The 57671-nt window shown below is 52.8% G+C and carries 53 protein-coding genes and 1 other RNA gene (1 of these 54 running past the window's edge); 23 read left to right on the top strand and 31 right to left on the bottom strand.

All coding sequences use genetic code 11. From position 1 onward, the window contains the following. Positions 1 to 497, bottom strand: the 5' end (the start) of a protein-coding gene (guaB, locus tag KJI95_RS10265) for an IMP dehydrogenase (RefSeq protein ID WP_214507100.1). Its footprint begins 970 nt before the window's first position; 497 of the gene's 1467 nt are visible here — the first part of the coding sequence; it begins with the start codon at positions 495 to 497; the stop codon falls past the left edge of the window. 119 nt (positions 498 to 616) lie between these two features. Here guaB and xseA point away from each other — a divergent pair, with 119 nt between their 5' ends. Then, a complete protein-coding gene (gene xseA, locus KJI95_RS10260) occupies positions 617 to 1996 on the top strand; it encodes an exodeoxyribonuclease VII large subunit (protein ID WP_214507099.1) in 1380 nt (459 codons plus the stop codon). Positions 1997 to 2123: 127 nt separating this feature from the next. Here the strand turns inward: xseA and der are convergent, their stop codons facing one another. From der to rlmN, 8 genes are all read right to left on the bottom strand, one after another. Further along, positions 2124 to 3590: a ribosome biogenesis GTPase Der gene (der, locus tag KJI95_RS10255; protein ID WP_214507098.1), complete on the bottom strand. Its 1467-nt coding sequence runs from the start codon at positions 3588 to 3590 to the stop codon at positions 2124 to 2126. Between the two features lie 79 nt (positions 3591 to 3669). Continuing rightward, entirely contained in the window at positions 3670 to 4857 is a 1188-nt protein-coding gene (gene bamB / locus KJI95_RS10250; RefSeq protein ID WP_214507097.1) for an outer membrane protein assembly factor BamB, read from the bottom strand. Between the two features lie 11 nt (positions 4858 to 4868). After that, positions 4869 to 5489, bottom strand: a complete 621-nt coding sequence (locus KJI95_RS10245) for a YfgM family protein (RefSeq protein ID WP_214507096.1) — start codon at positions 5487 to 5489, stop codon at positions 4869 to 4871. 37 nt (positions 5490 to 5526) lie between these two features. Continuing rightward, positions 5527 to 6801 carry a histidine--tRNA ligase gene (gene hisS / locus KJI95_RS10240; protein ID WP_214507095.1) on the bottom strand — a complete coding sequence of 425 codons (1275 nt, stop codon included), beginning with the start codon at positions 6799 to 6801 and terminating at the stop codon, positions 5527 to 5529. 135 nt (positions 6802 to 6936) lie between these two features. Next, positions 6937 to 8055, bottom strand: coding sequence for a flavodoxin-dependent (E)-4-hydroxy-3-methylbut-2-enyl-diphosphate synthase (gene ispG, locus KJI95_RS10235; RefSeq protein WP_214507094.1), 1119 nt, complete (start codon positions 8053 to 8055; stop codon positions 6937 to 6939). A 26-nt stretch (positions 8056 to 8081) separates the two neighbouring features. Beyond that, complete coding sequence (locus KJI95_RS10230; protein ID WP_214507093.1) at positions 8082 to 9230, bottom strand: RodZ domain-containing protein; 1149 nt, start codon at positions 9228 to 9230, stop codon at positions 8082 to 8084. Next, positions 9227 to 10015, bottom strand: a complete 789-nt coding sequence (pilW, locus tag KJI95_RS10225) for a type IV pilus biogenesis/stability protein PilW (protein WP_214507092.1) — start codon at positions 10013 to 10015, stop codon at positions 9227 to 9229. Before pilW ends, KJI95_RS10230 begins: the two co-directional genes overlap by 4 nt. Before the next feature lie 33 nt (positions 10016 to 10048). Further along, positions 10049 to 11170, bottom strand: a complete 1122-nt coding sequence (gene rlmN, locus KJI95_RS10220) for a dual-specificity RNA methyltransferase RlmN (protein WP_214507091.1) — start codon at positions 11168 to 11170, stop codon at positions 10049 to 10051. A 149-nt stretch (positions 11171 to 11319) separates the two neighbouring features. Here rlmN and KJI95_RS10215 point away from each other — a divergent pair, with 149 nt between their 5' ends. Then, positions 11320 to 12384, top strand: coding sequence for a CNNM domain-containing protein (locus KJI95_RS10215; RefSeq protein ID WP_214507233.1), 1065 nt, complete (start codon positions 11320 to 11322; stop codon positions 12382 to 12384). An 86-nt stretch (positions 12385 to 12470) separates the two neighbouring features. Beyond that, on the top strand, positions 12471 to 14189 hold the full coding sequence (locus KJI95_RS10210) for a bifunctional metallophosphatase/5'-nucleotidase (protein ID WP_214507090.1): 1719 nt from the start codon (positions 12471 to 12473) through the stop codon (positions 14187 to 14189). Positions 14190 to 14390: 201 nt separating this feature from the next. Here KJI95_RS10210 and KJI95_RS10205 read toward each other — a convergent pair whose 3' ends face one another. Next, a complete protein-coding gene (locus tag KJI95_RS10205; protein WP_214507089.1) occupies positions 14391 to 15608 on the bottom strand; it encodes a GNAT family N-acetyltransferase in 1218 nt (405 codons plus the stop codon). A gap of 32 nt (positions 15609 to 15640) precedes the next feature. Next, positions 15641 to 15859 (bottom strand): DUF3820 family protein, encoded by a 219-nt coding sequence (locus tag KJI95_RS10200; protein ID WP_214507088.1) that lies wholly within the window; start codon positions 15857 to 15859, stop codon positions 15641 to 15643. 479 nt (positions 15860 to 16338) lie between these two features. On the opposite strand from KJI95_RS10200, the gene KJI95_RS10195 reads away from it, so the two are divergent. From KJI95_RS10195 to KJI95_RS10180, 4 genes are all read left to right on the top strand, one after another. After that, positions 16339 to 17082, top strand: a complete 744-nt coding sequence (locus KJI95_RS10195) for an AAA family ATPase (RefSeq protein WP_214507087.1) — start codon at positions 16339 to 16341, stop codon at positions 17080 to 17082. Beyond that, positions 17042 to 17476, top strand: coding sequence for a CopG family transcriptional regulator (locus KJI95_RS10190; RefSeq protein WP_214507086.1), 435 nt, complete (start codon positions 17042 to 17044; stop codon positions 17474 to 17476). Before KJI95_RS10195 ends, KJI95_RS10190 begins: the two co-directional genes overlap by 41 nt. Before the next feature lie 225 nt (positions 17477 to 17701). Then, on the top strand, positions 17702 to 18526 hold the full coding sequence (locus tag KJI95_RS10185; RefSeq protein WP_214507085.1) for a M90 family metallopeptidase: 825 nt from the start codon (positions 17702 to 17704) through the stop codon (positions 18524 to 18526). Between the two features lie 40 nt (positions 18527 to 18566). Continuing rightward, positions 18567 to 19052, top strand: coding sequence for a nuclear transport factor 2 family protein (locus KJI95_RS10180; RefSeq protein ID WP_214507084.1), 486 nt, complete (start codon positions 18567 to 18569; stop codon positions 19050 to 19052). On the opposite strand, the gene KJI95_RS10175 is transcribed toward KJI95_RS10180, so the two are convergent. The 6 genes from KJI95_RS10175 to KJI95_RS10150 all read right to left on the bottom strand — a co-directional run bounded on the left by KJI95_RS10175 (position 19038) and on the right by KJI95_RS10150 (position 28487). Beyond that, positions 19038 to 20504, bottom strand: coding sequence for an HDOD domain-containing protein (locus KJI95_RS10175; RefSeq protein WP_214507083.1), 1467 nt, complete (start codon positions 20502 to 20504; stop codon positions 19038 to 19040). The two genes, KJI95_RS10180 and KJI95_RS10175, sit on opposite strands and share 15 nt — an antisense overlap. 410 nt (positions 20505 to 20914) lie before the next feature. Then, entirely contained in the window at positions 20915 to 22234 is a 1320-nt protein-coding gene (aceA, locus tag KJI95_RS10170; protein WP_214507082.1) for an isocitrate lyase, read from the bottom strand. Between the two features lie 74 nt (positions 22235 to 22308). Then, positions 22309 to 23955, bottom strand: coding sequence for a malate synthase A (gene aceB, locus KJI95_RS10165; RefSeq protein ID WP_214507081.1), 1647 nt, complete (start codon positions 23953 to 23955; stop codon positions 22309 to 22311). Between the two features lie 1401 nt (positions 23956 to 25356). After that, the gene (locus KJI95_RS10160) at positions 25357 to 27273 is read right to left on the bottom strand and encodes a tetratricopeptide repeat-containing diguanylate cyclase (protein WP_214507080.1); all 1917 of its coding nucleotides are present in this window, start codon (positions 27271 to 27273) and stop codon (positions 25357 to 25359) included. Between the two features lie 6 nt (positions 27274 to 27279). Beyond that, positions 27280 to 27495 carry a hypothetical protein gene (locus tag KJI95_RS10155; RefSeq protein ID WP_214507079.1) on the bottom strand — a complete coding sequence of 72 codons (216 nt, stop codon included), beginning with the start codon at positions 27493 to 27495 and terminating at the stop codon, positions 27280 to 27282. Between the two features lie 200 nt (positions 27496 to 27695). Next, positions 27696 to 28487: an SAM-dependent methyltransferase gene (locus tag KJI95_RS10150; RefSeq protein ID WP_214507078.1), complete on the bottom strand. Its 792-nt coding sequence runs from the start codon at positions 28485 to 28487 to the stop codon at positions 27696 to 27698. Between the two features lie 327 nt (positions 28488 to 28814). On the opposite strand from KJI95_RS10150, the gene KJI95_RS10145 reads away from it, so the two are divergent. Continuing rightward, complete coding sequence (locus KJI95_RS10145; RefSeq protein WP_214507077.1) at positions 28815 to 29309, top strand: outer membrane protein assembly factor BamE; 495 nt, start codon at positions 28815 to 28817, stop codon at positions 29307 to 29309. A 148-nt stretch (positions 29310 to 29457) separates the two neighbouring features. Here KJI95_RS10145 and KJI95_RS10140 read toward each other — a convergent pair whose 3' ends face one another. Together KJI95_RS10140 and KJI95_RS10135 are read right to left on the bottom strand one after the other, a co-directional pair. Next, on the bottom strand, positions 29458 to 29790 hold the full coding sequence (locus KJI95_RS10140; RefSeq protein ID WP_214507076.1) for an RnfH family protein: 333 nt from the start codon (positions 29788 to 29790) through the stop codon (positions 29458 to 29460). Continuing rightward, entirely contained in the window at positions 29780 to 30214 is a 435-nt protein-coding gene (locus tag KJI95_RS10135) for an SRPBCC family protein (RefSeq protein WP_214507075.1), read from the bottom strand. The genes KJI95_RS10140 and KJI95_RS10135 overlap by 11 nt, the downstream gene beginning before the upstream one ends. Positions 30215 to 30396: 182 nt before the next feature. Here KJI95_RS10135 and smpB point away from each other — a divergent pair, with 182 nt between their 5' ends. The 8 genes from smpB to KJI95_RS10095 all read left to right on the top strand — a co-directional run bounded on the left by smpB (position 30397) and on the right by KJI95_RS10095 (position 37322). Further along, positions 30397 to 30879, top strand: a complete 483-nt coding sequence (smpB, locus tag KJI95_RS10130) for an SsrA-binding protein SmpB (RefSeq protein ID WP_214507074.1) — start codon at positions 30397 to 30399, stop codon at positions 30877 to 30879. 95 nt (positions 30880 to 30974) lie between these two features. After that, positions 30975 to 31330, top strand: a transfer-messenger RNA (tmRNA) gene (gene ssrA, locus KJI95_RS10125). Between the two features lie 254 nt (positions 31331 to 31584). Further along, on the top strand, positions 31585 to 32814 hold the full coding sequence (locus tag KJI95_RS10120) for an integrase domain-containing protein (RefSeq protein ID WP_214507073.1): 1230 nt from the start codon (positions 31585 to 31587) through the stop codon (positions 32812 to 32814). After that, positions 32814 to 33590, top strand: coding sequence for a hypothetical protein (locus tag KJI95_RS10115; RefSeq protein WP_214507072.1), 777 nt, complete (start codon positions 32814 to 32816; stop codon positions 33588 to 33590). The genes KJI95_RS10120 and KJI95_RS10115 overlap by 1 nt, the downstream gene beginning before the upstream one ends. 899 nt (positions 33591 to 34489) lie before the next feature. Next, positions 34490 to 34759, top strand: coding sequence for a helix-turn-helix transcriptional regulator (locus KJI95_RS10110; RefSeq protein WP_214507071.1), 270 nt, complete (start codon positions 34490 to 34492; stop codon positions 34757 to 34759). A 252-nt stretch (positions 34760 to 35011) separates the two neighbouring features. Beyond that, complete coding sequence (locus tag KJI95_RS10105) at positions 35012 to 35602, top strand: YagK/YfjJ domain-containing protein (RefSeq protein WP_490156924.1); 591 nt, start codon at positions 35012 to 35014, stop codon at positions 35600 to 35602. Positions 35603 to 35789: 187 nt separating this feature from the next. After that, positions 35790 to 36791: a hypothetical protein gene (locus KJI95_RS10100; protein ID WP_214507069.1), complete on the top strand. Its 1002-nt coding sequence runs from the start codon at positions 35790 to 35792 to the stop codon at positions 36789 to 36791. A gap of 66 nt (positions 36792 to 36857) precedes the next feature. Next, positions 36858 to 37322: a hypothetical protein gene (locus KJI95_RS10095; RefSeq protein WP_214507068.1), complete on the top strand. Its 465-nt coding sequence runs from the start codon at positions 36858 to 36860 to the stop codon at positions 37320 to 37322. A 100-nt stretch (positions 37323 to 37422) separates the two neighbouring features. Here the strand turns inward: KJI95_RS10095 and KJI95_RS10090 are convergent, their stop codons facing one another. The 6 genes from KJI95_RS10090 to KJI95_RS10065 form a co-directional block, all read right to left on the bottom strand. Then, complete coding sequence (locus KJI95_RS10090) at positions 37423 to 38157, bottom strand: DUF429 domain-containing protein (RefSeq protein ID WP_214507067.1); 735 nt, start codon at positions 38155 to 38157, stop codon at positions 37423 to 37425. Between the two features lie 23 nt (positions 38158 to 38180). Continuing rightward, the gene (locus KJI95_RS10085; protein ID WP_214507066.1) at positions 38181 to 39164 is read right to left on the bottom strand and encodes a hypothetical protein; all 984 of its coding nucleotides are present in this window, start codon (positions 39162 to 39164) and stop codon (positions 38181 to 38183) included. Between the two features lie 113 nt (positions 39165 to 39277). Further along, the gene (locus KJI95_RS10080; protein ID WP_214507065.1) at positions 39278 to 39757 is read right to left on the bottom strand and encodes a hypothetical protein; all 480 of its coding nucleotides are present in this window, start codon (positions 39755 to 39757) and stop codon (positions 39278 to 39280) included. Continuing rightward, positions 39757 to 40464, bottom strand: a complete 708-nt coding sequence (locus KJI95_RS10075; protein WP_214507064.1) for a DUF3800 domain-containing protein — start codon at positions 40462 to 40464, stop codon at positions 39757 to 39759. Before KJI95_RS10075 ends, KJI95_RS10080 begins: the two co-directional genes overlap by 1 nt. After that, positions 40464 to 42329, bottom strand: coding sequence for a restriction endonuclease subunit S (locus KJI95_RS10070; protein WP_214507063.1), 1866 nt, complete (start codon positions 42327 to 42329; stop codon positions 40464 to 40466). Before KJI95_RS10070 ends, KJI95_RS10075 begins: the two co-directional genes overlap by 1 nt. Continuing rightward, positions 42329 to 43819, bottom strand: coding sequence for a type I restriction-modification system subunit M (locus tag KJI95_RS10065; protein WP_214507062.1), 1491 nt, complete (start codon positions 43817 to 43819; stop codon positions 42329 to 42331). The genes KJI95_RS10070 and KJI95_RS10065 overlap by 1 nt, the downstream gene beginning before the upstream one ends. A 248-nt stretch (positions 43820 to 44067) precedes the next feature. On the opposite strand from KJI95_RS10065, the gene KJI95_RS10060 reads away from it, so the two are divergent. Continuing rightward, positions 44068 to 44475: a hypothetical protein gene (locus KJI95_RS10060; protein WP_214507061.1), complete on the top strand. Its 408-nt coding sequence runs from the start codon at positions 44068 to 44070 to the stop codon at positions 44473 to 44475. A gap of 175 nt (positions 44476 to 44650) precedes the next feature. Here KJI95_RS10060 and KJI95_RS10055 read toward each other — a convergent pair whose 3' ends face one another. Further along, positions 44651 to 44800, bottom strand: coding sequence for a hypothetical protein (locus KJI95_RS10055; protein WP_208158409.1), 150 nt, complete (start codon positions 44798 to 44800; stop codon positions 44651 to 44653). 74 nt (positions 44801 to 44874) lie between these two features. On the opposite strand from KJI95_RS10055, the gene KJI95_RS10050 reads away from it, so the two are divergent. Then, the gene (locus KJI95_RS10050; protein WP_214507060.1) at positions 44875 to 45243 is read left to right on the top strand and encodes a hypothetical protein; all 369 of its coding nucleotides are present in this window, start codon (positions 44875 to 44877) and stop codon (positions 45241 to 45243) included. 30 nt (positions 45244 to 45273) lie between these two features. Here KJI95_RS10050 and hsdR read toward each other — a convergent pair whose 3' ends face one another. After that, positions 45274 to 47724, bottom strand: a complete 2451-nt coding sequence (hsdR, locus tag KJI95_RS10045) for an EcoAI/FtnUII family type I restriction enzme subunit R (RefSeq protein ID WP_432653794.1) — start codon at positions 47722 to 47724, stop codon at positions 45274 to 45276. Positions 47725 to 48186: 462 nt separating this feature from the next. Between hsdR and KJI95_RS10040 the strand changes: the two genes are divergently transcribed. Next, positions 48187 to 48579, top strand: a complete 393-nt coding sequence (locus KJI95_RS10040; RefSeq protein ID WP_214507058.1) for a group I intron-associated PD-(D/E)XK endonuclease — start codon at positions 48187 to 48189, stop codon at positions 48577 to 48579. Between the two features lie 492 nt (positions 48580 to 49071). Here the strand turns inward: KJI95_RS10040 and KJI95_RS10035 are convergent, their stop codons facing one another. After that, positions 49072 to 49497 (bottom strand): hypothetical protein, encoded by a 426-nt coding sequence (locus tag KJI95_RS10035; protein ID WP_214507057.1) that lies wholly within the window; start codon positions 49495 to 49497, stop codon positions 49072 to 49074. Positions 49498 to 49794: 297 nt separating this feature from the next. After that, positions 49795 to 50700, bottom strand: a complete 906-nt coding sequence (locus KJI95_RS10030) for a nuclease-related domain-containing protein (protein ID WP_214507056.1) — start codon at positions 50698 to 50700, stop codon at positions 49795 to 49797. 462 nt (positions 50701 to 51162) lie between these two features. Here KJI95_RS10030 and KJI95_RS10025 point away from each other — a divergent pair, with 462 nt between their 5' ends. Both KJI95_RS10025 and KJI95_RS10020 read left to right on the top strand, forming a co-directional pair. Continuing rightward, the gene (locus KJI95_RS10025) at positions 51163 to 51765 is read left to right on the top strand and encodes a DUF6436 domain-containing protein (RefSeq protein WP_214507055.1); all 603 of its coding nucleotides are present in this window, start codon (positions 51163 to 51165) and stop codon (positions 51763 to 51765) included. A 79-nt stretch (positions 51766 to 51844) separates the two neighbouring features. Next, on the top strand, positions 51845 to 53347 hold the full coding sequence (locus KJI95_RS10020; RefSeq protein WP_214507054.1) for a methyl-accepting chemotaxis protein: 1503 nt from the start codon (positions 51845 to 51847) through the stop codon (positions 53345 to 53347). 77 nt (positions 53348 to 53424) lie between these two features. Here the strand turns inward: KJI95_RS10020 and KJI95_RS10015 are convergent, their stop codons facing one another. Together KJI95_RS10015 and katG are read right to left on the bottom strand one after the other, a co-directional pair. Continuing rightward, on the bottom strand, positions 53425 to 53673 hold the full coding sequence (locus KJI95_RS10015) for a DUF3297 family protein (RefSeq protein ID WP_214507053.1): 249 nt from the start codon (positions 53671 to 53673) through the stop codon (positions 53425 to 53427). 371 nt (positions 53674 to 54044) lie between these two features. Beyond that, positions 54045 to 56303: a catalase/peroxidase HPI gene (gene katG, locus KJI95_RS10010; protein ID WP_214507052.1), complete on the bottom strand. Its 2259-nt coding sequence runs from the start codon at positions 56301 to 56303 to the stop codon at positions 54045 to 54047. 567 nt (positions 56304 to 56870) lie between these two features. Between katG and KJI95_RS10005 the strand changes: the two genes are divergently transcribed. Beyond that, complete coding sequence (locus tag KJI95_RS10005) at positions 56871 to 57026, top strand: hypothetical protein (protein WP_214507051.1); 156 nt, start codon at positions 56871 to 56873, stop codon at positions 57024 to 57026. Positions 57027 to 57074: 48 nt separating this feature from the next. Beyond that, positions 57075 to 57644, top strand: coding sequence for a hypothetical protein (locus KJI95_RS10000; RefSeq protein WP_214507050.1), 570 nt, complete (start codon positions 57075 to 57077; stop codon positions 57642 to 57644). Positions 57645 to 57671 lie beyond the last annotated feature (27 nt).

Here is a 57671-nt window from a genome sequence, read left to right as displayed (position 1 = left end):
GTGCCTTCAGGTACAGTCACCAGACGCTCTTTCGGGGTCATCACTTCCTGAACGGTTTTGGACCAGTCGGTCACAAAGCGCACGTCACGGCCGGTGATGATACCCACCAGTTCATTGGCAGCATTCACCACAGGGTAACCGGCAAAGCCGTTACGCTCGGTGAGCTGACGCAGCTCGGCAAGGGTCGTGCTTGGGGTAACAGTAACAGGGTCCTGAACCACGCCGGCTTCGTAAATCTTCACTTTACGAACTTCTTCGGCCTGGGCCTCGATGCTCATGTTTTTGTGAATAAAGCCCAAACCACCTTCCTGAGCGATTGCGATGGCAAGACGCGCCTCGGTCACTGTGTCCATTGCAGCAGACACCAAAGGAATGTTCAGCTCGATTTTTTGAGTCAGCCGAGTCTTAAGAATTGCGGTATTAGGGAGGACTGTAGAGTGCGCTGGAACCAGTAAAACATCGTCGAACGTCAGCGCTTCTTTGATTAGACGTAGCATTGCAACATCTCCCCTTTGTGTAGGATTGGTAGAGGTAAATATTGCGGCGGCATTATACCTTGCAAGGGGGCCTCGGTAAATGCAAAATTGGAAAAATTTGCATTTCGCCGGAAAAAACCATGCAAGTCCCCGAAAATGAAGTTTATACCGTCTCCCGCCTCAATGGCGAAGTGCGGCAATTACTCGAAGGTCAATTGGGCAAGTTGTGGCTGACGGCAGAAATTTCCAATTTCAGCTCGCCAAGCTCCGGTCACTGGTACTTAACCCTGAAAGACAGCCAGTCGCAAATCCGTGCCGCCATGTTCAAGGGCCGCAATGCCAGTGTAGGCTTTCGCCCCGCCAACGGCCAGCAGGTGCTGGTGCGCGGCAGCATCAGCGTGTATGAACCAAGGGGTGATTATCAGCTGTTGATTGACGCCATGTTCCCTGCCGGAGATGGCATGTTGGCGGCGCGCTATGAAGCGCTGAAGATGAAGCTTGCCGCCGAGGGGCTGTTTGCCATCGAAACCAAGCGGCCGCTGCCACAGAGCATCAATCGGATTGGCGTCATCACCTCCCCCACAGGTGCGGCTATCCGCGATGTGCTGCATGTGCTTAAACGGCGTAATCCCGCCATCGAGGTGATTATCTACCCGACGGCGGTACAGGGCAGCGAGGCAGACAAGGACATTATTCGCGCCATTGAGCTTGCCAACCGCCGCCTCGAGGTGGATGTACTGCTGCTCACCCGTGGCGGCGGCAGCCTTGAAGATTTGTGGTGTTTTAACAGCGAAGCGCTGGCCCATGCCATCTACAACAGCACCCTGACGCTGGTGAGCGCCGTTGGTCATGAAGTGGATACCACCATCGCCGACTATGTGGCCGATGTGCGGGCACCCACGCCGTCGGCGGGCGCTGAGCTTTTGTCGGACGACCAAAGTCACCGGCAGCAAAAACTCATGGCACTGTTATCCCGCCTCGGCCAAAGCTGGCGCCATTACCAGCTTAATCAGGCATCTAAACTGGGCGCTCTGTACTCAAGGCTCGACCGGCACGACCCCAAACGGCGCCTCTCCCAGCAGATGCAAAAGCTCGATGAGTTGGAACTGCGTCTCACATCCGCCATGGACAGACGCATCGCCGCCGCGACCCTCAAGCTTGAGCGCAGCCGCGCACGGCTCAATGCCAAATCACCGGCGCACACCTTAACGCTTGAAGCGCAGCGACTCGACTTTGCCAGCAACCGTCTGCACAGCGTCATGGACAACATGCTTAAACGCACTGAGCGCCATCTGGGGCAGCTTGCGCATCAGCTATCAGCTGTTTCCCCGCTTGCCACCTTAAGTCGCGGCTACGCCATTACCAAGGACGCTGACGGCAAGGTAGTGGAAGATGCCTCCAACCTTCGCATTGGCGATACGGTGCAGACCGAGCTTAAAGCCGGCCGGTTTCAGGCGACTGTGACTCAGATAGACTTGCCACAGATGGACGTGTCACAGGTAGAGGTGCCACGGGAATGACGGTGTGGCTTTTTTCGTAAGCGGGCTGGCCACATCAGAGGCTCACCTTTTTGAAGCCCTTCGCCATCAGTGCCAACAACAAAAAACGCCGGACATGCCGGCGTTTTTCAGTTAAGTAAAACCCTTATCAGGCTTTCTTGTTTTTGATGTGGCTCATCATGCGCTTACGGCGGCGCTCCTGACTCAAGGTCAGTTTCTCGACCTTGCCTTCGAAGGGGTTGGCACCCTCGTGGAAGCGCAGCTGAATCGGCGTACCAACCACTTTCAAAGAACGGCGGTAGTAGTTCATCATGTAGCGCTTGTAGGAGTCCGGCAGGCGGCTTACCTGATTGCCGTGCACCACCACGATTGGCGGGTTGTAACCGCCGACGTGGGCGTACTTGAGCTTAACCCGGCGACCGTTAACCATAGGCGGCTGGTGATCGTCCTGAGCCATCTGCATGATGCGGGTCAGCAAGGACGTGCTCACGCGGCGGGTCGCGCTGTCATAGGCTTCTTCCACCGACTCGAACAGGTGACCCACGCCGGTGCCGTGCAGCGCCGAAATAAAGTGAATGCGAGCAAAGTCGATAAAACCAAGGCGACGGTCAAGCTCGGTCTTCACCCTGTCTTTGACGTCCTGATCCAGACCATCCCACTTGTTCACCGCAATCACCAGCGCACGGCCGGAGTTGAGCACAAAGCCCAAAAGCCCCAAGTCCTGTTCGGCGATGCCTTCATGGGCATCAACAACCAGGAGCACCACGTTGGCGTCTTCAACCGCTTTCAGGGTCTTAATCACCGAGAACTTTTCGATAACTTCATGCACGCGGGCGCGGCGACGCACACCGGCGGTGTCAATCAGCACGTAGCTGCGGCCGTCACGCTCCATCGGAATATATACCGAGTCGCGGGTGGTACCGGGCTGGTCGTACACCACCACCCGCTCTTCACCGAGAATACGGTTGGTGAGTGTCGACTTACCTACGTTGGGCTTGCCGATAATGGCAAGCTTGATGGGCAGCGCGGCAAGACGCGCCTGCTCTGCTTCGGCTTCTTCTTCGGTGTACTCACGCTCGTGGGTTTCTTCTTCGCCCTCTTCACCCGGGGTAATGCCCATGGCTTCGGCAAAAGGTGCCAGCGCGTATTCCACCAGGCTGGTGACACCGCGGCCCTGTGATGCGGCCATCTGGTACACTTCACCCAGACCCAGCTGCCAGAATTCGGCGCAGGCAGAGTCGCCATCGATACCGTCGACCTTGTTGGCCACCACGAAGGTAACCTTGTCGCGGCTGCGCAGGTGCTGGGCAATGGCCAGATCAGCGGCAGTGAGACCGGCGCGGGCGTCGGTCATAAACAGCACCACATCCGCTTCTTCAATGGCAGCCAGCGATTGCTCGGCCATCTTGGTTTCAATGCCTTCCTCGGTGCCATCGATACCACCGGTGTCCACCACGATAAACTCGTAGCCGGACAGGTGCGCGCGGCCGTATTTGCGGTCGCGGGTCAGCCCCGGATAGTCAGCAACCAAGGCGTCCCGGGTTCTCGTGAGTCGGTTAAACAGGGTCGATTTGCCCACATTGGGGCGACCCACCAGGGCCACTACAGGGATCATGTTTTTGCCTCTATTACAATCTTTTCAATAAAAAGCCCCCGGAACGTACTTCCGGGGGCTTGCAAGGTCAAGCCTTGGCTTACGGAAGTACGATGCGGGCCACTTTGCCGCTGCGGCCTTGCACGTAAAGCTTGCCGTCAACCACCAGCGGCTGACTGAACAGGCCGTCGGAGTCAACTTCGACCCGGCCGACGAGCTTGCCGTCGTTGCGGTCGATAAAGTGCAGGTAACCTTCGAAGTCACCCACTACCAGATAATCTTCAAACACCACAGGCGCGGTCAGCTCACGGTGCAAAAGCTCTGAGTTACTCCACAGTTCCAGACCGTTGCGACGGTCAATGGAGTAAATACGGCTGCTGTCGGCAACCAGATACACTTGCACGCCACTGGCGGCCAGATCGTGGAAGCTTGAGTATTTGCGCGACCAGACGATACGGCCAGAGCGCATTTCCATCGACACCAGGTTACCGTTGTAGCTTACCGCGTACAGATTTTCACCGATAGGCAGCGGCGTCATGTCGACGTCGGCCATACGGCTGAATTCATTACCACCCTTGGGGGTGTAAATCGGTTGTTCCCACGCAGCCTGACCGTTGTCTTTAATCACCACGGCCACTTTGCCATCGGCGGTGCCGACGAAGAAACCACCGGCCTGGAACGATGCCGAACCTGTGCCCCTCAAAGTGAGGTTAGGCAACTGGTTTTCATAACTCCAGCGCTTTTCACCGGTTTCGACATCAAAGGCATCGAGGGAGCCGGAGCTTGCGTTCACCACCAGGGTGTCATCGCCAACCGCCGGAGCCGACAACAGCTCGCCGGTCGCCTGAGCGGTCCACACTACTTCACCGGTGTCGGCATTGAGTGCTACCAGCAAACCGCTCTCACCGCCAACAAATACCTTGCCGCGGGCTGCGGTAATACCGGCGGCCAGACGTGCGCCTTTGTTTTTACCAAGCAAACGGTCTTTAAACAGATCCGAGAAGTCGACTTCCCACAGTTTGTCGCCGCTTTGCTCATCGAACGCCACGACCAGACCGTCGCGATCGGCAACGAAAATCTTGCCGTAATCCACCGCAGGACGCAGACGTGAATAGTAGTCGCCTACCCCGTCGCCTACACTGTCGCTCCAGTTGATTTCAGGAAACACAGTGGCGTTGATTTCAGTCAGCTCACTGACCGGCTCTTCTTCCACATCATTGGACGAGCAGGCCGTCAGCACGGCCATACCAAGGCCCGCTGCCAGCAGGTTTTTGCACCAAGACTTCATCGGCGACTTCCTTATGCCTGATTAAGATTATCCAGCTTCATTTTCAGTACCGGACTGGCAGATACGCCGCCTTTGTCCAGCGCAGCCTGATAGGCGGCTTTGGCTTTGTCGGTTTCACCCTTGGCTGCCAGAATATCGCCTTTGATTTCATCGCGCTGGGCAATAAAGGCTTCATCAGAAACGCCATCGAGGGTGGCAATGGCCGCATCGCTCTGGCCTTGCTCGGCCTGAATGCGCGCCAGACGCAGCGCAGCAACGCTACCCAGGGTGCCGGCATCTTTGGCTGCCATCACTTTTTTGAGTGCTTCTTCTGCCTTGGCAAAGTCCTTGGCATCCACGGCGCTCTTGGCAACCATGAGCTCAATCAGCAGCGAGTAACCGGCAGCTGAGTGCTCAGCCTTAAAGCTTTCGGCGGCTTTAAGCATGGCCGCTTCGTCATTTACATTCTGGCTTAACGCCTGAAACGCGGCGGAGGCGGATTCAGACTTCTCAACCTTACTGGCTGAGTAAGTGTTCCAGCCGTACAGGCCGCCAAGGCCCACCGCTGCACCAATCACGATTGAAGTGCCGTAATCTTTCCAAAAGCGCTTGATGGCTTCTACCTGTTGTTCTTCTGTGCTATAGATTTCCACGCGCACGTCCTCTTGTAATCGCTCCCAAATCCGGGAGTCAAATCAATGCTTTAATAGTTTCAGCCAGCAGCTCACGGCTCACCAGCTGTTGTTCGTTGTCATTGCGAAGCGGCTTTACGGCCACCTTGCCTTCGGCAAGTTCGGTCTCGCCGATAATCAGTGCCAGCGCCGCGCCGGTTTTGTCGGCACGCTTGATTTGCTTCTTGAAGTTGCCGCCGCCGCAGTGGGTCATGATGCGCACGCCGGGCAGCGCCTGACGCAGCTCATTGGCGATGGCAAAAGCCTGAGGCACACAGCTGTCGCCCATGGCGGTCACGTATACGTCCACCGCGTTGGGCACGTCTTTGGCAAGCTCCAGGGTTTCGAGCAAGAGCACAATACGCTCAAGGCCCATGGCAAAACCCACTGCCGGGGTGTCTTTACCGCCAAGCTGACCAACCAAGCCATCGTAGCGACCACCGGCGAGCACTGTACCCTGAGCACCAAGGCTGTCGGTGACCCATTCAAACACAGTCCGGTTGTAATAATCCAGCCCGCGCACCAAACGGGGGTTAACCCGGTATTGGATGCCAACGGCGTCCAGGAGTTCACACAGGGTTGAAAAATGTGTGCGCGACTCTTCGCCGAGGTAATCCATCAGGCTTGGAGCGCCGGCCAGCAGGGCCTGCACTTCGGGATTTTTGGTATCCAGTACCCGCAGCGGGTTGGTGTACATGCGACGCTGGCCGTCTTCATCGAGCTTGTCTTTAAACTGCTCAAGGAAGGCAATCAGGGCGTCGCGGTAGGCGGCGCGCTCGGCGCTGTCACCCAGGGTATTGATTTCAAGCGTGACATGCTCAGTCAGGCCGAGCTTCTGCCACAGCATGTTGGACAGCATCAGCACTTCGGCATCGATGTCAGCGGTGGAAATGCCGTACACTTCAACACCAAACTGGTGGAACTGACGATAGCGGCCTTTTTGCGGGCGCTCGTGGCGGAACATGGGGCCTGTGTACCACAGACGCTGCTCCTGGTTATAGAGCAGGCCGTGCTCGTTACCGGCACGTACGGTTGAGGCTGTGCCTTCGGGGCGCAGGGTCAGGCTGTCGCCGTTTCTATCCTCAAAGGTGTACATTTCTTTTTCAACGATGTCAGTTACTTCACCGATGGAGCGCTTGAAAAGATCGGTGCTCTCAACAATCGGCGTACGGATTTCGCTGTAACCGAATGCCGCCACTGCATCGCGCAGTACCGATTCAAGTTTTTGCCATACGGGAGACTGGGTTGGCAGAATGTCGTTCATTCCGCGAATCGCTTGGATCTGTTTTGCCACTGTAATCGACTCGTTGATAGCTGCTGATTGCCAGCTGGTTAAAATTCACACGCAGATGCGCGGTTACACGGGCTTGGCCGTTAAGATGGTTCGCATTATAGGGAGCACGGCTGCAAAAATAAAACCGCCCGCGCCTCAGTCGTTGCCGGAGTCACGCACCGGGATACGGTTTTCCATCAGATTGGCCTTGGCACGAATACGCGCTTCGAGCGCATCGAGCAGGTTATCGTTGTCAAACCGCTCTTTCTGGCGTACGCCATCTTCGTAAAAACCGCTCTTTTTGTGACCACCGGCAAGCCCGAGATGGGACACCAGTGCTTCGCCCGGGCCGTTAACCACACAGCCGATGATGGACACGTCCATGGCGGTGGTCACATCTTCAAGGCGTTTTTCCAGCTCGTTGACCGTGTTAATCACATCAAACTCCTGACGGGAGCAGGATGGACAGGCGATAAAGTTGATGCCGCGGGAGCGAATGCGCAGCGACTTCAAAATATCAAAACCGACTTTGATTTCTTCCACCGGATCGGCAGCAAGGGAAATCCGCAGGGTGTCGCCAATACCTTCAGCAAGCAGCATCCCAAGGCCAACGGCGGATTTCACCGCGCCGGCACGGGCACCGCCCGCTTCGGTAATACCTAAATGCAGCGGCTGCTTGATTTGTTTGGCGAGCAGACGGTATGACTCCACCGCCAAAAACACGTCCGAGGCTTTTACACTGACCTTAAACTGGTCAAAGTTGAGCCGGTCGAGAATGTCCACGTGGCGCATCGCCGACTCTACCAGTGCTTCTGGCGTTGGCTCTTTGTATTTGTCCATCAGGTCTTTTTCAAGACTGCCGCCGTTAACACCGATGCGGATAGGAATGTTTTTGTCGCGGGCGCAGTCAACCACGGCGCGGATACGCTCTTCGTTGCCGATGTTGCCCGGGTTAATCCGCAAACAATCAACGCCGTATTCAGCGACCTTGAGGGCAATACGGTAATCGAAATGAATATCGGCCACCAGCGGCACCGACACTTGCTGCTTGATAAGCTTAAAGGCCTCGGCGGCATCCATGGTCGGCACAGAAACCCGCACTATGTCGGCACCCACATTTTCCAGCGCCCGGATTTGCGCCACGGTAGCGGCAACATCTGTGGTGCGGGTGTTGGTCATCGACTGCACGGCGATAGGCGCGCCATCACCGATGGGCACATTGCCAACGTAAATACGGGTGGACGGACGGCGCTTGATGGGATTCTCGTTATACATGCTGACTACTTCTTCTTGCCTGGCAGTTAACCGTTACGGGGCAGATTGAAACGGGCAACCTTACCCTTTGGAAATTCATCGAGGCTCACCGCTTCATTGTTGAAGCTGATGCTTACCGCCGCTGGTGCACCGAGAATGAGGCTCATGGGTGCCTTGCCGGTCAGGGTCAAATCCTGCCCTGGCTTACGCACTTCACTCACGAGTACCTTACCGTCACCGTCTTTGACCTGGATCCAGCAGTCAGCGCTGAAGGTAACGCGTAAATCTTCCATACCATCATCCACAGCAGGCACCTGAGCGGCCGCTTCGGCCTGCTTGGGTGCACGCAGCTCGGCATCTGCAGCCAGAATTTCGGCAGCAGTCATTGGCTGATTAGCTGGCTGAGACCCTGACACATTAGCTGGCTGAGTTGTATCAGCTACTGATGCGCCCTCGGCTGTTTGAGTCGCCTGAGTGCCGGTTTGGGCAGGCACAGTTTGAACCGGCTGAGCTTGCAGCTGAGTATTGTCCGGGGCTTGCTGCGCGATGGATTGCTCAGCCGCCTGAGGTTGGGTTTCAGTGCCCATAGCACCCGCCACTGCGCCAGGCTCAGTGCCATTTTCAGTAAGGGCGGTATCGGCAGGCTGCACTCGCAGCTGTGGGGCAGATTTTTCGGCCGCCACTTTTTCAGCAGCGACTTTTTCTGCAGCAACTTTCTCGGCAGCGACTTCTTCAACGGTTGGTTTGGAAAAATCCACCGAGCCGTTATTGAAAAACTTGCTGGTCTGCAGCCACCAAAACACCATCAGCACCAGAAGGCCAATCAACACCAGCCAGGTCAGCAGGTGATAACGGGTATCACGGGCCTGACGCACGGTTTTGCGGGAAAAACTCTGCATGGTTGGCTCGGTCACGACCGGCGCCTGGCGCTCCAGACACTGGGCGACCTTTTGCTTGTCGGCCTCAACGATGCGGGCGAAGTTTTTCACGTAACCACGGATGTAAGTGGCGTTGGCGATATGACTGAAATCATCCGCCTCAATGTTGGTGACTATGGAGGGTCTTAAATGCAAAGCCGTCGCCACATCGGCAACGGACAGATTTTTGGCTTCGCGTGCGGCCTTCAGGATTTGGCCGAGGCTTTCAGGTGCGTGTTCCTGAGTAGCGCCTGAAGAAACATTCAATTCTTCGTTCATTGATTCAAACTTGCCCGATATTGCTTGGCTTCTGGTGAAGCGGGAAATTTAGCCAGCAGCAAAATGCCGTAACGGCTGCTGGCATCGAAATTGTTCAGTTGACGCTCTATTTCCACCCCTAATGCCAGGCTTGCGGCCGACTCGGCAACAACCGTATGCATTCTTTCAAGCAGTCGCTTGGCGCCCTGGTAATCCTGACTGTCCATGGCCAGTTCAGTCAGCTCCAGCAGGGAGGTGGCGCGTCGTGGGTCATACTTTAGCGCCATATCAAAGTAGTGTCGCGCTTTTTCTCTGTTCCCCCCATCGCGGCTGCAAATCCCCAGGTTTTCGTAGCTGGAGGCAGTGCGGGTGTACTTGGGTTGTTCTATGGCCTTGAGGAACATTTGTTCTGCTTCATCGTAGCGTTTCTGCTGACACAGAAACACGCCGAAGTTATTCATGGAATCGCCGGTGGCGTCACTGGAGCGCACCGCGCGGCGATAGGCCTCTTCGGTGCGCGGCACATCGCCCACCGTCTGGTAAAAATACGCCATGGCCACGTTCACTTCTTCCAGATCCGGGGCATAGCTCATGGCTTTGTCCAGGTTGAACTTGGCCTGCTCGGCATTGCCACGCTTCAGATAGGTCAGCCCCAGCTGCGTCCGCTCTTTGGCCGCCGCCACCTTATCAAAGGTGCGTTCGGACACCGGAATATCGGTGCCCGAATAGGTTTGCTCCGTGACGCAGCCGCTCGCCAACATCGAGAGCAGTGCAATCAGGGTGAAGGAAGGCAGTCCGTGCTTCATAAGCAAAACCTATTAATCTGTGCAAACAATGAGTTATTCCATTGTGACTGAAATCTGACTTTCTTGCATGCGTTTTTTTGCCAATCGCTTGGTGCGATCGCGGATGTCGCCTGCAAGCTGACCACAGGCAGCATCAATGTCATCGCCGCGGGTTTTACGCACTATCACGGTCAGATCGTACTCCATGAGCACCTTGGCAAAGCGGTCGATGCGGGAGTTGGACGAACGGCCATAGGGCGAGCCCGGATAGGGGTTAAACGGAATGAGGTTGATTTTGCAGGGCGTATCCTTCATCAGCTGCGCCAGCTCATGGGCCTGCTCTGTGCTGTCGTTGATGTGATCGAGCATCACATATTCCACCGTCACCCGACCACGGTTGGCGTTGGACTTTTCAAGATAGCCACGGATCGACGCCAAAAACTGCTGCAGCGGGTACTTTTTGTTAATCGGTACCAGTACGTCACGCAGGGTGTCGTTGGGGGCGTGAATACTCACCGCCAGTGCCACATCAATCATGTCACCGAGTTTATCGAGCGCCGGTACCACACCGGAGGTCGACAGGGTGACACGGCGTTTGGACAGTCCAAAACCATAATCATCCAGCATGATGTTCATGGCCGGCACTACGTTTGCCATGTTCAGCAGCGGCTCGCCCATGCCCATCATCACCACGTTGGAGATGGGACGCTCGCCGGTTTCTTTCTGAAAACCGAGGAAGTGGGACACGCGCCAGATCTGGCCGACGATTTCACCCACGGTCAGGTTACGGTTAAAGCCCTGCTGGGCGGTGGAGCAGAAGGTACATTCGAGCGCACAGCCCACCTGCGACGACACACACAAGGTAGCGCGGTCATCCTCAGGAATATATACGGTTTCCACTTCCTGGCCCTGGCCGACGTTAATGGCAAACTTGATGGTGCCATCGCTGGATTTCTGGAAGCTGGTGATTTCCGGCGCCACGATTTCACAGCGGGCCGCGAGCTTACCGCGCAGCACCTTATTAATGTTGGTCATCTGCTCAAAGTCGCTGACGCCAAAATGATAGATCCATTGCATCAGCTGCTGGGCGCGAAACGGCTTTTCACCCATCTCAGTCAGCAGTGCTCTCAGTCCCTGTTGATCCAGGTCCAGCAAATTGATCTTCTTTTCACTCATCAGACAAACCTCAAACCAGTAATAGCCCACAGCGCGGGGTCGCGAATTATACCGATGCAGCGAGATTTTCGCCAGCACACAACCAAAGTCTGTGTTAACATGACCGCCGGTCAATGTTGGCCGATGCGATGGAGTTTATTGAACCTTTTATGGTCACCCTCATTATTATCATACTTGTTGCCGTTGGCGTTTCCTTTCTGTGCAGCATTTTTGAAGCCGTGCTGCTGTCAGTGACCCCAAGCTACATTGCCTCACTCGAACAAACCAATCCGTCAGCCGCCGCGCGTTTGCGTGCCCACAAGGCCAATGTTGAAGCGCCGCTGGTGTCTATCCTGACCCTCAATACCATTGCCCATACCGTTGGTGCCGCCGTTGCCGGCGCCCAGGCCGCTTATGTGTTTGGTGATGAGATGCTTGGCGTATTTTCCGCCGTGCTGACTTTTATTATTTTGTTCTTCTCAGAAATCATCCCAAAGACTGTGGGTGCCAACTACTGGCGCGCGTTGGCGCCGTCGGTGAGCGTGGCGCTGCTGTGGATGGTGCGAGGCACCAAGCCACTGATTTGGATGTCGCAGCAAGTGACCAAACTGCTTGGCAAGGGTGAAGAAGGTCAATATATCCGTCAGGAAATGAGTGCCATGGCACGTATGGGCCAGGAGTCCGGTGAGCTGGACGCTCAGGAGTCACGCATTCTGACCCAGATTTTGTCGGTAAAAGAAATGCCGGTGACCGCCATTATGACGCCGCGCACTGTGATGTTTTCGGTTCCCATGGCCATGACACTGCAGGACTTTGTGGGCAAGTTCATCAGCAAGCCCTTTACCCGCCTGCCGGTGTACGATGAAGATAATGATGATATTCAAGGTTTTGTAAACCGCACAGACATTCTGCTCGGGGTTCACGATAACCCTGATGCAACCCTTGGCAGCATCAAGCGTAACCTGCTGGCGGTGCCGGAAACGGCCAAGATCCTGCCGCTGCTGGAACTGATGATTAAGCGCAACACCCAAATTGCGGTGGTGGTGGATGAATACGGCTCAGCCCAGGGTCTGGTCACCCAGGAAGACATTATTGAGTCGATGCTGGGGCTCGAAATCGTTGACTTGAACGACCCGGCCATCGACATGCAGCGCCTTGCCCGTCAATTGTGGAAACGGCGCATGAAAGATAAAGGCATACGTTTGTCGGATTTTCAGGACAGCGACCCGCAGTAACATGCTGCATCGCACTCAAAGCCCGGCTCCGGCCGGGCTTTTGCTAACGGTATTTTTTGCGCGCATTTTTAAAGAAGGTTTTTTCATTGCAAACACGCTATTCACTGCGCCTTGCCCACATCAACGACTGCCACAGTAATTTTGACCCGGTGGCACTCAGCTTAAGCCTGGAGCATCAAGGCCAGGCCTGGCGTCTTGCCTGCCACAGCGGCGGCTATGGCCGTATTGCCACCGTGCTCGACAACGCCCGTCAATCCGCCAAGGCCGCAGACAGCCCGTTTTTGTTTTTACATGGCGGCGATACCTTTCAGGGCACCCTGTACTTCAACGAATTTAAAGGTAAGGCGAACGCGAGGCTGCTTAATCTGTTAAAGCCCGATGCCATGGTGCTAGGCAACCATGAAATCGACAGTGGCAATGCGCCGCTGCACCGCTTTATCAAGGCCATCGACTTTCCGATGCTCGCAGGCAATATGGACTTGTCTGAAGAAGACCCGCTGAAGGGCTTTGCCCTGGCCACGCTTGATAATCTGTATGCGCTGGATAACGAGAGTGGCTGCGCTAAAGTGCGCTTTTCTAGCCTTGGCGATCGCAAGCTTGCGCTCTTTGGCATTACGCTCGATCAGATGAAAGTCATCGCCAGACCCGATCCTGACACCCATTTTGCCAATGCCATCGACACCTGCAAACGCACTGTTACCGCGCTGAAAGCTGGCGGCGTTGACCATATTATTGTGCTCAGCCACCTTGGGCTTGATGGCGACCAAAAGCTTGCCGCCGAGGTCAGCGGCATCAGCCTGATAGTTGGCGGCCACAGCCATACCCTGATGGGAGATTTCGCCTCCCTTGGCCTGCCCTGCGCCCCGTGGGGAATAAAGGTTAACGGCACCCCGATACTCCATGCCGGTAAATACGCCGAAACCATCGGTCTTGCCAGCATCGAGTTTGACAGCAATGGCCAGGTTATCGCCCTTGATGGCGGCAACTATCTGATGCTGGATGAGCATCCTGTGGTGCAGGGCGCAAGCACCGAGTGCCGCGATGCGCTGCTCGAGCAATTAAAACAGCACCCGAATATCCTCTGGCCCACCGAGCAGCAGGAGATACGCCAGATTATCGATACCGATTACCGCCCGGCCATCAACGCGCTTGACCGCAAGGTGCTGGCCATGGTGCCGCGGGAGCTGGTACACACCCGCCTGCCAAGTAAAAGCCTGCCCCACGGCAGTGAAGTGGCGCCCTGGGTCAGCCGCGCCATGTATGAAGAGTCGCGCCTGCTCGATGGCGCGGTGGATTTTGCACTGCACAACGCCGGCGGCGTGCGTCAGTCACTGAGCCGGGGCAATATCACCCTGGCCGATGTGCTTGGCCGCCTGCTGCCGTTTGAACTGCCGCTGGTAAAATACGCCATCGATGGCCAGTACCTGTACGAAGCGCTGGAATCCGCCATCAATGCCGCCACCAACAACAGCGTGATAGGCACAGGCGCCGGCAGCTTCCCGTACACCTACGCCCTGAAATACCATTACGATGGCAGACGGCCACTCGGCGAGCGCATCATTGCCCTGTCCATGGCGAAAAATGACCGCTGGATAAGTGTTGAGCGCAGCCGCAGCTATGTGGGGGTATCCACCGCTTACACTGCCGCGGGCAAGGAAGGTTATCAGGCACTTGGCATGTGCCACTGGCAGCAGCCGATTGATGAGCTCACCCTGCCGGGCGCCTTTATCCGCTTTATTTCCCGCCGCGAAGCCCTGCATGAAGAGTTGCCGCCGCAGCTCCAGTACGTAAGCCATCTTGGCTGAGCGGTGCAAAGCACCTTGGGCTAAGCGCTTTAACGCACTTTGGGCTGAATGACGAACGTCGCCTTGGGCTGAATGACATTAGTCACTGCAGAATCAAAACCCGGATCGCCTCGAGCCGGGTTTTCTTTTTAAGCAGCCTTTCAGCGCCACCGTTAATCACAGCTGCAACTCTACAAAGCTGCTTGTCTCAGCGGCCTAGATTTACAGCCTGGCTCTGCGGCGCGGCGGTTTACAAAGGGCCTTCTCCAAAGTGAAGTTCACCAACACCTCGCCGTTTCTTGGGTGCTGGTTTTGGGTAAGCTCAATAAAACCCTGCTTGATAAACAGCGGTTTGGCATAGTAAGAGGCATGCACCCGGATGCGCTCGAACCTTAAGTCTCGGGCGTGGCGCTCAAGGGCAGTTAGCAGCGAAGCACCAACTCCGCGCCTTTGCATTTCTGGGGCGGTAAACAGGCAATCAACTTCACAGGTCTTATCATCCAGCCGCTTAAGATTGATAAAGCCAACCAACTGTCCATCGGCAGCTTTGGCAAGCCAGACCCTGGTTCCTTCAAGGCGGGTGCGCCACTCGGCTGCACTTCGAACCTTTGGACTCCATGCCTGACGCTGCGCCTGAGTGTAATGCTCTGCCGCGCCCGCTACAGCGCGGTGAAACACCCGGGCGATGGCCTCAAGCTCAGCGTGACTTATGAACACTTGGCGAAGGCAGGCTTGGTCAGGGGCTGAAGTGACCGAATCAGTCGTGGCAAAAGTTGGAGTAACATAAAAAGGCAGTAGCAACTGCATCGAAAAGCCCGGCAGCACCTCGGCGCTTTTTTGCTGAAAGCTGCGCCCAAGCTCGCGAAAACCGTGGGCGGCAAAAAGTGCCCGCGACGCCTTGGAGGCATCTGTGCTCAGCGTCGCTACCCCATAGGAAGGCGCAAGCTTTATCAGTGCATTCAGCAGTTTGCCCGCCACGCCCTGTCGCTGCCAGGCAGGAGAAACATAGCAGTAGCCGATATAGCCCCGGTCCTTAAACCCGAGTTCAGACTCGATAAAGCCGATAAGCTCGCCGCCCTGTCTTGCCACCAGCACCAAACTGCGGCCAAGGCGTGAGCGCCAGTACCTTGGGTCACGAATGCCGCTACTCCAGGCGCGGCACTGCGCCGCAGTGTAAAGGGGCCGAGAGCCTGTCGTAGAGTTTTCACGAACAGAGCTTTCATGGGCCAAGCTTTCATGGGCCAAGCTTTCACGAGCCGAGCTTTCCAGGGCAGGCGTGTTACACGTCACTTTTTCTTCAGTAACAGAAAGCGCCGCCACAGCGCTGTGATACACAGTTGCAATCGCCCTGGCATCCTTCGGCTGATACAGACAAATAGTAATATCTGCTCGCGCTACAGCCAGCTCGTCTGCAATCTCATCTGTAATCTCGCCCGCCATCTCAGTCGCCATCTCACTCGCTGTAGCAGGCCTCATTGCGCTTCATCCAGCAGCGGCCGCAACATGGCCTCAAGTCCATTCAGCTTCACCTCATAGATCAGCGCCAGCTCCTGCCCAAGCTGCCCCGCCGGAAAGCCGTTGGACTTAAACCACACCAGATAAGGCTCGGGCAACTCCAGTAGTCGTCTGCCGGCATATTTGCCAAATGGCATGCGACGATTTATCGCCACTTTCAATATCTTGGGATCCATAACACCTTCTGAATACGAAAAAAATCAGCAACTGAGCACCGCCCACTCGCCTGTTTTTCACCCTGTCTGCGCCAGTTCCGCGCTCAGCACACATACAGGCTATTAGAACATTTTAATTCGATTTATTGCTTATCTATAACCAAATCTATAAACCGCGGACACTGGAGCTTTTGCTCTTTGCAGTACCATGACCTGAACTGGCGTAAAACACCTGCTAAGCTACCGAGTAAAATAACGCTATCTAATTGTTTAAAAAGAGATTAGTCACAAATCAAAAACAAAACCTCAATAAAGTCAACAATTTGACTAAAAAGGTAAAATCGTCAGCTTTTTGTCGCAGCGCCAAAAATAAAAATCCGTCAAAAATCAGGTAATTGACCCTTGCTCAGTCAGGTTTTAGATTGAGGCTAATCCCGTATATGTGACGATTCTAACCTCACGTATCTTACAGACCCAATGACAATTACAGGGGTGGAAACATGATTATTCTGGTTGGCGGTGAAAAAGGTGGCAGCGGCAAGAGTTGCCTGGCCCAAAATATCGCAGTGTTTCTGACCAAGGAGTGTGGCGGCTCGGTGATCATGGTGGACTGTGATCCACAGCGTACCACCTCCGACTGGATCCAGGCCCGCAACAACAATCCCAAGCTGCCCGCCATTAACTGCGTCCAGCTTTACGGCAAAATCCGTAACGACTTGCTGAGCCTCGAGCAGCACTACGATTACGTCATCGTCGACTGCGGCGGTCAGGACAACCTGGCGCTGCGGGCAACCATGTCGGTGGCCTCCCACATTCTGATGCCACTGCGCCCCAAACGTCGCGACCTCAAGACAGTGAGCCACATGGACGACGTGGTCGCCACCTGTATGATGATCAACCCCAAGATGCGCGCCACCTTCGTTATCACCCAGTGCCCCACCCTGCCAAGTCAGGCCAATCGCATTCTGGAAGCCAAGGAAGTCTGCCGCACCTACGACATCAATGTACTCGAAGCCATCACCTACTCGCGCAACATTTATGACGACAGTGAAGAGTCCGGCCTGTCAGTGATTGAAATCGAACCCGAAGGTAAGGCCGCCGACGAAATTCGTGCCATCGCCTGTGAAATGCTGCAGGCCCGCAATGCCGCCGAAGTGCGTAACCAACTTCAACAAGCTCAGATTGGCAAAATGAGAGGACAATATGGGACTGGCAGATCTCAAGAAAAACTCTACGCCGTCTAAACAGACAGCGCAGCTGGCGATATCCATCGATGAGTTTATTGATGACTTTATCGATGGCGCCAATCTGTATGCCATGGGCTTGCCAAGCCAGAAGGCCGAGGTGATAGACATCGCTTCTATGCGCCACGAAGCCCTGCGCCAACGGCCAAGTGGCAACATCAGCGTTGCCGACGCGGTACGCGCCGCCACCAGTCGTCTGGAGGCCGCCAAAAAGACCAGCCAGTTCCGTAAGGCAACCTTCAGCCTGACCGAGCAGGCCATTGCACATCTGGCCGAAATGGCAAGCGACTGTGATATCGCCAAATCCCGCCTGCTGCGGATTTTGATTGAAAATCACTACCTGCTGAGCGCTGAGGAGCGCCACAGGCTGGAGCAACTGCTTCAGGTCGATTAACCCGCGTTAACATCTCCCAACCCTTTTCTGGCAGCATGGAACGATTTCAATCCTTGAGCTGCCAGCTTTTTTTGCCTGCATATCCCACACTAGCACCGAATATCGCCATCGCCTTTCGGGGTCAAAGTTTTTCGTGTTCAACGTGAATCGAGCTAAACGTGCTTCGGGCTTGATTTATCCGCCGCCCGCCCCCATCCCATAACAAAGCCCATTTTCAGGAACGCCATGCTCGGCCTTATCCTCGTTACCCTGGCAGGCGTTATCGCCATTGCCTGGATTGCCACCGGACCACTGCGCGCGCGCAAACGGCGTCAGGCGCTGTCAGCCATCACCTTTCCTGCGCCCTGGCGCGCTATCCTCAAGCGCCGGGTGGCAGCCTATGGCAGACTGCCGGATCATCTGCAGCAGGAGCTCAGGCGCAAAATCCTGATTTTCCTCGGTGAAAAGCAGTTCATCGGCTGCAATGGTTTTGTTATCACCGACGAGGTGCGCCTCACCATCGCCGCTCAGGCCTGTCTTTTGCTGCTGAACCGCCAGACTGATTTCTATCCGGACCTGCGCCAAATTCTGGTTTACCCCAACGCGTTTTACGTCGAGCGCAGCGAGAAGGATGCCGCCGGTGTGGTGTGGGAGCGCCATGCGCTGCTTGCCGGCGAGTCCTGGAGTCAGGGGCAGGTGTTGCTGTCCTGGCACGATATTGAAGAGGACTGCGCCCATCCCCACGATGGCTATAACGTGATTTTGCACGAATTTGCCCACCAGCTGGATCAGGAAGATGGCCAGATTGACGGCGCGCCAGCGCTGCCAAGCAAGGAGCGTTATCAGCGCTGGAGCCGGATAATGCAGCAGGAATACGATGCGCTCTGCACTGCTGCTGCACGGGGCGACGCCACCCTGTTCGACTACTACGGCGCCACTGAGCCTGCGGAGTTTTTCGCGGTGATCACCGAAGTCTTTTTTACCCGTGCCAACGACTTTTCCCAGCAGCATCACGCGCTTTATCAGGAGCTTGCCGCCTACTACCGGCTGGATCCGGCGGTGTGGAATTGATAACGTGGTCAATCCAATCCATAACCACAAGACCTTTAAGATGGCAAAACCTTACCTTAGCGCCCTCGCCCTGCTGGCAGGCCTGATGAGCACCGGACTCTATGCCGGTGACGCCGAGCAAAAAGAGGCCGCCGCCGTACTCGATGCCCTGCACCGGCACGCCGCCCACGCCGATTGGCCAGCCTATTTCGCCCTCTACAGCCAGGATGCGGTGTTTATCGGCACCGATGCCAGCGAGCGCTGGAACATGGGCGAATTTCGCCGTTACGCCGAGCCGACCAAGGGCTGGGACTACCAACCCACGGTGCGCCACTTTATCGAGCGCGGCGAGATGCTGATATTTGATGAGCTGCTGACAAACGCCAAATACGGCACCACCCGAGGCACTGGCGCTATGGTATTAACCGAGGAGGGCTGGAAAGTGGTGCAATATCATCTGAGTATTCCGGTGCCAAACGAAGTTGCCAAAGAGGTCACGGCAACCATCAGCGCCTTTGAACGTAAAGCGGCCTCAGGCGCGCACTGAGGCTGAAAAACACACGTTGGCGAGCTGGGTGAAGTGGGTAAAGCTGCCAAAGGCATCTTCATCAAAACTGCGCCCGGACACGCCTCTGTCGGCAAAGAAGAGGCCAATCACTTTGCCATCCACTTCCATCGGCGCTATCAAAAAGCCGGTTTTTGACAGGCGCTTTCTGAGCGCCTCATCAAGATACATACGCCAGCGCGCCGAGTCGGGCGAATCCACCCAAAACGCCTGTTTAAGCTCAATCGCCTGCTTAAACAGATGCTCGCTCTCGCTGATATCGATAACAAAATCTCGTTTGATGGCGTCGCTGTTCTCGCCAAGCACTATCCTTGGCTGCAACATTTTGCGGCTCGGCGACAAGAGCAGCACAGCGCAGGAATCCACACCTATGCCCTGCAACATGCCTTCAAGGGTGGTCTGCATCACCTGATTGATGTCGGTACGATTAATGGCAAAGCCGGTCAGCTCTTTGAGCTTTTTCAGCTGCAGCGCCAAGTCCCCCTCACGCCAGCGGCCGCTTTGCTGCGCCTCTTCGGCGGCGCTCAGCCGTTCGGTGTTTGGCAGATAATCCACCAGCACTTTGGCGCCATAGGCATCGGCAAGTTTATGGGTCGCCTCGGCACACTTAATAGCGCGGCTTTTGAACTCTTCCGGCTTTATGCCCATCATGTCGGCCGCTTGTTTAACGCGCTTTTCGAGCTCATTGAAATCGGGATAGGTTTCACCAAGCTCCTGGGCAAGTTTGTTGGCCACAAAAATGGTGCGGATTTCCGGCGTGCGGTCATCCGGGTTATTCAGCGATTTAAGCAGCACTTCGCCAAGGCCCCAGTTACGGGCAATGCCCTGCGTGAGCTGACTAAAACTCGCCCCAAGGTGCTCGCGCACTTCAGATAAAACCGCTACCGGATCCTCTACTCCGCCAAGCGCCTTATCGAGTTCATTGGCAAGCGGGCCGCCCATACTCCAGAACGCACTCTCGCCAAGGTGATACAAAAGCGCGGCAATAAACACTTCTTCGCGCATCTCTTCATCGTGACCGGCCAGCATCATCCGCGCCAGCATCGCCGCCTGAAACGAGCGCGCCATCAGCTTAAGCAGTCGCTGATATACGCCGGGAGAGAGGTTTTTATTTTCGAGCAGACTGGAAAGCAGTTTGGCGGTAATACAGATATTGCGAATGGTATCAAAGCCCAGCACCACAGCGGCGCGGCTGACGGTGGTCACCTGATTGATGCCCTTGTTGTAGGTGGCGCTGTTGGCCACCCGCAGAATACGCGAGGTGAGCGCATTGTCGTGCATCACGCTGCGCCCCAGTATGGTCATCGAAGACACGTCATCCTTGGCAAGCTTCTCAAGTGTTTTTACCGTGGAGCACAGCGCAGGCATTTCCTGCTCACTGATGCGCTTGGTCCAATAATCCACGCCCTTGGGTTCGCCGTTACTGCTTTTCACTGACCGTCCAGATGTAAAGAGAATGTTTTTCGATTATAGACAGGGATTTGTGCCGGTGGCGATACGGCGGGTGCATCTTTTGCGCGACTGGTCAAAATAATGACACCTGTTATGGTTTTAGCAAAAAAAAGCGCGGCCTGGACAAGGCCGCGAAACACAAGCAACGTGGTTGAAAATCGTAAAGTAAAGCAGACATAACATCAGGGTGGAGCCATCTCCCGGAGGAGAAAAATCCCGCGCGGCGCGTAGGTTCACCGCGCGGGCACAACACAGCCAAAGACTGTGGCACAACGTTAAAACTGTAGAACCTTAAAACTGTAGAACCTTAAAACTGTGAAACGTTAAATCAGGCGAGCTGCCAATCAGTCGAACTAAAAGTCACTCGCACTGTAAATCACTTGCCCAGGCAATCAGTGAAACTGCTCTTCTTCGGTCGAGCCGGTAAGCGCCGTCACCGAGGACTCGCCGCCCTGGATGATGGTGGTCATCTTATCGAAATAACCTGTACCCACTTCCTGCTGGTGCGCCACGAAGGTGTAACCCTTACTGGCCGCCGCAAACTCGGCTTCCTGAACCTTTTCAACATAGTGCTTCATGCCTTCGCCACGGGCGTAATCGTAGGCAAGGTCAAACATGTTGAACCACATGTTGTGAATACCGGCCAGGGTGATGAACTGGTACTTGTAGCCCATGTCTGACAGCGCCTGCTGGAACTTGGCGATGGTGGCATCGTCCAGATTCTTCTTCCAGTTGAACGAAGGCGAGCAGTTATAGGCCAGCAGCTGATCCGGATACTTGGCATGAATCGCCTCGGCGAAACGGCGCGCTTCTTCGAGGTCTGGCTTGGCGGTTTCACACCAGATAAGGTCGGCGTAAGGCGCATAAGCCAGACCACGGGCGATAGCCTGATCAAGACCGGCACGGACACGGTAGAAACCTTCACTGGTGCGCTCGCCGGTGACAAAGTCACGATCGTACGGGTCGCAATCGGAGGTCAGCAAGTCAGCCGCGTTGGCATCGGTACGGGCAATCACCAGGGTCGGTACGCCGCTTACGTCGGCCGCCAGACGGGCAGCCACCAGCTTTTGCACCGCTTCCTGAGTCGGTACCAGCACCTTACCGCCCATGTGGCCGCATTTTTTCACCGAGGCCAGCTGATCTTCAAAGTGAACCCCACCGGCACCGGCATCGATCATCGCCTTCATCAGCTCATAGGCGTTCAGTACCCCGCCAAAACCGGCTTCGGCATCGGCCACGATCGGCAGGAAGTAGTCGACAAACTTCTCATCCTCAGGACCAACACCATTGCTCCACTGAATTTGGTCGGCTCGGCGGAACGAGTTGTTGATACGGCCAACCACAGCCGGCACAGAGTTGGCTGGATACAGTGACTGATCGGGATACATGGTGCCGGCAAGGTTTGCGTCGGCGGCTACCTGCCAACCTGACAGATAAATGGCTTCGATACCGGCCTTGGCCTGCTGCACCGCCTGGCCGCCAGTCAGCGCACCGAGCGAATTTACGTAGCCCTTTTTGGCGCCGCCATTGACCAGATCCCACAGCTTCTCGGCGCCGCGCTGGGCAATGGTGTTTTCAGGCACAAAGGAGCCGCGCAGGGAAACCACTTCTTCGGCGGTGTAAGGACGACGAACGCCCTTCCAACGTGGATTCTCAGCCCAGTCCTTTTTCAGTGCGTCGATTTGCGCCTGACGGCTAACGTATTTGCTCATGGTGTGTCTCCTTTGGGGTGTAGGGTGCCAGCCCACCGGCATTACCGGTGGGTTTTTACTTGTTTGTTAAGGTGTTACTTGGTGTTTTGTGTCAGCAGCTCGTAGCCGGGCAGCGTCAGAAATTCCACCAGGGTGTCGGCGGTGGTGATGTCTTCGAGCAGCACCGCCGCCTGGGTAAACTTGCCGTGGGTGAAGCGCTCGCTGCCGACTTCTTCTTTGACGTTGGCAAGCTCCTCTACCAGCATCTCCCTGAGCAGCGCCTTGGTCACCGGCTTGCCGTTGGACAAACTCTTGCCGTGGCGGATCCACTGCCAGATAGAGGCGCGGGAAATTTCTGCCGTAGCCGCATCTTCCATCAAGCCGTAGATAGGCACGCAGCCGTTACCGCTTATCCAGGCTTCGATGTACTGCAGCGCGATGCGGATATTAAGGCGCATGCCATGCTCGGTGCGCTCGCCCTCGCAGGGTTTAAGCAGCTCGGCGGCCAAAATCGGCGCGTCTACATCGCGGGTGATGTGCAACTGATTACCGCTGCCATCGCCAATGAACTGGTTGAATACCGCCATGGCGGTGTCGGCAAGGCCGGGGTGCGCCACCCAGGTGCCATCGTGGCCATTACGGGCTTCGAGCTCCTTGTCGCGGCACACCCGCTCCAGCACCAGACGATTGGCCTCGGCATCCTTGGCGGGAATAAAGGCCGCCATGCCGCCCATCGCCAGTGCACCGCGCTTGTGGCAGGTCTTGACCAGCAAACGTGAATAGGCACTGAGGAATGGCTTATCCATGGTCACCTGCTGACGGTCCGGCAGCACTCGGTCGGGGTGATTCTTCAAGGTCTTGATGTAGCTGAAAATATAATCCCAGCGGCCGCAGTTGAGCGCGACGATATTGGAGCGCAGCTCATACAGAATTTCGTCCATCTCGAAGACCGCCGGCAGGGTTTCAATCAGACAGGTACACTTGATGGTGCCGGGCTGCAGGCAAAAGCGCTCTTCGGTAAAGGCAAACACCTTGGCCCACCAGCGCGCCTCCAGATGGCTCTCAAGCTTGGGCACGTAAAAATATGGTCCACTGCCCTTGGCCAGCAGCTGGCGGTAGTTGTGGTAAAAATAGAGTGCGAAATCAAACAGGGCGCCCGGAATGGCTTTGCCGTTAAAGCGCACGTGTTTTTCTTTGAGATGCAAGCCACGTACACGGGCGATGAGCACCGCGGTTTTTTCCTTGAGCCGATACTGCTTGCCGGTCTCAGGCGCTGTGTATTCAATGGTGCCGCGCACCGCATCACGCAGGTTAAGCTGGCCTGTGACCACCTTTTCCCAGCTCGGCGCCAGCGAGTCCTCAAAGTCCGCCATAAACACTTTTACGTTGGCATTGAGGGCGTTAATGATCATTTTACGGTCAACCGGCCCGGTGATCTCAACCCGGCGGTCTTTCAAATCATCTGGGATGCCGCGAATAGACCATTTGCCGTCACGGATGGCGCGGGTCTCAGGCAAAAAGTCCGGCAGCTCGCCTTTATCGATACGGGCCTGACGGGCTTTACGCTTTTCCAGCAAACCATCCACATCGGCAGCAAATTCACGGCACAGCGAACCGAGCAGCGCCAGTGCACCTTCACTAAACAGCTCATCCTGGCCATCGACCTGGTGTCCGACTATCTCCAATCCCTGCATTGTGGCTGTTTGCATAGTGTGTGGCTGTTCCAGCATTTGCTCTGTCATCTCGTTATCCCCGGCTGTTGGTGGCTTCGGTGTGCCTTGCGTTCATAAATGATTCGTCAGTGCTTACAGCGTCTGTGCCTACATCGTCAGTGCCTGTTGCGCTGCGGCTTTATCAAGGCTGGCGACTATGTCTCTTCGCCAGGCTTTACCGCATCGTTCGCAGCATCGTTCGTTACATCGTTCACAACGCTGAGTTTTGGCGCTGCGCCGATATCGCACTGCTTAACCATTACAACGTTCATCGGCACACACTCAAATCCGCCAAATGTTCGTTTCAGACAAAAAACTAGCGAGAAACATTTGTAATTGCAACAGTCCACCAGGCGAGAAAATGGGTAAATAACGGTCAAAAAATGCCAGTAAAATTGGTAAGACCAAAACAAGAAACACGATTTAAATTCATAACATTCAATATCTTTGAAAATAGATCGAGAACATCATCTAATATTTACGGAAAGTTGTCTTACCAACTAACCACGCCTGCCATGATGTAATTTATTACGTATTTTAATTACCAATCGTAAATTTATTGGTACAGTATTTTCGCTATTTGACTTTGGTATAAGCCGATAAGCCTGTTTCGAACAACACAGTGAGCATTAAAAAAATCACCTTTAATTACAGCAACATAAAACTAAAATTAAACAGCATAAATTCAAACGACCGTTTCAATGTTACGTTTACGTAAACAGCAAAAAATTGACTGACAGGACAACCTCAGCTTGAGCGGACGTCGCCAGATCAACAAGTTGGCAACAAGTGGTCAAAGCAAAAAATAATTCAAATTTTTTAAATTATTTTGCAATTTCAGCGCCTGCAAACGCTTAAACCTATTGCTGTGGCCCTTAAAAGGTCAGCAAACTGCTCAATCGCTGATAGACGCCGACGCTGGAAGCTGGCAGTTGGAAGTTGGAAGTTGCCTGTTGAAAATTTGAAATGGGACAATGGCTGTTGAGAGATGGCTGTTGAAAATTTGAAGTGGGACAATGGCTGTTGAGAGATGGCGGTTGAACGATTGCCGCTCATATTGAAGCAGAGCCAAAGCGCACTTATCGGCACAGCAATAACCCGGCCAGTAGGCTTCAGCCGGGCTTACCCCGACGCCAGCCTTGCTTTATCCAACGCCAGCCAGGCGTTACCCAGCAGCAGATGCACCGCTCGAGCTGTTGTTGTTAAAAATGCGCTCATCGACAGGCTCTGCTTGAAAGGCTCTGCATTAAAGGTTCTGTTTGCGACGCACTGCAGCACCTCTCAGTTCGAAAGCTGTGCTCAAGGTGCGCTGTTAAAGCGGAAATCCCAGATGAAAGGCCCAGATTGAAGGCTCAGATGAAAGGCTCAGATGAAAGGCTCAGCAGCAAGGAACTCGGCCCACAAAGAGGGTAAGCAAGTACAGATAAGAGCTTAGCTGCCCGCGCGCTCTTTTTGTGCCTTGGCAGCAACAGATACCGCGCCACCGAGAAGCGGCATGGCAGCTGCCACCTCATCCGCAACCGAAGGGGCAAGTGGATTGCCTGCGATATTTTCAGGGGCTTGAGGAGCCTCTTTGGGCGCAGGACCTTGCTTAGGCTCACCCATTAGCACATCAGAAAACTCTTTCCCATCCAGCACCACGGTATTGCGGCCGCAATGCTTTGCCATATAAAGCGAGCGGTCAGCACGGACTATCATGGGGTCGAGGCTCAAGTCGTCGGTGGTAAGCTCAGTCACTCCAAAACTTGCACTTAAGCTGAACTTGTGGCCGCTGTAATGGGTGTCAACCTCATGGATGGCGCGCCGACATTGCTGGGCAATCTCACTGGCTTCAACACCTGAAATACCGGGCAGCATAATCATAAATTCTTCACCGCCAAAGCGGGACAGAATATGCTCGCCGCTCACGTTGCGGTTAAGCTCGGAGCGCAGCACATCCACCACTTTTTTCAGTGCCCAGTCGCCGGTGGCATGGCCAAAATCATCGTTTATCCGCTTAAAGAAATCCAAATCGAGCAGAATCAGTGATGCCGGCTCGCCCACCGCCATGCAGCTTACCAGCGCATTTTCACTCTTTTCCTGACCTGTGGCACGGTTATAGGTGCCGGTGAGGCCATCACGCTGAGCAAGGCGCATAAAGCGGTTTCGCTGCGACAATCCAAGCGCCAGTATCAGCGACAGAAAGGTACAAATCCCCAAAAGCACAGTCGTGGCCATCAAGGCTCCCGAATGCTCTCTGGAAATGGTTTCTTTCTGTACCAGATAACCGTCGCGCTCGCTGTTGAGCAGTGAGATCTCCCGTCGCTGCTCTTCGAAGTTGAACTTGGCCGCCTGATAGGCCATCTCCCGGGCCGTGGTTTCATCCACAATACGGGTGGCATATTCCACTTCTTTCTGCCGGGCGTCGAAGGCCTGTTTGTAATCACCGCGCTCGGCAGCCACTTCTGCCAGTACCAGCCAGGCATCTTGCAATGCTCTGTCGTCAGCAGCTGAATTGGCTACCACCTGTGACGCTAACGCACCTGCCTTTGCGCTATCTCCGCTGGCTAAAAATGCCTTCGCGAGCAGACTTTGCGTAGAGGGGATTTCGATCGCAAACCCAAATTTGCCATATTCGGCCAACGCCTGTTCGAGGCGGGCAGCAGCAAGCGCAATTTTGCTTTCCAGAAGATAGACCTCGCCGGCCCCCTTCGTTGCCATAGTGGCAATCAGTGGCAGGCTGTGCTGCGTGCAATAACTCTGTGTTTGCTCAAAAGCAGTCAACGCCTTGGCGAGCTCTTCTCTCCTCATCAGGGAAGCAGCAACATAGAGATTGGCGTAACAAATGTCCTTAACGGCGTCCTCAGGTGCCAGGTTCAATGCCTTGCTGGCATACATGCCGACCTGATCGAACAATCCCATTTGAAAGTACAGGCTGGCTAAGCGAATGTAAGCGCTGCGCTGGATATCTTTATCTTCGATGGTGTTGATGAGGGACAGCATGTCGCTGATGTGAGCCATTGATTCGGAATACCGCTTCTGAATGAAGCTCACCGTAGCCAGATATCCCAGGATTTGAACTTTCTCCGGAGTACTCGAACTGTTGGACAATGCCGATTCGAGCGAACTCACCGCCACTATATAATCTGCCTGAAAAATTCGATAAATCCCCTCCAACATATCGAATCTAACAAGTTGCGCTTTAGACAAATCAGACTTATTGAATCGTCGCAACTCTGCAATTGCTTCTTCTGGCGAAGCCTTCATCGTCTCTTCGATTTTATCTAGAGACTCATCAATTGAAACGCCGAAAGCCCTACCTCCAGAAAGGGATAGGGCAAGGAACAGAGTGAAAGTGAAAATTCGCATCCAGGGTCAGTTATCGTTGCCGTGATTCACCACAATATAGGTCTGAAACTCTTCTTCGCCACCCAAGGACTTAAGCTGGCTCTTATCGCCACTCATCACCGCCTGGATTTCATCATCTCTGAGGCCATTGGCACGCATCACCCCTTGGGGGTCTTTTTTGTAGGCCTCCAGCAGCGCCGCATCTTCGCCCAACTTTTTCAAAAACTCATTCAGTGTCGCCATTCTATTCTCCTTCGCTTGTTATAAGTTGTTGTCGAGTCTTTCTCTCTTGTTCTTTGGCTCTCTTGGCTTCTTGGCCCTTTGGCTTTTGCCGGTGTATCTGAATTTATTGGCTATCGCTGTTTTGTACCCTTATTACGATTACCTCATCGCGAATACTTGGTTAGCCTTGCTGGCACCTTTATGCCAGATCCGCAGGCAACTTATGCCAGATCCGCGGGCGTCAGCCCCAGCATAGCCAGCACCTCTAGGTTATGTTCAAGCTTTTGTGCCGGTGGCACCAATAAGGTAGTGGCCGGGTCCATCTCGGCGTCCGGCAGGTCTTTGAGTGCCAGCCGGCAAATCCTCGGTTCATGCACAGGTAAAAACGCCGCCTCGTACAGCACCACTTCATGCTCCAGCGGATACCACTGGCTAAGCTGTTTCACCAATACCTGCAGTCGGTCGCGGCTGGTGTGAAACCGGGTCAGGGTGTTTTCCCCCGCCAGCGCGATTTGCCACAGCAGCAAGTGGCAACAGGGGGCTGGCTGATGGCGAAAAAACATAAACTGGCTGGCTTCAAAGCTCTGATGGCCACTCTGAGCCGGGTCTATGCCCAAATCGGCCCACAGGCAATCTTCGGCCGAAATGCCAGGCTCCATCCAGGCCTCTATTCCTAAAGCCGTGCAGCGGCGGATAGCCATATGGGGCACACAGGCAAATACGCCCGGGTGACCATAAAAAGCCCCCACTACTCTCCTGCCACTTTGGGCGGCCTCAACCATGGCCTGAGTCATCTGCTCGTAGGTCAGGCGACGGTTTTTGATTTCATCGCCCTGGGCATAAAACTGCTGCAGGTTGACCACATTGGCATTGAGCCCCTCAATATAACGCTGGGCAAAGCCATCGGGCATCAGGCTGAATACGATATCGGCATGCTCTATATGGCTCTTTGCCCGCACACTGATTTGGCCTGCAAGGCCTATTCCCGTTCCTACACAAACCAAGCTTGCCACAAACTGCTCCGACCCCATGGTGCAAATATCACATTTTTATAACTTTTGGCCAAGTTTGCAATATAAACCACAAGCTTGATTGAAAGTTAACAAACTATTTTGTATCAACAAGATAACGGCAAAGTGACCAAAGACTATGCAGTTCAGTCATGGTAAGTTACAAGGTTAATACCTTTGACTTACAGCAATAGTACCCAAGGTGAGGGAACCTTGGCGCGACACTAAGGTCGAATTGCTGCATCTGGCGCCTTTTGGTCCTGCGCCCTTGTCAGTCTTACCCGCCCTTGGGTATGATGAGCCGCAGTTTTTATGGAATAAGCAATCACGATGTTGATAAAGAAGCAAAGTCTTACCCTGCTGGGGGCCGCAGCCCTCTCATTGTCTCTGTCCGGCTGCAGTGTTTTCGATTGGCTCGTGTACAAGCCCGATATCCCTCAGGGCAACTATATGGAACCGCAACAGGTTGAAAAGCTGCGCATCAGCATGACCAAGGAGCAGGCCGAATACGTGCTTGGCCGCCCGGTGCTGCGCGACAGTTTCGCCGATGACACCTGGTACTATGTGTATCACTTCAAAAGCGGCCGCGATGCCAGCATCATCCACAAAGAGCTGGTGCTTTACTTCGCCGGAGATCGCCTGGTGCAGGTAAAGGGTGACTATGAGCTGTCGAGCGACTTCAACACCCCGCTTGAACAAAGCAAGCTGCCAAGCGTTAACGCCGCCGATGGCGAAGGCCAGCCGCTGGTGCCTGAGCAGCGCGGCGATGAAAAGCCGCTGGTTGAAGAAAAGAAAATTCAGCAAAGCGCCGAAAGCAAGTATTGATAGCAGGTGTATTGATAGCAGGTGTATTGATAGCTGGTATCGATAGCTGACATTGGCAGCGAGTCCAACAAAAAAGCGCCCGATGGCGCTTTTTTAATGGCTGCTTAGCAGTAACTTCAGGCGTTGGCAGATAACGCCATTGGATGAATTACAGTTTGCCGCCGGTAATTTTGTTGGCGCGGCCTTCGTCTTTGGCCTTTTCGGCGCGCTGACGGCGCACATCCTTGGGATCGGCAATCAAAGGGCGGTAAATCTCAATCCGGTTGCCGGGCAGCACTTCATCATCGTGCTTCACCAAACGGCTGAAACTGCCAAGCTTGACGTTTTCAAGGTCAATCTCAGGGAAAAAGGCCGCAATATTGCTCTGGCGCACCGCCTCAATAAAAGAGGTGCCCGGCGCAATCATCACATGCACCACCTTTTGCTTTGCCGGCAGCGCGTAAATCACGTCTACCCCAAATTTTTCGTTATCACTGGCCATAGACCACCTTTGCCCTGCCGGTAAACGCCGTTACCATAGATGACACCAACTCTTTGAATACCTTTCCAAAAGCTAAATCTGCCAGGCCGCTGGAAAACTCAAAATCCAGTTCAAAGTCCACCTTGCAGGCATCTTCCGTCAGCTCAGTAAACCGCCACTCGCCCTGCAGATGCTTAAAGGGCCCATTTTCCAGCACCAGCGCAATATGCTTGCCCGGCACCACCTGATTACGGGTGGTAAAAGTGCGGGCAATGCCAGCCTTACTCACATCCACCGACGCCACCATGGTGTGACCATCAAACGAAATCACCTTGCCGCCGACGCAGCCCGGCAAAAAATCTTTGTAAGACTCAACATCATTGACCAGTTCGTACATTTGCATGGCACTGAATCTGACCAGCACACTACGGGTAACCTTGGGCATTGGTTTGCATTCACCGTGAGGGATTTACTCTTGGTCGCGGATTGTAACACGGCTTTGGCAAAAGGTGGCAGCCACCGCCCAGTACAAAAACTCGCCAATAAAAACATTCGCTTGCCAAAAGATACAAATATTCTTGGGCGGTCAATTCCAAATTGCCGACCCCACGTTATAATAGCCCGCCTATGGTAAAGAAAAATGCAAAAAAGGCCGCTCAGCCGGCCACGATCGCCCGCAACAAGCGCGCGACCTTCGAATACCGATTCGATGAAAAATACGAGGCAGGCCTGTCCCTGATGGGATGGGAGGTCAAGTCTATCCGCGCCGGCAAAATCAACATCTCCGAAAGCTACGTGATGTTGAAAAATGGCGAGGCCTACCTGCACCACTGCCATATCACTCCACTGCACGCCGCGTCGACCCACGTGGTATGTGACCCAACCCGCCCACGCAAACTGTTGCTTAACCGCAAAGAAATCGACCGTCTGGCCGGTTTGGTTGAGCGCCAGGGTTATGCCATCGTGCCCATCTCCATGTACTGGCGTAAAGGCGCCTGGGTAAAAGTCGAGATTGGCCTGGGTAAGGGTAAAAAAGATCACGACAAGCGCGAAGACATCAAGCAGCGCGACTGGGCCCTTGAAAAAGCCCGGGTAATGAAGAACAAATAAACTGTCTGACTTAGTACACAAATCAGACAGTTGATTGCAACTTCCAAATAATGCCTTGGAATTGAGGGCAGCATGGGAGTACAATCAAGTTTCTTGGGGGCGATTCTGGATTCGACGGGATTCGCGAAACTCCGGGAGCATGCCGAGGGGCGGTTGGCCTCGTAAAAAGCCGCAAAGTTATAGTTGCAAACGACGATAACTACGCTCTGGCTGCTTAATTAGCGCCAGCCATCTACCACAGGTCTCGCACATGGGCAGTGGATATGATGGTCACCTTACATCGTGCTAGCGAGGGAACCTTGTCTGGGGGTGAACCGCGAAACAGTACCAGGCTCACCGTTAGAAATCCTGTCTTTCGGAGTTCGAGCGGTTAAACAAAAGAGAGACTAAGCATGTAGCGCCTTGAGCGTAGGTTTTTCGGACGCGGGTTCAAGTCCCGCCGCCTCCACCAAACCTCTGAACTAAGACGTCCTAGGACGTCTTTTTTCTTGCCTGTAAAACGCAAAAATCAATAACTTAGCCTCAAAACTGTTCCTTTTTCGTCCAAAACCGTTTGGTTGCATCCGGCATTTTTAGTAACATGGGTAGTAACACAGCACTTCCCTGCCATTTTCCTGTGTTACTAAAAAAGCGTAAGTGCCTGTTTAATATATGGTTATTCGATAGATTCGTTGCTGTACCCGTGTTACTTTCAGGAGTTTCACCATGCCACGACTTGCTAAACCGTTGAGTGATAAAGAAATTAAACAAGCCAAACCTAAAGCCGCCGAGTACGGTCTTAGTGACGGCAACGGGCTTATTCTCAGAATACGGCCAACGGGCTCAAAAACCTGGATGCTGAATTACATCCGGCCTCATGTAAAAACCCGCACCAATTTCACCCTCGGTTCCTACCCCGAAGTCTCCCTCGCTCAGGCCCGTAAAAAAGCACTCGAAGCACGTGAGTTGTTGGCACAGGGTATCGACCCCAAGCAAGAGCGGGATCAGCAAGCTGCCGAGCAGGCTGCTTTGGTTGAACATACCTTTGAGCGCGTTGCCGCCGACTGGTTTGCCATCAAGAAAGAATCAGTGACCGAAGGCCACGCCAATGCGACATGGAACTCGCTCAGCCGCAGCTTATTACCCGCCATAGGCAAACTGCCCATTGGCCAAATCAATGCACCCTTGGTGGTAAAAGTGCTTCGGCCAATTGAGGCTCAAGGCAGTCTGGAAACAGTAAAGCGGCTGACGCAGCGTATTAATGAGATCATGACCTTCGCAGTCAATACCGGCCTTATTCATGCCAACCCCCTCGCCGGGATCAAAGCCGCGTTTAAGACACCGAAAAAGAAGAACATGGCGGCACTATCCCCCGCCGAGCTGCCTGAGCTCATGACCAAGGTTGCCAACGCCAATATCAAAAAAGTTACCCGCTGCATGATCCACTGGCAGCTGCACACCATGACACGCCCCAACGAAGCCGCGGCCGCCAGATGGGATGAAATTGATGAGGCTAACCGGCTTTGGATTATCCCCGCAGAGCGGATGAAGATGCGCCGTGAGCATGTCATCCCCCTTACTGACGAGACCATGGCACTGCTCGACACCTTAAGACCTATCTCTGGCCATCGTGACTACCTGTTCCCATCAGATAAAGACCCCAATACCCATACCCATGTGCAATCAGCCAACATGGCCCTCAAGCGCATGGGGCTGGCTGGCCGCACTACCGCCCATGGCCTGCGATCCTTGGCCAGCACTACGCTTAACGAGCAAGGGTTTGACTGGGATGTGGTTGAAGCCGCCCTCGCCCACACCGACAAAAACCAGGTGCGCAGCGCCTATAACCGAGCATCCTATTTGGAACGTCGCCGGATGATGATGGCGTGGTGGAGCAAGCATGTTGTTAGCTCGATAACTCGCGTAATGAAATCACCCATTTTGAGGACTGCCTGATGCCAAATCGCCAACTGATGCGTACTCAGCCAATAACAGGCCAGGACAGACAACAATTGCAGGCCTACGGTTTTTCAGACAATGAAATTGACCTGTTACGATGCTGGGTGATGGAAAGCACATGGGAAAAGGGTGAACGCAGTGACGCCTTCAAAGAGCTAAGTGCTATTGCTGCGACGTTGGAGAAAATGCAAAACAAACTCATCCGGCTTGGTCATCGAAATACCGCCATGGTTAGGGATATTTTGCATATCCACCAGCAGCTTGATGCTAACGGTATCCCCCCGGGATTTCTCGCAACCAATTTCAGCTACTTGGATTATCTGGACGCTGCGCAAAAACAGTTGCCTCCAGCATCGGATGTCATGCAAACACTCTGCGCTAATCTACAAAAACTACAGAGTGCAATAGGCCTATACACCAACAATATGCAATCAAGCTTATTGCTGCGTCAGGGGCCAACCTTACTCGAAAAGAAACTCTCGACAGGAAAAGAGCTGCTGATGCAGGGCCTTCACCATGCCTGGATACAAAAATATCCCGCTGATAAAGAGGTTTGCAGTGACGCTTTTTTTAACTTCATGGCTATCTTGTTTCAAAGCTGTGATGCCAATAATGATGAGGTTCCCGATCCTGAGGTCTGCAGGCGATGGTGGTCTTTCTGTACTAAGCAAAACTTGAGAACCGGGGAGAATCTTCATTACCCCATCAATCGTTGGGTAAACGATGATGGGACAGAATCATACACCCCACCCAAAGACTTTCTGAGCGATTAGCCAGCCCCAAGTCGGTAGCCTTGGCTGAATTCGTATCTATTTGAGCCCCCCTCTCGCCGCACTGGTTAAGCCAATGCGGCATTTTCGTTGTGAGATACCAACGCCAAGCCACCTGGCTATAACAAAACGTCAAAAGCAAGCGTCACACCAAATACCTAACACCCATTGAACGGATACAGAACAGGCGATGAACGGGCGCGGCACGGCCAAGCCACAGGTGAACAACGGACGATGAACGCGTCACTGTAAATACTTAACGCCCGTTGAACGGATACAGAACAGGCGATGAACGTGCTCGGCACGGCCAAGCCACGCGTGAACAACGGACGATGAACGCGTCACAGCAAATACCTAACGCCCGTTGAACGGATACAGAACAGGCGATGAACGGGCGCGGCACGGCCAAGCCACGGGTGAATAACGGACGATGAACGCGTCACAGTAAATGCTATGACACGTAGCTGACGCGTGGCTCACGCGTGTGGGACGGCTCACTGACACGACATTGCAGTTGCATTGACACGCCATTGCAGTTTCACTGACGCGACACGGCTGTTGCAATGAGTCAGCAATGAGGTTTCATGGATAGCTCACTGAGCGCTCACTGACACACCGCTGGAATATCAGTGATGCAGCACTGAGCTCCCGAACCAATTCACACAGCCCTTATTCTGCCAAGACGACTTCGACCAATGGCTTTGATGGATGTAGGGAAAGTTGGCAGAGCATCCAAAGGGCGTAGTAGGGGGGGGGTCATACTTTTTTCCAAACGGCCTTATCAGAATCGCTTTCCAGCGTCAGGAACAAAAACGCCATTTTTTTCTTCATTTTTGTCCCTGAACCTTTTTGCCCAGCAATTCAAGATGTGTCCAGTACCAACCGCTAAAGGATAAAGACACATGAATACGTCCACTCAATTTCAAATCTACCGCAAGCCTGAAGTACTGCAGACACTGGCCATCAGCAAAAGCACCCTGCATGAATGGATTAACGACGGACTCCTGCCACCACCGGTCAATCTGGGGCGCAGAGCCGTTGGCTGGTACAAACACGAAATCGAGCATTTGCTGATTGCCATGGGCGCCGGGCTGAACAGGGATGAGATACGCCAGGTCGTGGGGCAAATAACCCAAGCTCGTCTGGCGGCATGGAACAAACTACGCCAATAGGCGTGATCTCCTGGCAACATTCGTGAGCAAGGATTGCTCCGCCCCTTGCCGGACAGCAATACACAGTAACGGGCATCAAGCGCAGTTTTTTACCTCAAGAATTTCGAACTCCTGTTGTCGGTGCAACCCTTGGCAGTGCGGCAAAGTAGCCCTCTACACGTGGGCCGAATTTTGGGGGATATTTATAATATCTGCCTTTAATGGAAGAGCTTTTAAAGAAATACTAACCAACGGCCCTAAGGTGAATTCACAGTGAACAGCCAATCGAGCCAGTTTTATGGTACCCATGCTGACTTTGCTCACTTTGAATATGCAGGTCAATTTTGGACCATTAACAGCAAAGGTTCTGGCTGCTGCCCCAAGATGCTCCGCACGATATTTGAGCAAGTGTTTTCGTTTCAGGCATTGCATCGCCGCACCTTCGCGCTTCGGATAGACCTGCGTCAGCCCGATACGCCGGACGATAACCAAAGGATGACGGTGTTTTTAAGAAGGCTGACCAAGGCCTTGAAGGCCCATTATCAGATTAAGCACCTGGGATATTTTTGGGCGCGAGAGCGCCACCAAGTCGTCAACCCACATTATCACCTGCTGCTGTTACTCGATGGCAAGCAGGTACATTACGCCCCCACCGTGATTGAGTTCTGCCAAACCCACTGGGAAAACCTCTCTGGCAGCGTCTATGTACCGGCCAACTGTTACTACCAGCTTACCCGGGGAGACGAGGAGACATTACGGCGACTGCTGTACCGGGCAAGTTACCTTGCCAAGCTCAGAGGAAAAGACCAGCGGCCCAGCCAAACCAAGCGCTATGGGGCGAGTAGGTTAAAAGCGGCGCATTAGAAGTCTACAGCACCTCATGTCACAAACACCCCAATAACATCACCACCACAACCATTAACATTTCCAAACAATTTGATATCATCTAAATTTATTAGCAATCTGACCAGAAGAGCAGATATTTTATCGCCTAAGTACCACCAAAAATAACAGTAAATTGGATATTAATATTATAAATAACGGATGAAATATGAATCTTGAAGATATCGTGCTAAAAACTAACAACAGTGCATTTAAAAAAAACATATTTTCTTCAATTTTACTACTGCCTATTCTGTTAGCCATGTATCTGCATACGCAGAATGTGCATGAAAAATACTGGGGGGATAAAAGCAGATACGGCAAAGAACAAGGTACTATCTATGCGGTGCAAACCGTTGAGTTATCGACTGCTGCAGCTGGTTATCCGATGAATGTTGCGCGCTTATTGGCGCAAGGGGATCTCGAGGAAATCCAAAACTTCGTCAACACTGGCTATGGACTGTTCGGTTTTGCTGTCACCCGATGTGGTGCAGGTTCTACCAAAAGCACCTGTGTAGACGAAACCATATTGGCTAAGACCACTCCGTGGGATCATTGGATTAATGATGGCAACATTAGTCAGCTTATCAAAAACTCTGATTACAGCGTGCTCACCAATCAGCACGATGCCGGTATAGACTGGTCATATAAAGCACCAAAATACGACGATATTATTGACCGCGAGTTTGAACCTGCTGGTGACATTATTGGCAGGCTTTACTACATCAGAAAGCCCAAACCAAGCTATTGGGAGCAACTTTACAAGTTTGTCGTTAAGGATATGCTGAATGGTACTTCATCAGACACCAAGTATTATCTTCCGATTTTATTCAGCTATTTAATGGTTTGGATAATCGCCTGCTTACTTTTAACTAAGTCCATAGCTTGGTATAGCGACAAAATCATCAAATCCAGGAAAGAGATTGAACTGATAGATGAAAACTCCAGTTTAAAAGACCAAGAAGATAAGCTGAAATCAGATATTGACCAACTTTCCAATGCGATTGACAGTGAAAAGCGGCAGCGTAAATTACAAGTAGAGCAACTTTCAAAAGCACTTAACAGTGAGCAACTTAAGCATGAGTTAAAAGTAAAAGACCTCTCTAAAAAGCTGAATGACGAAGAAACTCAGCATATTTATACCCTCGAGGAAAAATCTCAGCTGGAGTAGGAGAAAAAACGGCTAGAAGCTGAACTGGAAAATATTAAGAAGAAACGCAAAAACAACGAAGACGAGTTGCTCCGTCTCAAGAAAAAATCTTATCCAGAATATGAAAAGCTACAATCCTTTATCGATGGCTTAAATTGCTACAGCCCAGTACAGATACACATTCCGCAATCACTCCTAAAAGAAATCAGTGATGACCTGATAATGTTGAAACACGCCGGTATCACGCTCAGCCAAATCACGGAAGGCATTGACTACATCATACAAAAAGAGCCTGGCAGCAGCGATTTCAACCGAACGTTTGAATTAATGACACACAGTTTCAGACCATACAACATCATGCACAGCAAACATCGCAAGATCCGGTTTTACTTTCAGGTAAAGGCACAGGATGAAATTACCATCCTGATGATCCGCGACCAAAATCATGCAGTGCACGACAAGCCTGAAGAACAAGAGTTGCTCGCCCGCGCCAGTAATATAACTCAGCCCATCTATTCAGCGCCACACAAAGCTAGCCCAGCATATCAATAAAATCAGTTGCTTAATTATTTTATAAATCAGCCCCGTTCTTCGGGGCTGATTTGCTTATTCACTGACAAGCTTACAAGCACACTGCCATAAACAATCGTAATCACACCACTATGTAGTCCCGTGTAACTGGGCCATCGCACGGCTTTGGCGGAAACACCTTGGTTAACCCCAGCTGATGCCGGGCGGCGATGTAGAGGCAAATAATGGCATCAAGGCCATCTTCGTTGTGTTTGAGCGCCTGGCCCCTGAGCGAGTTTATTCGCTCTGGATCAATCCATGCTGTTAGCGTGGCTGGCAGCGAAAGCGTTAAATCAGTCCGAGTGGTGAGTGAGCAAATATGATTGGCAAGTTTGATTTGCCCTACCCTGCGTTCCGCCACCTTGCCCTTTTTGTAGCCTAGGCGATATGGGAGGTTAAATATCTCTATCAAGGCCGGATGGGGGTAGCACTCTATCTGCCAGCGTGGGCCCGCAAGGTGATTATAACCTTGGCTTAGCAGTGCCTTGGACAGCCTCACCCCAAGCGCATCGGGGAAAAGCGTCAGATTGCTTGTATGGCAGGAAGCGCCCCGGCTGCCATAATGCTGACCAATTAACCGCTCACAGTCGCGGTTGCTGCTGTGGTTATTGATAATCAGCGGCGCGTCAATGGCTATCCCTGTTGGACGAGCCGCTTCGACTTTTGACAGCAGTTCTTCCGGGCTAAAAACCTTGACTGTCAGCTCATCAAGGTTCAGCACTGAGCCTTGTAGCGTGCCTGTCGCCAGTCCGCTGCAATTACCGCCCTGCCAACTTAAATCGAGCCCCATCAGTTTTATGCGGGTATCTTTATTCATGTGAGTTCCAAGAGTTAACTCAGCTACGGCAATTGTGCTTTGAACAGCTTGCCATGATCGCCAAAGCCCGAGTCCATTAGCCCTTGCTGGTGATATTCAAGCCATCGGTTCAGGGCACTTTGTTTGCCAAACTCGCCTTCTCTGATGCCATGCAAAAATACATCAGGATGGGTGGTTAGGTCTTCGGCCTGCCAGCGCTTGCCTGACAGTAACCCCCGCTCTTCCCCCTCTCCGGGGAAGCACTTCAAGCTTGCCAAGGCATCAAACTGCGCCCAAGAAACTATGAGCCCATTAAGGTACCAGTCCCGTCGCCAAGCCTGGGCGACACATGCGGCGAGATCGGCGCGTGATTTCCAATAGCCGTAATCCCAGAAGTCACAAAAACGATAGCGGTAAATATGCTCGTTACCCAGTATCCCTATCGATTCGGCCAGCAGTATCAGGACATTATATCCATCATTCCGAGGTGGGCAGTTAATCAGCCAACCAAATTTCAGGGATGTGGATTCTGATGTCGGCAGCGAGTCCAGATAGGGGCCAAACTCAGCAACACACTGGTAGAAGTGTTTTGTTTCATAAACCTGCTCCGAGCCGCCTTCAAGCCACTCAAGCCTTACCCCAAATAAGGTTGCAGCGGATTCGAGCAAATCAGGTGTCAGGGCCTTCATAAGTTCGGTTTCTGATTCAACCTGATGGAGAGTGAGACCATGACCAAAGAAGCGTGGAATTTGTCCACGGGCAACACCATGGACGGCGAATAAGTTGATAAGCCGCTGTGCTGTATTGAGCACCACGGGCTCGGGATTACGCCACCTTTTGTACCTGTCCCGTAGCTGGAACAGAGCCTCTATGTCTCCGAAACTAATCATGAAATCCTTTCCCTGGTTTTGTGTGGCATGTAACAGATAGGCTTCAGCTACTCGCAAAAATAAAAATAAACATAAACAATTGCATAAGTAAATCAGCCCGATACTTCTCTTGACACATCCCCAATGGGGACCTAACATGCGCCTATCTCATCTACCATCTTTCGAGTGTCAGTGTAGAAGGAGTTACGGCCCCGTCCTTTTCGGAGGGCGCGGCCAGCCTAATACCCCTCTCGATAGCAAAGCTCCCCCAACTAGATTGCCCCGTAGCGCTGCCAACGCTTGTTGTATTTGCGCCTTTGGTGTTCGTACTCAATAAAATATGCAGTCCAAGGCAATATGTACTCTCCTCGATCATCCAGAATTACCAGATAACCCTCTTCCTCAAGGAAAATAAAAATACGTCGCTGATTTCCCTTAGGTTCAGCCCAAACTTTTAGAACCGGGTCAGTACTGTTGCCTATAACAGGTTTCGGCCAACGAATACGTTCACAACGGCGCATGTCCGGCACACGCTCAGCCTCGTCCTCGCCGGTTGACATCATATGCCAGAAGGTCGCTGATTTACCGTCGTATTCAGGGTGTCGTTTCAACCCAAGGCGCTTGCCCCTGAACTCAGGTTTGCTGTGCACAAAGTCCTGCTCAAACGCGGCGTAAACCGCGTCAAAGTAGCGTTGCCAATTGCCATTATAATCTTCAAGTAACAGTAACGCTGGCAGCCATAACGGTTGCATCACCAACTCCCTCTGCCATTCCATACCATCAAATTGAATTTACTTTCCCGAAGCAGCGTATTCTGGGTCAGCTTATAGCCGCTGCGCTGACGGATACGTTCAACCAGTGCCAGCTTGGCCTCACTGCCACGTAAATGCCGGTGCAGATAACCCAAAGCGCCTATCAGCAAGTCAGCCACTTGCAACAGCTCGGCCTCGTGGGAATGAATGCGTTGCACCCGGTCGATGATTTTTTTGGAATAGTCATAGGCATTGTTGCAGAGCACATCGTGCAGTTTGCTTACCCGCTCATGGCCCAACGTGTCTTTGATATCGATATAGACGCGATAGCTGTTTTGCGGCTCAAAGATGGTCTTTAACATGACAAAGTACATTTTGTAGTACCAGTCATCATGGCTTTGGCCAAACGCCTTGTGATCCAGTTGCGACTTGTCCGGGATCACCAAACCACGAAAGTGCATATCATCGTCATCGAAAAAGTAATCCAGCACATCCAGGTAAAAACTGAGCTTAGACTTGCTGACTTTGGTCCATTTGACCTCAAAATCGGCTGGCAGACGGTGCCTTTGCTTAATCTCCCTTAAGCGCGTGGTTATCTCCAGCCGCTTATCCAGCGGGCACCATACCGCGCCCAGCACCATAGCCGGTTGGCCATCGCTTTCAAGATGGCAGGACTCGTCGCAATACACATTAAATATCTGGCTCATCAGGCAAGGGCTCCATCCACTAGCGCATCGGTGAGCTTGAGCTGGGTTTGCTGACTGTCGCTGAGGCGCTGTTTGAGTTGGTCGCACAACAGAAGTAAACAATTAGTTATATTGACTATTTTATCCTGTTCATTTCTTGGCGGTAAAGCAAACAAAGCTCGTTGCACTTTGCTGGGAGATGAATGTCTTACAGTTGTACCAGAGCAACTTTTCGCTAACTCACTTCTTAAATATGGAGCATTAAAATACCAGTAGATATAATCTTTACTGAAATTATCCATGTAGGGCGAAAGCTTTGCTAAACGTTGATTGTGCAGATAAATTTTTCCATCATTAGGAATGAAGGCCGCACTACCTAACAATCCCGGGGCCTGCTCTGTCAGAGGAATAATTAGATCGTTAGCTTCAAAAACAAATTCTTTATCCAGCGGACCGTCATAATACTTAGTTTTATCACCGCGGTCTCTGAATCCTCCTGTCTCATAAAAACTACCGGGCGTAGTCAGTACGTATGGACCTGAACCATCCAGAAAATACGAACTTTTAAATGCATATCCGTGTTTCAATGAAATTACATCATCCACACGGCACCACTCCCAGCCTTTGGGTAGAGGGAATGGTTTCTCGTCCTCGGTGATGGCGGGGAGCGGTTTGTCTTTTTTGATTTTCTTCTCTTTCACCAAACGTGCTTTTTCGGCGGCGATGCGCTCGAGCAGTTTGGCTGCAGGTTCGTCATTTGGGTCTTGGGGCACCAGCTTACCCATGACGGCCAGTTGCAGTATGGTCTGCTTTAAGGCATCGATGCTGGCTTCGGTGGTAAACAGGGTATCGAAGTGGTCGCTGATGCGGGCCCAGTTGGCCATGAAGTCATCTGCACCGGCAGAGTTAATCAGCGAGCCCTCAGCAGTTGCCGAAGACGACAGTAAAGAGCCCTCAGCCCTTGCCGGAGGCGACAGTAAAGAGCCCTCAGCGCTTGCCGGAGGCAACAGTAAGGAATCCAACAGGACGGTTACCAGCTGCTGGTGGGCCTCGATGCTGGCGTCGGTTTGCTGCTCCAGCTGGTCACACAACGCCATCAGCTCATCCACTTTGGCAACGATGCGGTGTTGTTCTTCTAAGGGCGGTAGTGCAATAGTAAAAGCCCTAATTTTTCCCAAGGATATAAACGATTGGACGGCACCGGAGGCCTCCTGGCGAAATATCTTTTGTGCAAAAAGCAAATATAGAAGTAAGAATAAAGGAGAAGAAAACTCACTGGAGTAATATTTAAAAAGAGCGACATTTTTTATGCTAAACTCGCGATCAACCTTAATCAAAACAGGATTTCCAATACTACCTATCATCGCAAAAATAATATCATTCCGCTCTACCAAGGAACGTTCTGATATTTTTTTATGATCGGATTCAGATATGTATTTAACATCTGAAAAATCAAGTTCTCCACTTGATATATTCTTACTTGTTACCAAAGGGTACCCTTGATCACAGTACTTTGGTGTGTCATGAGTCCCATCTCTTACGTCATAAACATCAACAAGTCTTGCACACTCCCACCCCACCGGCAGCGCAAACGGCTTCTCGTCTTCAGCAATTTCTGGCAACGCCTTGGGCTTTTTAATCTTGCCCTCTTTCACCAAGCGGGCCTTTTCAGCGGCAATGCGCTCCAGCAGCACAGACGCGGGTTCGTCATTGGGATCCTGTGGCACCAGCTTGCCGCGCACGGCCAGCTCCAAAATCAGCTCGCGCAGCTTTTTGATACCGTAAAGCCCAAGCTTTTTGTTGCTGCCACGGCCGGAGGCGGACTTGGCTTGAATCGCGGCTGTCCAGATATCGATATGTTCTGTAATTAGCTTCTCGACCGACATCAGTTGTTCTCTCCCTGAGTGCCGGCGCTGAGCGCCTTACCGAGAATGTCTTTCAGCTGGGTGCGCAGCGCGCTTATCTGCTGCTGCTGGGCGGCAAAGCGGGCGAGCAGTTCGTCCGGGTCGTGGCTTTCGACCTCACCGACATGGGGGTTTTTGATGTCGAGGTTGAAATTGCGCTCGATTAGGGTATCGATGCTGACCTTCCAGGCGTGCTGGTTCTCTACCCGGGCGGCAAAGCCGTCGGCCTCATCGCCCCACCACTGGATTTCGGCGTCGAACTCTTCAAACTTCATCGGCTTGGTTTTGCTGTAGTTTTTTACGCCGTCCGGATAGGGGTGCTCGTAGAACCAGACGTCTTTGGTGGGCTGACCCTTGGTGAAGAACAGAATATTGGTTTTGATGCCGGTGTAGGGGTTAAACACGCCGTTTGGCAGGCGCACTATGGTGTGCAGGTTGCAGCTGTCACAGAGCAGCTTTTTGATTTTGGTTTTAACGCCTTCGCCAAACAGGGTGCCGTCGGGCAGGACCACGGCGGCGCGGCCGCCTTTGCCATTGATAGCAGGGGCCAGAATTTCGATGATGAGCTGCAGGAACAAGTCGGCGGTTTCCCGGGTTTGCATGTCGGCCGGGAAGTTCTTTTCAATGCCGTCTTCTTCGGTGCCGCCAAAGGGCGGGTTGGTGATGATGACATCGACATCGTTATCCCAGCTGGACAGCGGCTGGCTTAAGGTATTGCCGTGTTTAATTTGCACCGGCACCTCGATGCCGTGCAGCAACATGTTGGTGGTACACAGGAGGTGCGGCAGCTGCTTTTTCTCGACGCCGTGGATTTGCTGCTGCAATAACTGATGCTCGGCGGCGGTGCTGACCTGAGCTTTCAGGTGCTCGACCGCACAGGCAAGAAAGCCACCGGTGCCGCAGGCCGGGTCCATGATTTTTTCGCCAAGCTTTGGGTTAATGCGATTAACCATAAACTTGGTGACGGCGCGGGGGGTATAGAACTCACCGGCATTACCGGCGCTTTGCAAGTCGCGCAGGATTTGCTCGTAGATGTCACCAAACAGATGGCGCTCGCTGGAGTCGGTAAAATCGACCTCGTTGAGTTTGTTGATCACCTGGCGCAGCAGGGTGCCGTTTTTCATGTAGTTGAAGGCATCGCTGAAGGCTTCTTTCACCACATAACCACGGGGGTTGGTGTCTTTGGGGGCGGTTAGGTTTTTCAGGTCAACAAACAGCTCGTTGTTGATGAATTCCAACAGTTCATCGCCGGTAATGCCTTCTTTGTCTTCGGCCCAGTTGCGCCACAGATACTCGCTGGGGATAGGTAAGCGGTAGTCGTCCTGCTCAAATTCCAGTTCCTGCTCCTGGGCATCAAATATCTTCAGAAACAGCAGCCATGAAAGCTGGCCGAGGCGCTGGGCATCGCCATCGACGCCGGCATCTTTGCGCATGATGTCCTGGATGGATTTAATAACGGAACTGATGGACATAAATGAAATCTCTGAATACCTGAAAATGCTTGGGATAGTAGCAAAATAGTGGCCGCAGTACACTGATACAGAGTCGAATTTCGGGATGAACCGCAGAGGCTTGGCGATTAAAAAATCAGCTTGCAGCAAGCGGTTAACGCAAGGCATCACAAAATCTGCTTATCGCGGCCACAAAGCCTGTGCAAGGGGTAAGACTTTGTGCTTAAATGCGCGCCATAACAACTCATTAACAGGGACGATGGTGAGCCATGATTATTGAATGCCCCCACTGCAAACACAACAACGAAATAGAATACGCAGAAAATATCTGCTGCAAAAAATGTGATAAAAACTATAAGGGCTATAAATTTTCAAAGCATAAATGGCTTGCCACTGGAACCATTATTGTTGGCGTGGTCTTTGGAATTCATACAGGCAAAGATCACCTGCTGCACGACAATGCCGATCGTTATCCATTGCAAGTGGAATATGCCTTTTTAGACAGCTGCGTTAACGGTAGCAATAACCTGCACACCATCAGTGACTATCAGAATAAACGTGAGCGCTGCGTATGTGCCATGGCTGAGTCGCAAAAGAAAATGAGTTACGCGGAGGCCAGTAAAAATCCAAACAGCTTTAAGACACTGTTTGAGACTTACTTCCGTAACTGCGTTTAATCCGCAATAGTAAAAAGCCTGCCATACATGGCAGGCTTTATATCTCAGCGGTGATTAACGCTTAGGTGTATTACCACGGCCCGGGCCGGACGGATTACCGGTTTTGCTGGGGTAATTAGGGTTTTGGGCACGGGGTGATGGCTTGATACAGGTTACTGATTTCATGGTTCACTCCTTATTTGGTGGCTTTTTGGTTAGTGGCTGCAGCGCTTTGGGCGCGGGCGGCAAAAGAGCCTTTGGCGACCTGGCCATTGCCCTGCTTGGCTGTACCAGACTGAATACGAGCAGCGGCTGCGGGTGTCATAGGGGTTTTATTGTTGGACATAATCTATTCCTTTAATGAGTTAATTGGGTGTCTTCGCTAAGACAGGCACAGAATCGCACAGGGACAGGGGACAAATGGGGACAGCGCAAAAGCAAAAACGAATTAAAGAAATACTGAGAAAGCTACAGCTGAGTATTCCGAACTTTGCCGGACTGGTTTACGAGGCACTTTATGTAGACGACTGTGGCGATTTTGGCGCGAGTAATGCGGATGAAGAGCGCAGATTTGCAGGAAAAATAAAAAAGCAGCTAAGCCGCTCCTCTACCCCCGAGGCGTTGCTGGATAAATACCTTGAGATACTGGCCCAGCAGCCGGGTTACGAGGCGTTAAAGCTTGGGTATGTTCAGAGCCGCTATGTGCCCCATGCTTGTTTGAGTGATGAATTGACAGAGATTATGACCCAGCTTTCTGCCGAGCTGGATGCCCGGGCAGAGCTGGATTGAACCTGAGCAGCAGAGCGTAATGACATTCCATCAGCCGGCAGACTGATAGATAGCGGCCTCCAGATCGCTGATGGCCTTTTCGTAATCCGCTGGCGCACCAAAGCCCTTTTTAACAATCTCCATGGGGCGCCCCAGTTCAGTAAAGGGTGCCACCTTCAATACCTGACGGTTTTCAATCTCCTGCACCCCGGCATCGGCATATTTGTCGAGCAGGCTACTGAGCACTTGCTGGGCAGTCTGTGAGTATTTGGTGAAGTAATTGCGCTTTTTCACCTGCTCGGCGCGCTCGCGGCGGGTGAGTGGCGGCTGGTCGTACACTACATGGCAGATAAGGTCGAATGGGTCCATGTCCTTGCCGACTTCCTGTTCCAGAAGTTCCCACACCACGCCCTGATTGGCCAGCTCATCAATCACGGCCTGCTTACGCTCGGCGCTTTGCCAACGCTTAATAAACTCATCCATGGAGGCAAACTGCGTGGACAAGGCTTTGCGGGTATAGTCTTTGAACGACTCGGTTACCAGTTTGCCGTCGGTATCGTAGTACTGTACCCGCTCAGCAAGCGCCGTTACCGCCACACCGTTAACATGATATTTGCGAATTTTGTCTTCGCCGTCCCGGTCATCACCTTTGCCTTGATTGTTTTGTGCAGCGTCAGACTTATAGCTTGATGCAGGCTCCTGAATGGAGCTGGTATCTATGTCTTCGCCCTCAAACATTGAAGCCGGGTCTGTAGCTAGCGAATCCACATCATCTTCCGAAATACCGTTTAAGCCTTCTTCGGTGTCGAAGTCTTCCGGCTTGACCTGCTTAACCCGCTCGGGGGTGCCGTCGAAGCGCTCGTCGGCAAAGAGTTCGGTGGCCTTTTTGAAATCAAGAATGGTGAACCACAGCTTGTTATATTTGTCGTCGATACGGGTGCCACGGCCAATGATCTGCTTGAACTTGGTCATGGATTGGATGGATTGGTCGAGCACCACCAGCTTACAGGTTTTGGCGTCCACGCCTGTGGTCATCAGTTCCGAGGTAGTGGCAATGACCGGATAGGCTTTTTTGGGGTTGATGAAGTTATCAAGCTGGCCCTTGCCGATTTCATCATCGCCGGTGATTTTCATCACGTACTTGTCGTTTTTGGCCACCTGCTCGGGATTGAGGTTTACCAACGCCCGGCGCATACGCTCGGCATGGTCGATGTCATTACAGAAGACGATAGTTTTGGCCATGGGATCGGTGCGCTTCAAATACTGGGTGATGGTTTTGGCCACCAGCTCAGTGCGCTCATCAATCACAAGGGTGCGGTCCATGTCCTTTTGGTTGTAGATACGGTCTTCGATTTCGTGCCCGGCTTTATCCAGCTGACCTTTGCTTGGCCGCCAGCCCTGCACATCGACATCGATATCGACACGGATCACCTTGTAAGGCGCAAGGAAGCCATCCTCAATGCCCTGCTTAAGAGAATAGGTATAAACCGGATCGCCAAAATATTCAGTGTTGGAAACTTCGTCGGTTTCCTTTGGGGTGGCGGTAAGGCCAATTTGGGTGGCACCTGAGAAATACTCAAGAATTTCACGCCAGGCGCTGTCTTCAGCGGCGCTGCCACGGTGACACTCGTCTACGACGATGAGGTCAAAGAAATCCGGTGCCACTTGCTTGTAGGCCTTTTGCTGTTCTTCGGGCCCTGTGAGCGCCTGATAAAGCGCGAGATGAATTTCATAAGCCGGATCAACGGTTCTGCCGGTGACCTTGGTCATGGCCGGACCGAAGGGCTGAAAGTCGTTGGTTTTGGTTTGATCGACCAGAATGTTGCGGTCGGCAAGAAACAGGATCCGCTTTTTGGCGCGGGATTTCCACAAACGCCAGATGATTTGAAAAGCGGTGTAGGTTTTACCTGTGCCTGTTGCCATCACCAGCAGTACCCTGTCCTGCCCTGCGGCAACGGCCTCTACGGTTTTGTTGATGGCCTGCAACTGATAATAGCGTGGCGATTTGCCACTGCTGTCGGGATGATACTCCTGGGTGATAACCGACAGATGCTCAGCCTTGTAGCCTTTCCATGTGCAGTATTTATCCCAAAGCTGCGCCGGTGTGGGAAAATCTTCCAGAGTGATAGTGGTTTCAAGGGCCGTAGGATTGGTTTTATCGTGAAAAATAAAACCGTCGCCATTAGAGGCAAATATGAAGGGCACTTCCAACAAGGCAGCATAATCCAGCCCCTGTTGCATCCCTTTGCCGATTTCGTGCTTGTTGGCTTTGGCCTCAATTACCGCCAGCGGCATCGAGGGCTTGTGATACAGCACGATATCGGCAGATTTTACTTTCCGCCTGGCGGCAGCCTGACCACGCACAATAACCTTGCCATCACGCAGTTTTACCTCTTGGCGGATTTGCGTCATATCGTTCCAACCCGCTTGCTTGACGGCAGGCAAGATGAACTTGGAAATGATATCGGCTTCGGTTAATGAGGCTTTTTGCATGGCTGGCATCCACTATCGTCCATGGGTTGGAATGTGTTTGGATTCTCGCACAAAGTTGCAGACTCAGGTAGCCGTAAACCTGAGTTATTTGACCTAAGACAATGAGATAGCGTGCTGTGATTTACCAAACAAGCGCGGACAAGCGCGGAAGTACGCAAACCTTGCGCAGCAGTTTTATGCGCAGGGCGCAACTATACCTGACTGCACCAGCACAGACCTTTTAAAGGCGTTGACTCTGCATGAATGCGTTGCTAGTTTAATCATGAAAATTACACCGCGATTCACCAGTGAAATACTGAATTGGCATTTGTGGGGAGTAGAGGCCTTGCCTGAAACCCAAGCTTGGCCGCTTTGCCATGGACTGAGTCTTTCAGGCCAGTTGTGAATCCTGATTGAAAGCATCTCTCAGAAGCTTTCGCCACCGTTTGAGCAGCCACACGCCAGACGGGGCATTGATTCAGGATCATAATTATGCCTATCAAACAAACCTCTACACCTCCCAAAACCGCCCAGTTTTTTAAAAGCGTATCCTTCGAGACTTTGGCCGCATCGTGGCTGCAAGCTGATGGTTGGGAAGTTTTTATGCCGCTTACTGACCATGGCAGCAAAACCGACTTGCTAATCTCTGATGGCCGGCAATTTTACCGCATCCAGGTGAAGTCACTGCAAACGAACGATGAAAATACAGTGGTTGAAGCCCAGTGGCCGCAAGACAAGATTGACTATGTGCTGTATTTCTCCCGTGCGGGAAATTGGGGCTACATTACGCCACCATTTCAAGGTCGGGTTAGACTGAATCACAAAGACCACGTAAGATTTCATCAGCACCCGAAAAACTTCAATTCAGCATTCGCAAAAATCTAGGCCACCAGCTGTTCAAAAATAAGACACTTTAAGTTTTAGTATCCCAGTTGGTAACACAGACAAAATCTGAACTTTAGATAAGTTATAAAGATCAATATGCTATGAGCTCTGTTCAGAGGACGCCGCCCCACCAAACCGAAATAAAAGAGACGTCTTCGGACGTCTTTTTTATTGCCGCTTCGAACACCAAGGGCGTCCGCTGTCTCGCCCGACTAATCATGCCGCTTCGCGAGCGACCTTAGCTTGAAGCCTTCACCGGAGCAAAGGGCATTGCTCGTCTACGAACAGCTTCCCTATTTAACTGCCAGCTCACCATCCTTGGCTCGCGCTCATGGCGCTCTCTCGAGCTTCGACCTTGCAATCCAAAAGACACCCAAACGGTGCCGAAGGCCCTTCTGGTTTATGGGCTTGGTATTGCTACTGGTTCGGACTCACATCCCAATTCGACCAAACCAGGCCTTAAATTAGTTGTTTGATGGATAAGGAATTTAATCACCCAACTCCGCTAGGCACATACAGATTTTGGTATTGTTCTTCTTCCGCTCGACGTTCTTGCTTATAACGCTCCTTTGAGCTTGGGCAAACCGGCAATGACAACGGCACTTTGAAAGCAATTTTTGTGACTGAAGATTGCGAGGTCGAATTGTCAATTCCGCCACCTGCATTCAGAAATGTAGCAACACTAATCTTCGCTTGCCCATTTTGCTTTTCTGCTTCACTGACAGTTACTGCAACATCAAAATCCACCATGAAAACGCCCTCTCCTTGGCTCAACGTGGAGAAGTGACTTGGATTGCCGTTCACACCATAAATCGCCGGATTGACATAGCCACCGATACTATTCACCTCACCTTGCGCTTCGTTGACGCCTTGGCAAATTTGAATAAGGGTGTCTTTAACAAAGTCTTTCAGTTCCATGGCTCCCTCATTACGCTGCTTGATTCTTAAACAGTGAAATGGGGTTCTTGTTACCTTTTTCAACCCACAATAAAAATTAACTCTTAGTTATGGGATCCAGCGGTGCTTTCAAGCTGGTAATGAGTTCAGACAAGAGTGTGAGTACGTCCTCGGAATCACTGCCCAGCCACGCACTATAGACTGCGGAGGTCTCGCTCGATGCTGATAGCGGTATCAGCGAAGGTCACAGGGGCATGGATAATAGGCCTACAAGCAGATCGCTTTTATCCATTCCAAACGCACTCGATTAAAGGTACTTCATTCTCTGGGCCCTTCTACCGCCCGTTGAGCAACCTGCCATGCTATGGCATTTATCTGTTCTTGGGTTAGCTGGCAGTTCCCCACTTTAGGGAGGGTACCCAAGATTTGCTTATGATTAAGCAAAGGAAATGGCGGACGCGATTGAAGCCTGATGTACCAGCCGGGAAAAACCAGAACCGGCACGGCTGTAATTTCGATACCGGCCGCTTTTGACAACCACTGGCTTACCCATTTTGCTTGGCGTTCTGCTTGCTCAAGAGGCTCAGACTCATTCCAGGACGGAAACCCGAGTAAGCCATTCTTATAGATAAGTTCATGACCTTTCTGCACCACGCCATTTTCCAAGCTTGTTACTTTTGTATCTTCAAGCCTCTTATGCCTGCCCTTGGTTTCAATGGCAAAAACACCGTTTGGCCCAACAACGAGGTGGTCAATATTGAACTTGTCGGCCTGAATGTCATGAAATACCTGATATCCCTTTGCCTGCAGCAACATCAACTCTGCAGCCGTAGCGACCTCGGCGACGTACCCAAGCCTCAGCCGAGTTAGTTTTCGCGTCAACTTCACGGTTTTATATGCAAAATACGGTATTCCCGCGAGAGTAAACAGAAGCACTATCAATGGGAAATCACCGCTTTTAACAAAGGCATAGGCAGAGTAGACCGCAAACGGCATTGCGACGACCACAATTGCCAATACCATTCCGCCAAAAAGATCGAGCTGTGCGTTCCTGATGTCGTCCTGCAGACCATAACCGGGCAAACGGAGCAACTGTTCCCTGTCTATCGGTAGCTTTACCGTTTTATCCCTATACCAAACCATCAGCATAAGAGGCAGCAATACGGCAAACATACCCGATGAGAGGATGATAACGGCGAGACTGGATGATATGACGTCAGGCATGGCGTTCCCTGCAAAGCGCTGGATAATCAGCTGATTCTACAGAAAATTAGTACAGTTAAAAATCCATTCTGACAGAGTCATGATAATAAATGGCGTGGTACAGGTTAACCAATAGGGTGGGATACGCTCCCCCTGGCAAACGATGGATACATCAGTTACAAGCCAAAACTTAGCCTTGCAGGAGGCAACTCATCATGCCTCAGCTCAAATAGCCTTATCAGTCGCATTAGATTGCCCTCCGAGATTTTCGCCAGCAAAAGCCCAGGCCGCACGGCGTGCTGATGTTGATCCGCTGTCAGCATATTTTCGTATGTATCACTCCACCGCCTTGTGGCGAAGACTCAGGTTCACAGCTACAACAGCTAGGTAACCGACTGAGCAGCTAGCCGAGTAAGCAGCTAGCTGAATAATCCGCAGCCGGTTGTCGAGTAACTTTTTACGAATACGCAAGGACGTACCCCCATGACCAAAAAGCGGTTGAGCATGCTTATCCTCAGCGGATGGCTGGTATCGGTACTGCTTGTGTTTTGGTGGTTTGAGCTTCGCTACATCAGCCGGATTGAACCTTCTTTACTTAATCAGGACCGGGTCGGTGCTGAGATGGGGGAGTTAATTAAAGCCGCCGGTACCTCGGCTGATGGCGCGCCTGTGGTAGTGCATTTTATCGACCCTGAATGTGGCTGCAGCCGCGAGACCTACGAGCACCTGAAAACCCTTGCTAAATCAAGCGCGGGCAAAGCTCAGGCTAACTCAAGCGGTGCTAAAGCGCGGGTACTGGTATCAAACCATACTGACTTACTTTTCACCCGAACTGACGGCGCACTGCCCGAGCCGCTTAACGAAATGAAACGGATAAATCTCAATCATGTTCCCGCCGTGACGCCTGCCGTTGGCGTTTGGAAGGCCGATGGGACTCTGGTTTATCTTGGCGCCTATTCCACCGGCCCAAGTTGTGGCTCGGGCGCCGATTTACTGCAAGAAGCACTGCGAAGCGCTGCGGGCGACCCGGCCCCCTTGCCGGATTGGCCAATTCAGGTTTCCTGCCATTGCCGCTGGACAAGCTGAGCAAACCCTTAATAGCAGCTAATATTGACTGGTAACAAACAGCTTGTTGCCAACACCAATCGGAGAGTCGTAGCCCACTATGAAAACCTTAAGCACTGAGATGATGCGGGAGCATTACATCAAAGCGGATAACATCATGTTTTCTGTGCTGGTGATGATGTTTTTGTATGCGCTTGCGCTGGCAGGCGTGTTTGGCAACTGGACGGTCGCGGTTATTGTCGGCCTGCTCACGACGGTTGCCGCCGGCGCTATCCGGGCGCTAAGCCCGGGCGAGCGCATCTCGCGCCTGACCATGGGCCTAGCATTTATGGTGATGGTCACCCTGCATGTCCACCTGTCACACGGCATGATAGAGATGCATTTTGGCTACTTTGCCTGTCTTGCTATGCTGCTGTATTGCCGCGATTGGCTGCCGATTGTTGCCGCAGCGGGGCTTGCGGCAGTGCTGCATGTGGGGCTTTTCTGGTGGCAAACCACAGGCGGGAGCGTGTATATGCTCGACAGTCCCGACCGCTCATGGGGCATTATTTTTGTCCACGCCGGGTATGTGGTGGTTGAAACACTGGTACTGGTGCTGATGGCGAAAAACCTCCATCGCCAGGCCGAGGTTTCCTATGAAATCCAGGCAGTTGCCAATTACCTGACCGGCGAGCAAATCGATTTGACCCACAGAACCAACGCCAGCAGCAATGCCCAAAGCCGCGCATTCAACGGCTTTTTGGATCATTTACAGGGCATGGTTGGCCGTATGGCATCGGCGGGGCAAAAGCTTGAAAACTTAAGCACCCGACTGCACGACTCCATGGAGGGCGTCAACGGGCGGATGAAACTGCAGCACAGCCAAATCGATGAAATTGCCACCGCGGTTGATAATGTCAGCGAAGCCGTACGGCAAATATCTGACAATGCCAACAGCGCATCAGCGGCGGTAAGCGATGCCGATGCCAAGTCACGCGATGGCTCACTGCTCAGTCGTAAAACCCTTGATGAAGTACACACCCTGGCAAATGCCATTGAGCTTGCCGCGAATGCCAGCAGCCTGCTTGCCGAAGACAGCAAAAATATTGGCAAGGTGCTGGATGTGATTAAAAGCATCGCCGAGCAAACCAATCTGCTCGCCCTCAATGCGGCAATTGAGGCGGCCCGGGCGGGGGAGCAAGGCCGGGGCTTTGCTGTGGTGGCGGATGAAGTGCGAAGCCTGGCATCCAAAACCCAGCACTCAACCGAAGAAATTCACGCCATGATCCAAAGTCTGCAATCCCGCAGCAATGAGGCGGTCAGCGCCATGGCCAGCAGCCAAAAAAGTGTTGCCCAGTGCGTTGATTTTACCCAGCGCACCGACGAGAGGCTGGATCAGGTACGTCAGTCGTTGCAGCAAATTGTTGCTATCAGCCACCAGATAGCCGAGTCCACCGCCGAGCAAATGCAGGCGATTGGCGACATCAGCCACAATGCTGCCAGCATCAAACAGCTGAGTGATGACAATAACAAGGAACTTGACCGGGTGGTGGATGAAGTCGTTGAAGCGACCGGGCTTGCCGGGCTTATTCAATCGGATATGAAACGGTTTCGCACCAACTGATACCGCTCATCAACAAAAAAGACAGGCGAGCCTGTCTTTTTTAGTGTTGCCGGCAACAGCCGAAGGAAGGTACTGGCTTATTTGTAAAACGCTTCCACTTCGCCTTTGATGGTCATCAGCAGTGGCTGGCCACGGCGGTCGAGGGCTTTGCGGGAGGCGACTTTGATCCAGCCTTCACTGATGCAATATTCTTCCACATCGAAACGCTCTTTGCCGTTGATACGCACGCCGATTTCAAATTCAAACACTTCGGCCACATGGTGTGGGCTGCGTGGGTTGATGGAAAGGCGGTCTGGCAGGGCTGGCTGTACTTTGGTGTCGGTCATAATCGTCATCTTGGGAAATAAAAAACCTGCGCCATTGTAGGCAATTGCCGCCGTGGGCTCAATAGCGGCCCGGTCTTAAGAGCGGCCAGCATCATAAGCGACGCAGTCACAATAGCAACGCTGTCACAATAGCAACGCAGTCACAAGAGCGGCGCAGGGCGACTTTCGGGCACTGAGTCTGAATTTGTGCCACACACGGCACTCTCGGGCTAGGCGCAAGAACCTCTGCGCCCAGTGCCATCATCTATGCCACAAAAGGTGCCAGTACCGCCGCAGCGGTGCTGAAGGCTGTAGAAAATTGGATAGCGCAATTCCCCAAAAATGAAAAACGGCAGGAGCCTTGCCCCTGCCGTATTCACGTTACTGCCGGCTTATTTCAAATCGAACCGGTCGAGTTCCATCACCTTGGTCCAGGCCTTGGCAAAGTCCTGCACAAAGCGGGCCTTGCCATCGTCGGCGGCGTAAACCTCAGCCACGGCGCGAAGCTCGGAGTGGGAGCCAAACACCAGATCTACCGGGGTTGCGGTCCACTTAAGCTTACCGCTCTTGCGGTCTATGCCCTGATACAGCCCAGGTTCGCTGCCCTTTTCCCACTGGGTCGACATGTCCAGCAGGTTAACAAAGAAGTCGTTGCTGAGCTTGCCGGGGTTTTGGGTAAAGACGCCGTGTTTGCTGTTGCCGCTGTTTGCCTCAAGCACCCGCAAACCGCCCACCAATACCGTCATTTCAGGTACGGTCAGGGTGAGATAGTTTGCCTTTTCAATCAACGCTTCGGCAGGAGATGCGGCGCTCTCGTCGCTGAAGTAGTTTCTGAAGCCGTCGGCCTTGGGCTCAAGCACTGCGAATGAGCTCACGTCGGTCTGGGCCTGGGTCGCGTCGGTGCGGCCGGGGCGGAACTGAATATCAAGCTTTACACCGGCGTCGGCGGCGGCTTTTTCAACTGCAGTGCTGCCCGCCAGCACTATCAGATCGGCCAGCGAAACCTGCTTGCCGCCCTTGGCTTTCTTATTGAAATCCTTTTGGATTTTCTCAAGCTTGCCAATCACCTTTGCGAGTGACTTCGGATCGTTTGCCGCCCAGTCGCTTTGTGGCTTAAGCGCAATGCGGGCGCCATTGGCACCACCGCGCATGTCGGTGCCACGGAATGACGAGGCCGAGGCCCAGGCGGTTTTCACCAGCTCAGACACGCTGAGGCCAGAGTCGAGGATGGCAGTCTTGAGGCGCTGGGTGTCTTCGGCATCAATCAGCGCATGATCGAGCGCCGGTACCGGGTCTTGCCAAATCAGTACCTCGGCTGGCACGTCCTGGCCCACATAACGGCTTCTTGGCCCCATGTCCCTGTGGGTCAGCTTGAACCAGGCCTTGGCAAAGGCCAGTTCAAATTCGGCCGGATTGTTGAGGAAACGGGTGGTGATTTCGCGGTAAATCGGGTCTTCTTTCAGTGCTATGTCACTGGTGAACATGATAGGCGCGTGGCGCTTGTCGGGAATATGGGCATCGGGCACCAGATTGGCGGCTTTACCATCGGCCGGGATCCACTGGATGTGACCAGCCGGGCTCTTGGTTTGCACCCAGTCGAAGGTGTAGAGCCAGGTTAAGTATTCCATGGTCCACTTGGTGGGATTGGATGACCAGGAGCCTTCAAGGCCGCTGGTGACTGTGTCTTCCGAGTGGCCTTTGCCGCAACGGTTTTTCCAGCCCATGCCCTGCTCTTCCACACCGGCAGCGGCGGGATCGACACCGACACACTTGGCCGGATCGTGGGCGCCGTGGGCCTTACCGAAGGTGTGGCCTCCGGCAATGAGCGCCACGGTTTCTTCATCCGACATGGCCATGCGGCCGAAGGTGTCGCGGATTTCCTTGGCAGACGCCAGCGGATCGGGCACCCCGTTCGGGCCTTCGGGATTGACGTAAATCAGGCCCATTTGCGTGGCGCCCATGGGCTTTGCCAGCTCGCCTTTGGCATTACGGCGTTTGCTGTCGAGCCACTGTTTTTCGGCGCCCCAGTTAACTTTTTCGGCTTCCCAGTCGTCGCTGCGGCCACCGGCAAAACCAAAGGTTTTAAAGCCCATGGACTCAAGCGATACGTTGCCTGCCAGCACCATCAAATCGGCCCAGGAAATTTTAGCGCCGTATTTTTGCTTTACCGGCCACAGCAAACGGCGGGCCTTGTCGAGGTTGACGTTATCGGGCCAGCTGTTGAGGGGTTCAAAGCGCTGCTGACCGCCGCTGGCGCCGCCGCGACCATCAAAAATCCGGTATACACCGGCGCTGTGCCACGCCATGCGGATAAAAAACGGGCCATAGTGGCCATAGTCGGCGGGCCACCAATCCTGTGAGGTGGTGAGCGTGGTGCGGATGTCGGCCTTTACCGCCTCAAGATCCAGTGAGGCAAAGGCGCTTGGGTAATCAAATTCCTGACCATATGGGTTGGATTCAATGCCGTGCTGGCGCAGCGGTGACAAATCCAGTTGGTTTGGCCACCAATAGGCATTGTCGGTGACGCGGCTATCGTCGCTTGCGGCGCCCTTTGGCGCGGCCGCTTCGGCAACGTTTGCAGCAAACGCCATGGAGACAGATAAGGCGACTGCTGTCAGTGTTGGGATGAGTGTTGGGATGGATGATTTCATGATGGAATTCCTCTTCCGTCGTTAAAAATAAGCGGCAAATTCACGGCGCCAACAAGTTCATGGCGCCCAAATTCATAGCGCCAACAAATTCACGCGCCAAAGTTACCTATGGCTGCGCGTTACTCTGCGCCCGGGTGCCCGTTGCACAGGCGCTGTGCGCCACGCCTCGCCGGTTCGATACAGCTGAACCGATGCTCATACGCCGCTGATGTTGGCAAATCCCTGATGTTCATGACCGCATGCTTTACATAACGGCATGTTTTATAGGGATTGGCCGGCGACAGAGCACCGCTTGAAATCAGCAGCCGGAAACTGCTCCTGATGTGGCAAATAACTTAGGGGATGAATATTGATCGCCGCTAACGATTAAATCAGATTGCGGCAATCTGGTTTTGGAATGAATACAAAAGCAATTTGCCTGAAACCCCCACCCCACGGGGCTGCGGGGCGCTTTTGCCTGTCGGCATTTGCTGATGAACTGGCGGCTTTAAGTGGATGTATAAGTAAAAAATCGCCACTCGGATTCTGGTATAGGCCCGACAAAAATCAGCCTTATGGATAGATTTTATGCGCCGACTGTCCTGTTTCACCGCTTTGGGTTTAACTGCTGTTAGCCTGGCTGTTTCTGGTTTAATCGTTTTGGGTTTAAGCGCTTTGGGTTTAACGGCTGTTGGCCCGGCGGTTGCCAAATTAGCTGTTTCCGGTTTTGCTGTTTCCGGCTAGGCTCAAATAATCATCATTCATGGCGTTTTCAACCTCTCTGGAGTCGGCATGCAAGCCACGTTTTTTTGCCAAACCCATCGCAGCCAGTTATTGAAAGTCACTTTGCGATTGCTGCAACTCAGGCTTTCTCTTTTGCTTGTTTTTTGCGCCGCACTTGCCCTGATGCCGGCGGCACAGGCATCGGACAACGCCGGTCGCATCGCCGCCAGCGAGCTTGGGCTTGTGGGTGTGTGGGGCAATTCAGATGACAGCGGTAAAACCTTCTGGGGCTTTGATGAATACCGCGGCGATGGCACCTTCCGCGCCTGGGGCAATCAGCCCGATGGCGTGGCCTATCAGGCAAGCGGTGTGTATCAGGTGGTGTTTGAGGGCGGCCAGAAAAAACTTTGTCTTAAGTTTATTAAAGTCAGCGAGCCTTTGAATGACATAGTCGGGGAAGTGTTTTGCAGCATCATAGTGTCGGTCGATGGCAAACCTTTGTGTTTAAAGATGAAGAAACCGGCGAAATCAGCACTATTTATCGTCAGTAGCCAATCCTTCATTTATCGGCTGTCTTTCATTAACCGACTGCCGTTGATTAACAGACTGCCTTTCAGTAATCGGTGCCTTGGGGCATAAAAAAGCCTTCCGTGAGGAAGGCTTTTT

Origin of the sequence: Shewanella jiangmenensis (assembly GCF_018596335.1) — a bacterium.
GTDB classification, from domain to species: Bacteria; Pseudomonadota; Gammaproteobacteria; order Enterobacterales; family Shewanellaceae; genus Shewanella; species Shewanella jiangmenensis.
The sequence above is the reverse complement of the archived record's forward strand: the minus strand, read 5'-3'. Positions and strand labels throughout refer to the sequence as shown.

What these genes read in the sequence shown, in the direction of transcription:
- der (WP_214507098.1), bottom strand. Translation starts at nt 3,590, where the DNA reads ATGATCCCTGTAGTGGCCCTGGTGGGTCGCCCCAATGTGGGCAAATCG.
- KJI95_RS10065 (WP_214507062.1), bottom strand. Translation starts at nt 43,819, where the DNA reads ATGTCCATCAGTTCCGTTATTAAATCCATCCAGGACATCATGCGCAAA.
- KJI95_RS10230 (WP_214507093.1), bottom strand. Translation starts at nt 9,230, where the DNA reads ATGAACGAAGAATTGAATGTTTCTTCAGGCGCTACTCAGGAACACGCA.
- aceB (WP_214507081.1), bottom strand. Translation starts at nt 23,955, where the DNA reads ATGACAGAGCAAATGCTGGAACAGCCACACACTATGCAAACAGCCACA.
- KJI95_RS10035 (WP_214507057.1), bottom strand. Translation starts at nt 49,497, where the DNA reads ATGGAACTGAAAGACTTTGTTAAAGACACCCTTATTCAAATTTGCCAA.
- KJI95_RS10115 (WP_214507072.1), top strand. Translation starts at nt 32,814, where the DNA reads ATGCCAAATCGCCAACTGATGCGTACTCAGCCAATAACAGGCCAGGAC.
- KJI95_RS10020 (WP_214507054.1), top strand. Translation starts at nt 51,845, where the DNA reads ATGAAAACCTTAAGCACTGAGATGATGCGGGAGCATTACATCAAAGCG.
- KJI95_RS10190 (WP_214507086.1), top strand. Translation starts at nt 17,042, where the DNA reads ATGGGACTGGCAGATCTCAAGAAAAACTCTACGCCGTCTAAACAGACA.
- KJI95_RS10000 (WP_214507050.1), top strand. Translation starts at nt 57,075, where the DNA reads ATGCAAGCCACGTTTTTTTGCCAAACCCATCGCAGCCAGTTATTGAAA.
- KJI95_RS10060 (WP_214507061.1), top strand. Translation starts at nt 44,068, where the DNA reads ATGATTATTGAATGCCCCCACTGCAAACACAACAACGAAATAGAATAC.
- KJI95_RS10100 (WP_214507069.1), top strand. Translation starts at nt 35,790, where the DNA reads ATGAATCTTGAAGATATCGTGCTAAAAACTAACAACAGTGCATTTAAA.
- KJI95_RS10200 (WP_214507088.1), bottom strand. Translation starts at nt 15,859, where the DNA reads ATGGATCCCAAGATATTGAAAGTGGCGATAAATCGTCGCATGCCATTT.
- KJI95_RS10205 (WP_214507089.1), bottom strand. Translation starts at nt 15,608, where the DNA reads ATGGCGGGCGAGATTACAGATGAGATTGCAGACGAGCTGGCTGTAGCG.
- KJI95_RS10005 (WP_214507051.1), top strand. Translation starts at nt 56,871, where the DNA reads ATGCGCCGACTGTCCTGTTTCACCGCTTTGGGTTTAACTGCTGTTAGC.
- KJI95_RS10050 (WP_214507060.1), top strand. Translation starts at nt 44,875, where the DNA reads ATGGGGACAGCGCAAAAGCAAAAACGAATTAAAGAAATACTGAGAAAG.
- KJI95_RS10075 (WP_214507064.1), bottom strand. Translation starts at nt 40,464, where the DNA reads ATGAGCCAGATATTTAATGTGTATTGCGACGAGTCCTGCCATCTTGAA.
- KJI95_RS10155 (WP_214507079.1), bottom strand. Translation starts at nt 27,495, where the DNA reads ATGGCGACACTGAATGAGTTTTTGAAAAAGTTGGGCGAAGATGCGGCG.
- KJI95_RS10135 (WP_214507075.1), bottom strand. Translation starts at nt 30,214, where the DNA reads ATGCCCAAGGTTACCCGTAGTGTGCTGGTCAGATTCAGTGCCATGCAA.
- bamB (WP_214507097.1), bottom strand. Translation starts at nt 4,857, where the DNA reads ATGAAGTCTTGGTGCAAAAACCTGCTGGCAGCGGGCCTTGGTATGGCC.
- aceA (WP_214507082.1), bottom strand. Translation starts at nt 22,234, where the DNA reads ATGAGCAAATACGTTAGCCGTCAGGCGCAAATCGACGCACTGAAAAAG.
- KJI95_RS10055 (WP_208158409.1), bottom strand. Translation starts at nt 44,800, where the DNA reads ATGTCCAACAATAAAACCCCTATGACACCCGCAGCCGCTGCTCGTATT.
- KJI95_RS10160 (WP_214507080.1), bottom strand. Translation starts at nt 27,273, where the DNA reads ATGCGAATTTTCACTTTCACTCTGTTCCTTGCCCTATCCCTTTCTGGA.
- KJI95_RS10040 (WP_214507058.1), top strand. Translation starts at nt 48,187, where the DNA reads ATGCCTATCAAACAAACCTCTACACCTCCCAAAACCGCCCAGTTTTTT.
- KJI95_RS10110 (WP_214507071.1), top strand. Translation starts at nt 34,490, where the DNA reads ATGAATACGTCCACTCAATTTCAAATCTACCGCAAGCCTGAAGTACTG.
- hsdR (WP_432653794.1), bottom strand. Translation starts at nt 47,724, where the DNA reads ATGCCAGCCATGCAAAAAGCCTCATTAACCGAAGCCGATATCATTTCC.
- KJI95_RS10080 (WP_214507065.1), bottom strand. Translation starts at nt 39,757, where the DNA reads ATGCAACCGTTATGGCTGCCAGCGTTACTGTTACTTGAAGATTATAAT.
- KJI95_RS10140 (WP_214507076.1), bottom strand. Translation starts at nt 29,790, where the DNA reads ATGGCCAGTGATAACGAAAAATTTGGGGTAGACGTGATTTACGCGCTG.
- KJI95_RS10185 (WP_214507085.1), top strand. Translation starts at nt 17,702, where the DNA reads ATGCTCGGCCTTATCCTCGTTACCCTGGCAGGCGTTATCGCCATTGCC.
- ispG (WP_214507094.1), bottom strand. Translation starts at nt 8,055, where the DNA reads ATGTATAACGAGAATCCCATCAAGCGCCGTCCGTCCACCCGTATTTAC.
- rlmN (WP_214507091.1), bottom strand. Translation starts at nt 11,170, where the DNA reads ATGAGTGAAAAGAAGATCAATTTGCTGGACCTGGATCAACAGGGACTG.
- katG (WP_214507052.1), bottom strand. Translation starts at nt 56,303, where the DNA reads ATGAAATCATCCATCCCAACACTCATCCCAACACTGACAGCAGTCGCC.
- KJI95_RS10090 (WP_214507067.1), bottom strand. Translation starts at nt 38,157, where the DNA reads ATGAATAAAGATACCCGCATAAAACTGATGGGGCTCGATTTAAGTTGG.
- KJI95_RS10025 (WP_214507055.1), top strand. Translation starts at nt 51,163, where the DNA reads ATGACCAAAAAGCGGTTGAGCATGCTTATCCTCAGCGGATGGCTGGTA.
- KJI95_RS10180 (WP_214507084.1), top strand. Translation starts at nt 18,567, where the DNA reads ATGGCAAAACCTTACCTTAGCGCCCTCGCCCTGCTGGCAGGCCTGATG.
- KJI95_RS10195 (WP_214507087.1), top strand. Translation starts at nt 16,339, where the DNA reads ATGATTATTCTGGTTGGCGGTGAAAAAGGTGGCAGCGGCAAGAGTTGC.
- KJI95_RS10030 (WP_214507056.1), bottom strand. Translation starts at nt 50,700, where the DNA reads ATGCCTGACGTCATATCATCCAGTCTCGCCGTTATCATCCTCTCATCG.
- KJI95_RS10120 (WP_214507073.1), top strand. Translation starts at nt 31,585, where the DNA reads ATGCCACGACTTGCTAAACCGTTGAGTGATAAAGAAATTAAACAAGCC.
- pilW (WP_214507092.1), bottom strand. Translation starts at nt 10,015, where the DNA reads ATGAAGCACGGACTGCCTTCCTTCACCCTGATTGCACTGCTCTCGATG.
- KJI95_RS10070 (WP_214507063.1), bottom strand. Translation starts at nt 42,329, where the DNA reads ATGTCGGTCGAGAAGCTAATTACAGAACATATCGATATCTGGACAGCC.
- xseA (WP_214507099.1), top strand. Translation starts at nt 617, where the DNA reads ATGCAAGTCCCCGAAAATGAAGTTTATACCGTCTCCCGCCTCAATGGC.
- KJI95_RS10015 (WP_214507053.1), bottom strand. Translation starts at nt 53,673, where the DNA reads ATGACCGACACCAAAGTACAGCCAGCCCTGCCAGACCGCCTTTCCATC.
- KJI95_RS10085 (WP_214507066.1), bottom strand. Translation starts at nt 39,164, where the DNA reads ATGTTAGGTCCCCATTGGGGATGTGTCAAGAGAAGTATCGGGCTGATT.
- KJI95_RS10215 (WP_214507233.1), top strand. Translation starts at nt 11,320, where the DNA reads ATGGTCACCCTCATTATTATCATACTTGTTGCCGTTGGCGTTTCCTTT.
- KJI95_RS10145 (WP_214507077.1), top strand. Translation starts at nt 28,815, where the DNA reads ATGTTGATAAAGAAGCAAAGTCTTACCCTGCTGGGGGCCGCAGCCCTC.
- smpB (WP_214507074.1), top strand. Translation starts at nt 30,397, where the DNA reads ATGGTAAAGAAAAATGCAAAAAAGGCCGCTCAGCCGGCCACGATCGCC.